48 protein-coding genes and 2 other annotated features (1 of these 50 running past the window's edge) are annotated in these 57,671 nt (G+C 58.2%); of the genes, 34 read left to right on the plus strand and 14 right to left on the minus strand.

Features of this window, described 5'->3' with window-relative positions; genetic code table 11:
- Positions 1–834: DUF1287 domain-containing protein (locus DWV57_RS12475; RefSeq protein WP_347562397.1), on the plus strand; the 834-nt coding region annotated here is incomplete at its 5' end.
- Between the two features lie 93 nt (positions 835–927).
- On the opposite strand, the gene fba is transcribed toward DWV57_RS12475, so the two are convergent.
- Entirely contained in the window at positions 928–1,791 is an 864-nt protein-coding gene (gene fba / locus DWV57_RS12480) for a class II fructose-1,6-bisphosphate aldolase (RefSeq protein WP_005941384.1), read from the minus strand.
- 723 nt (positions 1,792–2,514) lie between these two features.
- On the opposite strand from fba, the gene rlmB reads away from it, so the two are divergent.
- The 4 genes from rlmB to DWV57_RS12500 all read left to right on the plus strand — a co-directional run bounded on the left by rlmB (position 2,515) and on the right by DWV57_RS12500 (position 8,084).
- Positions 2,515–3,447, plus strand: coding sequence for a 23S rRNA (guanosine(2251)-2'-O)-methyltransferase RlmB (rlmB, locus tag DWV57_RS12485; protein ID WP_118529082.1), 933 nt, complete (start codon positions 2,515–2,517; stop codon positions 3,445–3,447).
- Positions 3,448–3,495: 48 nt separating this feature from the next.
- On the plus strand, positions 3,496–6,210 hold the full coding sequence (locus DWV57_RS12490) for a cell envelope biogenesis protein OmpA (RefSeq protein ID WP_120020954.1): 2,715 nt from the start codon (positions 3,496–3,498) through the stop codon (positions 6,208–6,210).
- A gap of 165 nt (positions 6,211–6,375) precedes the next feature.
- Entirely contained in the window at positions 6,376–6,915 is a 540-nt protein-coding gene (gene rbr / locus DWV57_RS12495; RefSeq protein ID WP_005941401.1) for a rubrerythrin, read from the plus strand.
- A gap of 227 nt (positions 6,916–7,142) precedes the next feature.
- Positions 7,143–8,084 (plus strand): Ig-like domain-containing protein, encoded by a 942-nt coding sequence (locus tag DWV57_RS12500; RefSeq protein ID WP_118529086.1) that lies wholly within the window; start codon positions 7,143–7,145, stop codon positions 8,082–8,084.
- A gap of 45 nt (positions 8,085–8,129) precedes the next feature.
- Here the strand turns inward: DWV57_RS12500 and DWV57_RS12505 are convergent, their stop codons facing one another.
- Entirely contained in the window at positions 8,130–8,309 is a 180-nt protein-coding gene (locus DWV57_RS12505) for a hypothetical protein (RefSeq protein WP_097776726.1), read from the minus strand.
- Positions 8,310–8,431: 122 nt separating this feature from the next.
- On the opposite strand from DWV57_RS12505, the gene DWV57_RS12510 reads away from it, so the two are divergent.
- The 13 genes from DWV57_RS12510 to DWV57_RS12570 all read left to right on the plus strand — a co-directional run bounded on the left by DWV57_RS12510 (position 8,432) and on the right by DWV57_RS12570 (position 21,186).
- The gene (locus tag DWV57_RS12510) at positions 8,432–9,370 is read left to right on the plus strand and encodes a ribonuclease Z (RefSeq protein WP_118529088.1); all 939 of its coding nucleotides are present in this window, start codon (positions 8,432–8,434) and stop codon (positions 9,368–9,370) included.
- Entirely contained in the window at positions 9,367–10,686 is a 1,320-nt protein-coding gene (locus DWV57_RS12515) for a tRNA nucleotidyltransferase (RefSeq protein WP_120020955.1), read from the plus strand. Before DWV57_RS12510 ends, DWV57_RS12515 begins: the two co-directional genes overlap by 4 nt.
- A 68-nt stretch (positions 10,687–10,754) precedes the next feature.
- Complete coding sequence (gene mnmA / locus DWV57_RS12520) at positions 10,755–11,858, plus strand: tRNA 2-thiouridine(34) synthase MnmA (protein ID WP_097774043.1); 1,104 nt, start codon at positions 10,755–10,757, stop codon at positions 11,856–11,858.
- Between the two features lie 13 nt (positions 11,859–11,871).
- Positions 11,872–12,642 carry a tRNA threonylcarbamoyladenosine dehydratase gene (locus DWV57_RS12525; protein ID WP_120020956.1) on the plus strand — a complete coding sequence of 257 codons (771 nt, stop codon included), beginning with the start codon at positions 11,872–11,874 and terminating at the stop codon, positions 12,640–12,642.
- A 585-nt stretch (positions 12,643–13,227) separates the two neighbouring features.
- Positions 13,228–14,115: a putative manganese transporter gene (locus DWV57_RS12530; protein WP_120020957.1), complete on the plus strand. Its 888-nt coding sequence runs from the start codon at positions 13,228–13,230 to the stop codon at positions 14,113–14,115.
- Positions 14,116–14,273: 158 nt separating this feature from the next.
- Positions 14,274–15,164 (plus strand): HAD family hydrolase, encoded by an 891-nt coding sequence (locus DWV57_RS12535; RefSeq protein ID WP_165853705.1) that lies wholly within the window; start codon positions 14,274–14,276, stop codon positions 15,162–15,164.
- Positions 15,161–15,649, plus strand: coding sequence for a DNA-deoxyinosine glycosylase (locus tag DWV57_RS12540; protein ID WP_120020958.1), 489 nt, complete (start codon positions 15,161–15,163; stop codon positions 15,647–15,649). Before DWV57_RS12535 ends, DWV57_RS12540 begins: the two co-directional genes overlap by 4 nt.
- 99 nt (positions 15,650–15,748) lie before the next feature.
- Positions 15,749–16,375: a 5-bromo-4-chloroindolyl phosphate hydrolysis family protein gene (locus DWV57_RS12545; RefSeq protein WP_005941432.1), complete on the plus strand. Its 627-nt coding sequence runs from the start codon at positions 15,749–15,751 to the stop codon at positions 16,373–16,375.
- A 40-nt stretch (positions 16,376–16,415) separates the two neighbouring features.
- Complete coding sequence (locus DWV57_RS12550; protein WP_120020959.1) at positions 16,416–17,573, plus strand: toxic anion resistance protein; 1,158 nt, start codon at positions 16,416–16,418, stop codon at positions 17,571–17,573.
- Position 17,574: 1 nt separating this feature from the next.
- Entirely contained in the window at positions 17,575–18,333 is a 759-nt protein-coding gene (locus tag DWV57_RS12555) for a LemA (RefSeq protein ID WP_120020960.1), read from the plus strand.
- A complete protein-coding gene (locus DWV57_RS14685; protein WP_120020961.1) occupies positions 18,330–19,376 on the plus strand; it encodes a TPM domain-containing protein in 1,047 nt (348 codons plus the stop codon). Before DWV57_RS12555 ends, DWV57_RS14685 begins: the two co-directional genes overlap by 4 nt.
- Positions 19,377–19,576: 200 nt before the next feature.
- Complete coding sequence (ilvA, locus tag DWV57_RS12565) at positions 19,577–20,782, plus strand: threonine ammonia-lyase (protein WP_005942203.1); 1,206 nt, start codon at positions 19,577–19,579, stop codon at positions 20,780–20,782.
- Positions 20,783–20,811: 29 nt separating this feature from the next.
- On the plus strand, positions 20,812–21,186 hold the full coding sequence (locus DWV57_RS12570) for a RidA family protein (RefSeq protein ID WP_118529102.1): 375 nt from the start codon (positions 20,812–20,814) through the stop codon (positions 21,184–21,186).
- A gap of 76 nt (positions 21,187–21,262) precedes the next feature.
- On the opposite strand, the gene DWV57_RS12575 is transcribed toward DWV57_RS12570, so the two are convergent.
- Both DWV57_RS12575 and DWV57_RS12580 read right to left on the minus strand, forming a co-directional pair.
- Positions 21,263–22,063, minus strand: coding sequence for an SDR family oxidoreductase (locus DWV57_RS12575; RefSeq protein ID WP_118529104.1), 801 nt, complete (start codon positions 22,061–22,063; stop codon positions 21,263–21,265).
- Positions 22,064–22,267: 204 nt separating this feature from the next.
- Positions 22,268–23,485, minus strand: a complete 1,218-nt coding sequence (locus DWV57_RS12580; protein WP_120020962.1) for an ATP-binding protein — start codon at positions 23,483–23,485, stop codon at positions 22,268–22,270.
- Between the two features lie 169 nt (positions 23,486–23,654).
- Positions 23,655–23,913: a binding site (T-box leader), on the plus strand.
- A gap of 94 nt (positions 23,914–24,007) precedes the next feature.
- Between DWV57_RS12580 and ilvB the strand changes: the two genes are divergently transcribed.
- The 4 genes from ilvB (at position 24,008) to ilvD (ending at position 29,193) form a co-directional block, all read left to right on the plus strand.
- A complete protein-coding gene (gene ilvB, locus DWV57_RS12585; RefSeq protein WP_120020963.1) occupies positions 24,008–25,672 on the plus strand; it encodes a biosynthetic-type acetolactate synthase large subunit in 1,665 nt (554 codons plus the stop codon).
- A 15-nt stretch (positions 25,673–25,687) separates the two neighbouring features.
- Positions 25,688–26,260, plus strand: coding sequence for an acetolactate synthase small subunit (gene ilvN / locus DWV57_RS12590; RefSeq protein ID WP_118529110.1), 573 nt, complete (start codon positions 25,688–25,690; stop codon positions 26,258–26,260).
- An 86-nt stretch (positions 26,261–26,346) separates the two neighbouring features.
- Positions 26,347–27,366 carry a ketol-acid reductoisomerase gene (ilvC, locus tag DWV57_RS12595; RefSeq protein ID WP_005942218.1) on the plus strand — a complete coding sequence of 340 codons (1,020 nt, stop codon included), beginning with the start codon at positions 26,347–26,349 and terminating at the stop codon, positions 27,364–27,366.
- A gap of 168 nt (positions 27,367–27,534) precedes the next feature.
- Positions 27,535–29,193: a dihydroxy-acid dehydratase gene (gene ilvD / locus DWV57_RS12600; protein ID WP_120020964.1), complete on the plus strand. Its 1,659-nt coding sequence runs from the start codon at positions 27,535–27,537 to the stop codon at positions 29,191–29,193.
- Positions 29,194–29,348: 155 nt separating this feature from the next.
- Here the strand turns inward: ilvD and DWV57_RS12605 are convergent, their stop codons facing one another.
- Together DWV57_RS12605 and DWV57_RS12610 are read right to left on the minus strand one after the other, a co-directional pair.
- Complete coding sequence (locus DWV57_RS12605) at positions 29,349–30,029, minus strand: sugar transferase (RefSeq protein WP_120020965.1); 681 nt, start codon at positions 30,027–30,029, stop codon at positions 29,349–29,351.
- A 263-nt stretch (positions 30,030–30,292) separates the two neighbouring features.
- Positions 30,293–31,510 (minus strand): FtsW/RodA/SpoVE family cell cycle protein, encoded by a 1,218-nt coding sequence (locus tag DWV57_RS12610; RefSeq protein ID WP_243112359.1) that lies wholly within the window; start codon positions 31,508–31,510, stop codon positions 30,293–30,295.
- 296 nt (positions 31,511–31,806) lie between these two features.
- Between DWV57_RS12610 and DWV57_RS12615 the strand changes: the two genes are divergently transcribed.
- The 5 genes from DWV57_RS12615 (at position 31,807) to upp (ending at position 35,750) form a co-directional block, all read left to right on the plus strand.
- Positions 31,807–32,982 carry a hypothetical protein gene (locus DWV57_RS12615; protein WP_120020966.1) on the plus strand — a complete coding sequence of 392 codons (1,176 nt, stop codon included), beginning with the start codon at positions 31,807–31,809 and terminating at the stop codon, positions 32,980–32,982.
- A 98-nt stretch (positions 32,983–33,080) separates the two neighbouring features.
- Complete coding sequence (tsaE, locus tag DWV57_RS12620; protein WP_005942237.1) at positions 33,081–33,506, plus strand: tRNA (adenosine(37)-N6)-threonylcarbamoyltransferase complex ATPase subunit type 1 TsaE; 426 nt, start codon at positions 33,081–33,083, stop codon at positions 33,504–33,506.
- Positions 33,503–34,231, plus strand: a complete 729-nt coding sequence (gene tsaB / locus DWV57_RS12625) for a tRNA (adenosine(37)-N6)-threonylcarbamoyltransferase complex dimerization subunit type 1 TsaB (RefSeq protein WP_120020967.1) — start codon at positions 33,503–33,505, stop codon at positions 34,229–34,231. Before tsaE ends, tsaB begins: the two co-directional genes overlap by 4 nt.
- A 33-nt stretch (positions 34,232–34,264) precedes the next feature.
- Positions 34,265–34,711: a ribose 5-phosphate isomerase B gene (rpiB, locus tag DWV57_RS12630; protein ID WP_097776710.1), complete on the plus strand. Its 447-nt coding sequence runs from the start codon at positions 34,265–34,267 to the stop codon at positions 34,709–34,711.
- Between the two features lie 412 nt (positions 34,712–35,123).
- The gene (upp, locus tag DWV57_RS12640) at positions 35,124–35,750 is read left to right on the plus strand and encodes a uracil phosphoribosyltransferase (protein ID WP_097774028.1); all 627 of its coding nucleotides are present in this window, start codon (positions 35,124–35,126) and stop codon (positions 35,748–35,750) included.
- A gap of 102 nt (positions 35,751–35,852) precedes the next feature.
- Here upp and leuB read toward each other — a convergent pair whose 3' ends face one another.
- From leuB to DWV57_RS12660, 4 genes are all read right to left on the minus strand, one after another.
- Positions 35,853–36,926 (minus strand): 3-isopropylmalate dehydrogenase, encoded by a 1,074-nt coding sequence (leuB, locus tag DWV57_RS12645; protein WP_120020968.1) that lies wholly within the window; start codon positions 36,924–36,926, stop codon positions 35,853–35,855.
- A gap of 12 nt (positions 36,927–36,938) precedes the next feature.
- The gene (gene leuD / locus DWV57_RS12650; RefSeq protein WP_097776707.1) at positions 36,939–37,427 is read right to left on the minus strand and encodes a 3-isopropylmalate dehydratase small subunit; all 489 of its coding nucleotides are present in this window, start codon (positions 37,425–37,427) and stop codon (positions 36,939–36,941) included.
- Positions 37,428–37,445: 18 nt separating this feature from the next.
- On the minus strand, positions 37,446–38,705 hold the full coding sequence (gene leuC, locus DWV57_RS12655; RefSeq protein WP_118529126.1) for a 3-isopropylmalate dehydratase large subunit: 1,260 nt from the start codon (positions 38,703–38,705) through the stop codon (positions 37,446–37,448).
- 175 nt (positions 38,706–38,880) lie between these two features.
- On the minus strand, positions 38,881–40,533 hold the full coding sequence (locus DWV57_RS12660) for a 2-isopropylmalate synthase (protein WP_120020969.1): 1,653 nt from the start codon (positions 40,531–40,533) through the stop codon (positions 38,881–38,883).
- Between the two features lie 251 nt (positions 40,534–40,784).
- Positions 40,785–41,052: a binding site (T-box leader), on the minus strand.
- Between the two features lie 225 nt (positions 41,053–41,277).
- Between DWV57_RS12660 and DWV57_RS12665 the strand changes: the two genes are divergently transcribed.
- From DWV57_RS12665 to DWV57_RS12685, 5 genes are all read left to right on the plus strand, one after another.
- Positions 41,278–44,085: a hypothetical protein gene (locus DWV57_RS12665; protein WP_120020970.1), complete on the plus strand. Its 2,808-nt coding sequence runs from the start codon at positions 41,278–41,280 to the stop codon at positions 44,083–44,085.
- Between the two features lie 168 nt (positions 44,086–44,253).
- Complete coding sequence (gene ftsH / locus DWV57_RS12670) at positions 44,254–46,092, plus strand: ATP-dependent zinc metalloprotease FtsH (RefSeq protein WP_120020971.1); 1,839 nt, start codon at positions 44,254–44,256, stop codon at positions 46,090–46,092.
- Between the two features lie 172 nt (positions 46,093–46,264).
- Entirely contained in the window at positions 46,265–46,900 is a 636-nt protein-coding gene (locus tag DWV57_RS12675; RefSeq protein ID WP_044953740.1) for a hypothetical protein, read from the plus strand.
- 277 nt (positions 46,901–47,177) lie between these two features.
- Positions 47,178–47,882, plus strand: coding sequence for an ABC transporter ATP-binding protein (locus DWV57_RS12680; RefSeq protein ID WP_005942271.1), 705 nt, complete (start codon positions 47,178–47,180; stop codon positions 47,880–47,882).
- A complete protein-coding gene (locus tag DWV57_RS12685) occupies positions 47,879–51,151 on the plus strand; it encodes an ABC transporter permease (protein ID WP_243112360.1) in 3,273 nt (1,090 codons plus the stop codon). The genes DWV57_RS12680 and DWV57_RS12685 overlap by 4 nt, the downstream gene beginning before the upstream one ends.
- Before the next feature lie 364 nt (positions 51,152–51,515).
- On the opposite strand, the gene DWV57_RS12690 is transcribed toward DWV57_RS12685, so the two are convergent.
- Positions 51,516–52,247, minus strand: coding sequence for a biosynthetic peptidoglycan transglycosylase (locus DWV57_RS12690; protein ID WP_120020973.1), 732 nt, complete (start codon positions 52,245–52,247; stop codon positions 51,516–51,518).
- 391 nt (positions 52,248–52,638) lie between these two features.
- On the opposite strand from DWV57_RS12690, the gene DWV57_RS14970 reads away from it, so the two are divergent.
- The gene (locus tag DWV57_RS14970) at positions 52,639–52,770 is read left to right on the plus strand and encodes a hypothetical protein (protein WP_275542627.1); all 132 of its coding nucleotides are present in this window, start codon (positions 52,639–52,641) and stop codon (positions 52,768–52,770) included.
- Between the two features lie 112 nt (positions 52,771–52,882).
- Positions 52,883–54,172, plus strand: coding sequence for an O-acetylhomoserine aminocarboxypropyltransferase/cysteine synthase family protein (locus DWV57_RS12695; protein ID WP_120020974.1), 1,290 nt, complete (start codon positions 52,883–52,885; stop codon positions 54,170–54,172).
- A 145-nt stretch (positions 54,173–54,317) separates the two neighbouring features.
- Here DWV57_RS12695 and DWV57_RS12700 read toward each other — a convergent pair whose 3' ends face one another.
- The 3 genes from DWV57_RS12700 to DWV57_RS12710 all read right to left on the minus strand — a co-directional run.
- Positions 54,318–55,184, minus strand: coding sequence for a carbohydrate ABC transporter permease (locus tag DWV57_RS12700; RefSeq protein WP_120020975.1), 867 nt, complete (start codon positions 55,182–55,184; stop codon positions 54,318–54,320).
- Between the two features lie 2 nt (positions 55,185–55,186).
- On the minus strand, positions 55,187–56,158 hold the full coding sequence (locus DWV57_RS12705) for a sugar ABC transporter permease (RefSeq protein ID WP_120020976.1): 972 nt from the start codon (positions 56,156–56,158) through the stop codon (positions 55,187–55,189).
- Positions 56,159–56,261: 103 nt separating this feature from the next.
- Positions 56,262–57,671: the 3' portion of a twin-arginine translocation signal domain-containing protein gene (locus DWV57_RS12710; protein ID WP_120020977.1), read on the minus strand. 30 nt of this gene lie beyond the right edge of the window; the window shows 1,410 of its 1,440 coding nt (coding positions 31–1,440); its start codon lies beyond the right edge, outside the window; it ends in the stop codon at positions 56,262–56,264.

Genomic DNA, 57,671 nt, shown 5'->3' on the forward strand with positions numbered 1-57,671 from the left:
GTTCGCTGGAAACGGCGCGTGAAAATAGGTAGTCGCCGACTTGAACAGAAAGCTCTGAGAGAAATCTCGGGGCTTTTTTGTTGCGCTATATATGTCAAAGGGTTGCAGAATGGGGAAAAAGTTGGTATTCTCAGAACAGAAAGGGGTGAGAATATGCGTTCGGACGGAACTCGCAAAGATTCAGCAAGGCCTTATGCAATAATAATAGCACTTTTGATATTTTGCAGAATCGTATTTTATGTGCAGACACATTACCAGCACACCTCGGCAATCAGGCCGGAGGATGATTATAAGGGCAGGATACCGCAGTTTCATAGCTGCGTGGATCGGGATGATGACGGGGTAGATGACCAGTCGGATATTCTGAATGGTGCACTGGCCTATGTGAGTACACATCCAAAATATAAAAGCCGCTATTATAAGGCCGGTTATCCTGACGATGGTTATGGCGTTTGCACCGATGTAGTTGCTTACGCGTTGAAAAATGCCGGATATGATCTGCAGGTGCTTGTGAACGCAGATATCCGGGAGCAGCCACAGGATTATATGGTAGCAGAATCGGATGCAAACATTGATTTCCGACGGGTACGAAACCTGAAGGTGTTTTTTTCACACACGGCAGCTGCCCTGACAACAGATGTCTCGGAAATTGAAGAATGGCAGGGCGGCGATATTGTGATCTTTGAAAGACATATCGGCATCGTGTCCGACCGGCGAAATAAAAACGGAGTGCCCTATATCATTCACCACAATGACCCATGGCAGACTGCCTACGAGCAGGACATTCTGGAAAAACGAACAGACATCGTCGGACATTACCGCATATCTGAATAAAAGTAGAAAAAGCGGCCCCGCCGCGTTGAGCATTCAACGTGACGGGGCCGCATATTTATTGGGTGGAGTTCCCCTTACGATACGAGCTTCCGCTTAGCCCTTGCCTGCGCAGCCGAACAGCTCGATCTTCTCCTTGCACTTGGCCTCGATGGCCTTTGCGCCGGGAGCCAGCAGCTTGCGGGGGTCGAAGCCCTTGCCCTGCTGATCCTTGCCCTCTTCGATGTACTTGCGGGTGGCCTCAGCAAACACCAGCTGGCACTCGGTGTTGATGTTGATCTTGGAAACGCCCAGGCTGATTGCCTTTGCAATCATCTCGTCGGGGATGCCGGTGCCGCCGTGCAGAACCAGAGGAATGTTATTGGTGGCCTTGTGGATGCGATCCAGAGCCTCGAAGTCCAGACCCTTCCAGTTTGCCGGGTAGACACCATGGATGTTGCCGATGCCGGCAGCCAGGAAGTCAATGCCCAGAGCGGTGATCTTTGCGCACTCCTCGGGGTCTGCGATCTCGCCGGCACCCACAACGCCGTCCTCGACGCCGCCGATGGAACCGACCTCGGCCTCAATGCTCAGGCCCTTAGCGTGTGCCAGAGCCACCAGCTCCTTGGTCTTTTCCACATTCTCCTCGATGGAGTAGTGGCTGCCATCGAACATGATGGAAGAGAAGCCGGCTTCGATGCAGGCCTTGCAGCCCTCATAGGTGCCGTGATCCAGATGCAGGGCAACGGGAACGGTGATGCCCATGGAATCGACCATTGCGCTGACCATGGCAGCGACGGTCTTGAAACCGGTCATGTACTTGCCGGCACCCTCGGAAACACCCAGAATCACAGGGCTCTTCATTTCCTCGCAGGCGGTCAGAACGGACTTGGTCCACTCCAGATTGTTGATGTTGAACTGAGGCACACCGTAGTGGCCATCACGTGCTTTGATCAGCATTTCGGTTGCATTTACCAACATTATTCATTACCTCCACAAAATCATTGGGGTCTTGCTCGTTTCATATCCGCTTTGTGCACGGTTTAACGAACCTACAGAATTAGTATACCCCAAACAGCGGCCAAAATCAATCCAAACCGGTGTTTTTCCTGTAACAATGCGGGGATTCTGTTTCTGGCAGGGTGCAGGGGGTTACTGCCAGAAGCGCGTATATTCGATAGAATACAACAAATTTCCATATAATGTGCAACAAGCGGCCGAAAGACAGAAAGCTTGATGAAGGACGGATTTTCAACACAGATCCACATTCGTCAAAATGATATTGGGCAATTTGGCAAAAGCGGACAGGATGCAGTTCAAAAAATTGTCATATTTCCGACTTGTATTCTACAAATTGTACGCAGGAAATCAAAAAAGGTCGAACCAAAAAGTGGAAAACCTTGTGGAAAGTGTGGAATTCCACAGGCAAAACAGGCTTTAAAGCTGGACTTTTGAACTTTCTCCACAGGGTTTTCAACATGTGGAAAAATAATCGCTCTTCTACGGATTGTATACCGCGTTTTTGTGGAAAACTTTTTTCTCCGGCAAAACAGAGGGATATCTACTTAGCAGCCGGGTAAAGCTGATGCAGGGCGGCAGAACATTTCTGCAAAAAAGCGGAAACGGTCTCCGGCACCACGAACAGAAAAACTTTTGCAGGACGCGGATAAAAAACGGTAATTTGCTGGCAAACAAGGTCGGCTTATGCTATACTTCAAGATGAGTTATCATCTTCAGACCATACCGGTGCGCGGCCCAGAGTGCGGCGCGCCTTTTGGAGGGTGTGCACAGCACCTTCCGGTGATACAACGGAAGGAGAAAATCATCATGGAAGAAAAGAACCAGCCGCGCCGTCCGCGCCGCAGCCCGGAAGAGCCGCAGCAGAAGAACGAGAGCCTTGTTTACGGCAAAAATCCGGTGACCGAACTGCTGAAAAGCGGTTCCGGAGTGGACACCGTGCTCATTGCCGAGGGCATGGCTCCGGCCGTGGCGGCTTACTATACCGCATTGGCAAAGGAAGCGGGTGCCACGGTGAAGCGGGTGCACCCAAACAAGCTGCGCCTGATGACCGGCACCGAGAGCCATCAGGGCGTGGCGGCATTTGCCAGCGAGATCGAATACGTGACGGTAGACGACCTGATGGCAGCAGCCAAGGCCAAGGGCGAAGCACCTTTTCTGGTGCTGAGCGATGGCATTGAAGACCCGCACAATTTGGGTGCCGTGATGCGCAGTGCTCTGCTGTGCGGTGCGCATGGCATCGTGATCCCCAAGCGCGGCGGCGCATCAGTCACTCCTACCGTCATCAAGTCCAGCGCAGGTGCCGCAGAACGCCTGCCGGTGGCTCGTGTGGCCAATATCGGCGAGACCATCCGCCGCCTGAAGGAGCAGGGCGTGTTTGTCTACTGCGCCGATATGGACGGCGTGTCCCTGCGCAGGAACAACCTGACCGGCCCCATTGCACTGGTGCTGGGCAGCGAGGGCAGCGGTGTTTCCCAGCTGGTGAAAAAGCTGTGCGACGGCGTGGTGCGGCTGGATATGGCAGCACCGGGCACCGGTGTGGACAGCTACAACGTGTCGGTGGCTGCGGGCATTATTCTGTACGAGATCCAGTCCCAACGCGCAGCACAGCAGGCATGATCCGGCATTCGGGCCGGAACCTCAATTTGAATTACAGGAGGGACAAGAATGCCGAAAGATAAAAATAATGGCCGGGAAATGACCCCGGATGAAAAGTTCCGCTCCTTTTTCAGCACCACGGCGGTGGATATCCCGGAGGAGATGACCCGGAGGGACGAAGACCAGCCGGAGGAAAAGCCGGAGAAACGGTTTGGCCTGTTTGGCCGTGGTAAGGCAAAGCAGGAGGCAGACGAAGCTGCAGAAGAGCAGCTGCAGGAAATGCCCACCGGTGAGGTGCGGCTGGGTGAGGATGCGCAGCCGGAACCGGAAGCGGATCTGGAACTGATGCTGAAGCCGGAGGCAGACCCGGAACAGGAACTGGCCCCGTGGCCTTTTCTGGAGAAGGAAGCAGAGGATGCACAGCCGGAAGCACCCGCCAAAAAGCCGGAGAAAAAATCTGCACCGCAAACGGCGGAACCCCCGGCGGCAGTGAAGCCGGAAACACCCCGGCAGAGCGCTGTCCCGGCGGCAAGACCCGCAGAGCAGCACAGCACGGCAAAGCCTCCCCGGCACCCCAAGAATGCGCCGGAGGTGCTGCTGCCGCAGGAAGAGCAGGAGCAGCAGGAGATGGCACAGCTCAAGGCGATGATCAACGGCCTGAGCGACCAGAAGCCGGAAAAGCCTGCACCGAGAGCCGAAGCAGCCCCGGCAGCAGAAACTGAACCGGCTGAGAGCAAAAAGAAACCGTCCGGTGCACCGCTGCCCGCGGCTGTGTTTGCAGCGGTAAAGGAGACGGCACCGGAGCTGCAGCCGGAACCTGTGCCGCAGCCGGAAAAGCAGCCGGTGGTCGATTTCTTTGGCAAGGCGCAGAGCGAGGACGCACCGCAGGCACCTTTGGCCCCGGCAGAGGAGCCTGCCGCAAAAGAGGACACCATGAGCCTGCCGCTGCTGCTGCTGGACGGTGAAGGGCCGCAGCAGGCACCGGAGAAGGCACCCGCTGAGCCACAGCCGGAACTGAAAGCTGAGGCGGAGGACGCGGTGTCTCCGGAGGAACATGCCGAAACGGAGCTGACCGAGCCGGAGGCTACGGCGGATAAGCTGCACCGCATGAGTGCAGAGCTGACGCTGCGCTGCGTGCTGGGTGGCATTCTGGCTGTGGTGCTGCTGCATTTTTGTTTGGTGTCGGATGGGCTGCTGCCCGCCATGGCGGCGCTGGACCCGGATGCTGCCCCGGCGGCATTCTATGGTGCAAACCTGCTGTTGCTGGCAGCAAGCCTGTGCGTTGGCTTCCCGGTGCTGCGCGACGGCCTAAACGGCCTGCGCGGACGGCCTTCTTCCGAGACGATGCCGGCGCTGGCCGCAGTGGCAGCGCTGGTGCAGGCGGTCACAGCCATGCTGAACGCAAATGTTTACCGCGGCACCACCGGCATCTCGCTGCTCAGCGGCATGGCCGCGCTGGGGCTGTTCCTTGCGCTGCTGGGCAGCCGGGTGATGCTGGCTGCTGTCAAGGGCGGCTATGAGCTGGTGACCAATGGTGTGGAGTTCGAGGGCGCCTACCGCGCCAAGGATAAAGACCTGCTGCGCGCCCTTGCACGGGATCTGGAACAGAAGGACCCCTGGGTGCTGCTGAGCCGCCCGATGAAGGAAGCTGACGGCTTTGTGGAGCAGAGCTTGAGCGAGCGCGCAAGCGAGCGCCGTGCACGCAAAGTTTCGTACATCCTGCTGGGCGTTGCCCTGCTCAGCGGTGTGCTGTTCCTGCTGGCAGGTGCCGGCTGGAACAAAGCTGCGGCTGCCATGGCCGCTGTGCTGTGCATGGGCGCACCGCTTTCTTCTACCCTGATCGCGGGCGTTGCCTCGCTACGGCTGCAGCGTGCGGCTGCGGCTGTGGGCGCAGTCGTGCCCGGTTGGCAGGCCATTGAGCAGCTGGGCGGCATTGATACGCTGCAGATCGATGCAGACGACCTGTTCACCGCCGACAGCGCACAGCTGGAGGATATCCGCATCTTCAAGGGCGGCCGCATTGACCGCGCCATCCTGTACGCGGCCAGCGTGTTGAACGAGAGCCACGGCACCCTGAAGGGGCTGTTCCGCCAGATCGTTGAGGAACGCACAGACATCCTGTTCCCGGTCAAGGATCTGGAGCAGCACCATGGGCTGGGCTTTTCCGCCTGGTGCGATAACAACCGCATCCTCATGGGTACCCGCCGCTATCTGGAGCAGGAGGGCGTGCCGCTGCCGGACGAGGAATACGAGATGCAGCACTCGAAGAACGGCGAGCTGCAAATTTTGTATCTGGCTGTGTCCGGCAATCTGCACGCTATGTTCGTGCTGAAATATGTGGGCGGGCGCAATGTGGCCCGCAGCCTTGCCGTGCTGCAAAAGGAGAACATCCGCCTGCTGGTCACATGCCAGGACCCCAGTCTGACGGCACACCACATTACCGAAGCATACCGCCTGCCGGAAGGCATGATCACCGTGCTGGATCAGGAGCAGTGCAACGCCATCAAGGCTGCACCGGCAGACCCGGAGGACACCTGCTGCATGATCCATCTCAAGGCGTTTGCCAGCCTGACCGGCGGTCTGCAGGCTGCGGATCAGGCCCAGAACGCCGAGAGCAGTGCCACCACGGTACAGATGGTCTCGGTGCTGTTCTCCATTATCATTGCAGCGCTGCTCACCAGTGCAGGCAGCATCTGGGAGCTTTCGGTGGCAACGGTGCTGATGTATCAGGCAGCGTGGAGCGCCCTGAGCATTGCTGTGTGTGCACTGAAGCAGCATAACTGAGAAATATTCTCAGAATAAATAGGAATTATTCTTGATTTCCGTCAAAAAATATGGTATACTCTGTTCAGAACCTGAGCCGCAGGCGAAAAAATTACCGCCGGGCTGAATGATAGAGCCGGGATCGGTCGATCCTGACAGAAGATCCGTTTTTGAAAGGAGAGCATCATGGAACTGAAGGGTACCAAAACCGAGAAAAATCTGATGGAAGCGTTTGCAGGCGAGAGCCAGGCACGCAACAAGTACACCTTCTTTGCCAGCATGGCAAAAAAAGAAGGCTACGAGCAGCTGGCCGCGATCTTTGAGGAGACCGCCGGCAATGAGAAGGAGCACGCAAAGATCTGGTTCAAGCTGCTGTGCGGCGGCGCGATCCCCGATACCCTGACTTGTCTGGACATGGCAGCAGGCGGTGAGCACGACGAGTGGACCGAGATGTACCCCCGCATGGCCAAGGAGGCCAAAGAAGAGGGCTTCCCTCAGATCGCAGCACTGTTCACCATGGTGGCACAGATCGAGAAGGAGCACGAGGAGCGCTACCGTGCGCTGGCCGAAAACCTGAAAAACAACAAGGTCTTTGCCCGCGAGGAGCAGCAGGTATGGCAGTGCCGGAACTGCGGCTACACCTATATCGGCAAGTCCGCACCGCTCAAGTGCCCGGTGTGCGCACATCCGCAGAGCTACTTTGAGCTGAAAAAGATTAACTACTAAGCTGAAAATTCAAAAGCAGAACAGCGCCGCCGCATCCGGTTTGCCGGGTGCGGCGGCGTTTTGTACAAAATTGAAAAGCGGATTTTATTATTCTCCACAAAATAAGGCTCAGCTGCCCGGCAGAATGGGCAAAAAACTTGACCCGGTTTTGCACTGCGTGTAAAATAATACGGAGACAGGAATATTTAAAGGATCTTGCAGCAAAGCAGGCGGGGAGGGCAAAGCCCATGAAGCAGGGGTTCAAAGCGTGTGTTTGTGCAGTGGTGCTGTGCGCAGAACTGTTTGCAGCCGGGGCATTGTCGGCCTATGCTGCGCAGGAGCAGCCGCTGCCGGACAGCGGCATGACATTGGACACTGCCGAACTGACGCTGGATATCACCGAAGGAGACCCGGCCCCGGTGGCCTACCTGAATGTGCAGGCACCCAACGACTACTTCTTTCTGATCTGGACTTCCAGTGATCCGGCAGTGGCATCGGTGGACGGCACCGGCAAGGTGACCGGCCATGCCGAGGGCACTGCGGCCGTCACGGCTCGCAATGAGCGCGGAGAAAAGACCACCTGTACCATCACGGTGCGCAAAAGCACAGCCAGCCGCCTGCTGCTGAACACCAGCGAGCTGGCGCTTACCATTACAGAGCAGGAGCCTGCCCCGACGAAGCAGCTGAAGCTGGAACAGAACAAAGGCGGGTTCACCTATGTGCGGCAGTGGGTCAGCAGCAACCCGGCGGTGGCATCGGTAAGCACAAACGGCACCGTAAAGGCGCAGGGGTCCGGCAAGGCCGTCATCAGCGCACTGACCACAGCCGGGCAGGTGCTGCGCTGCACGGTAACGGTCACATCGGAGATCGGACGGGTGCAGATGAGCAAAAACGCCATGCTGCTGCAGGCAGTGGGAGCCAGTCAGAAGCTGACCGCGCAGGCTGCAGGCGCCAAAAACGGAACGATGACATGGCTCAGCAGCAATCCGGACGTGGCAACTGTGAGTGCGGATGGCATGGTAACGGCGGTGGGCGACGGTGAAACGATGATCCTTGCCGTTACACCGGAGGGTCGTGCCGATGCCTGCTATGTGGCCGTGGGAGCGGCGGCGTGGCGGTTCCGCTCGGAGGACGAACTTGCCGAAACGCTGACCCTGACCGGTCAGCTGCCCTATTCGGATGGAAAATAAAAAGAAAAATGGGAGCGTTCTGTGCAGCAGGATGCTCCCATTTTTTCAAAACCCGCTGGGCAGAAAGATCATGGTCCCGCGGGAAGAATACACCAGCTTCTGCACCGCACACCCGTAGCAGCACGCCAGCACAAGCAGGATCAACGCGGCAAGCACAAGCCAGCGCAAAAACCGACCGCTGCGGCGGTATCTGCCGGAAAACGAACTGCCCTTTTTGTGCCGCATCCTGCCACGCCCTCCTTTTTGCTGTGCTGGCCCATGCTATGCGCGGCCAGCAGTGATTGTGCAACGTGCTGGGCTGTGGTACAATAAAATATCGAAATCTACTGTGCAGGGAGAACGATTTTATGCTGACCATTACACTGCTGGGCACTGCGGCTACCATGCCGCTGCCGGATCGGGCACTCTCGGCGGCGTTTGCTGCCTGCGGTGGCCACGGCCTGCTATGGGACTGCGGCGAGGGCACGCAGGCAGCGGCACACCGGGCAGGCGTGAACCTGATGCGGGCAGATGCCATCTGCCTGACCCACTACCATGGCGACCACATCTTTGGTCTGCCGGGCCTTTTGCAGACTCTGGGGGCGCAGGGCCGCATAAGGCCGCTTGTGCTGCTGGGTCCGGAGGGCCTGCCGGATATCTGGGCGGCTGTGCGGGCACTGACCGGCCCGCTGCCCTATCCGGTGAAGCCGCAGGTGCTTATGCCGGGCCAGCCGCTGGCGCTGGATGCGCTGAGCGAGGGCTGGCCTGCCGGTGCGCGGCTGGTGCCGTTTGCCACAAAGCACCGGGTAAAAAGCCTTGGCTACCGGCTGGAGCTGCCCCGTGCAGGCAAATTTTCGCCGGAGCAGGCCCGGGCGCTGGGGGTGCCGGTGCAGCAATGGAAGCTGCTGCAGAAAGGGCAGAGCGTTGCCGTGGAGGGCAGAACGGTGCAGCCTGCGCAGGTGCTGGGCGCACCGCGCAAGGGGTTGAGCGTGGTATTTTCCGGCGATACGGCCTCCTGCCCGTATTATTTGCAGGCGGCGCATGACGCAGACCTGCTGATATGCGATGCCACCTATGCCCTTCCGGAGCAGGAAGACCAGGCCCGTCAGTGGGGGCACAGCACCTTTGGGCAGAGCGCGGCCCTTGCTGCGCAGGCGAGAGCAAAGCGGCTTTGGCTGACCCATTATTCCCCCATGATCACCGACCCGGAGGAATATGCCGCGCAGGCACAGAGCATCTTCCCGGCGGCGGAGTGCGGCTTTGACGGCAAAAGCATCACCCTGCAGTACGAGGAGGCACAGCCATGACCATCCGGATGGACGAGGGTGCGGCAGAGCTGCTGGACACCCTGCACAGGGCGGGCTATGCGGCCTACGTGGTGGGCGGCTGCGTGCGGGACAGTCTGCTGGGCCTTACACCGCACGACTGGGACCTGTGCACCAGTGCTCTGCCGCAGCAGGTGATGGAGCTGTTCGGCGCGCAGCGGTGCATCCCCACCGGCCTGCAGCACGGCACGGTAACGGTGAAGCAGAGCGGTGCCCTTTACGAGATCACCACCTTCCGTACAGAAGGCACCTACACGGATGGCCGCCACCCGGACGAGGTGCACTTTGTGCCGGATGTGCGGGAGGATCTGGCCCGGCGGGATCTTACCATCAACGCCATGGCCTACAATGAAAAGGAAGGCCTTGTGGACCCCTTTGGCGGGCAGGCCGACCTGCAAAGCGGCATCGTACGGGCGGTGGGTGTGCCCCGCCAGCGGTTCACCGAGGACGCGCTGCGCATCCTGCGGCTGTACCGGTTCGCAGCCCGGTTCGGCTTTGCCATCGACCCGCCCACGGCGCAGGCAGCACAGGAGCTGTGCGCCCATCTGGACTGTGTATCGGTGGAGCGTATCGAGGAAGAGCTTGCAAAACTGCTGAGCGCACCCGCCCCTGCGGCATATCTTAACGAAAAAATACTCAGTGTTGTTTTACCCGAGCTTTCACCGGAGGCACTGGCGGCGGCAAAGCCGGTGGTGGATGCCTGCCCGGCGGGTGCAGAAAACCTGCCCGTCCGTCTGGCGGCGCTGCTGCTGAGCCTTGGCGAGGACGGCATCCGCCGCACCCTCAAGCGCCTGCGCTGCTCCAACGCCTTGATGGAAGAGGCGGCGGTGCTGGTGCGGGAAGCCAGAGGGTGTGACGGTAGCTTTCTCTTCGGACACGATTCGGGCCATTCCATCGCCCGCCCTATTGCCTTCGGCAACAGGGTCCCACCCCAGCGGACGGTCCTCAGAGAAACTACCGTCACACCCGGCTTTACCATCTACGCCCGCCGACTACTGGGCAGATATAACTTGTGTACCGTGCAGCGCATTGCTGCACTGGGCACAGCCCTGCAGCCGGAACATGCGGCTGATTTTGCTGCACTTTCCGAATTGGCCGAACAATTGGACGCGGACGGCGTATGCTGCCGCGTCAGCCAGCTGGCTGTGAATGGCCGCGACCTGATGGCGGCAGGCGTTCCGGCGGGGCCGGGCATCCGCAAAGTGCTGGAAGCGCTGCTGGACGGTGTGATCCGGGAAGAATATCCCAACGAGCGGCAAGCCCTGCTGGCCGCAGTGCAGCAGCTCGCTGCGTCTTGACAAGCTCTTTTTTCAGAGTTACTATTATACTACTGTTTTAGTGTGTTGAATGCACCGAAGGAGAACTTATGACCACACAGACCCCTGATTCAAAGCCGCGTGCCCTCATTGCCATGAGCGGCGGCGTGGACAGCTCGGTGGCGGCATGGCTCATGCAGCAGGCAGGCTATGACTGCACCGGCATCACCATGCGGCTCACCCGCAACGAAACGCTGGGACAGTCCGGCTTTCACACCTGCTGCTCGGAAAAGGACATCGAGGACGCGGCAGAGGTGGCGTATGCCATGGATATCCCGTACGAGGTGCTGGATTTCACGGCCGACTTCCGGGAACAGATCATTGAAAAATTCGTCCGCGTGTATGAGGCGGGCGGCACGCCGAACCCCTGCATCGACTGCAATAAATATATGAAGTTCCGCCATCTGCTGGACTGGGCCCGGGCACACGGCATGGAGTATGTGGTCACGGGCCACTATGCCCGGGTGGAGCAGGACGAGGCCACCGGCCGTTTCCTGCTCAAAAAGGGGCTGGACGAGGGCAAAGACCAGAGCTACGTGCTCTACAACCTCACTCAGGAGCAGCTGGCGCATATCCGTCTGCCGCTGGGCGGCCTGCACAAGACTGAGGTGCGCGAGATCGCGGAGCAGCACAAATTTGTCAATGCCCGCAAGCACGACAGTCAGGACATCTGCTTCGTGCCGGATGGCGACTATGCCCGCTTTATGGAGGACTTCACCGGCAAACACTACCCGGCAGGTGATTTTCTGGATGAGAGCGGCAGGGTGGTGGGCACCCACAACGGCGCGGTGCGGTACACCATCGGCCAGCGCAAGGGGCTGGGCCTTGCCATGGGGGCACCTGTGTACGTCTGCGGCAAGGACATGCAGGCAAACACCGTCACGGTAGGGCCGGAGGAGATGCTGTTCGACCGCATCGTGTATGCGGACGAGGTGAACTGGATCGCCATTCCGGAGCTGACCGGGCCGCTGCGGGTCACAGCCCGCACCCGGTACCATCAGGTGGAGCAGGCCGCCACCGTCTACCCGGCGGAGTGCGGCTTCCGGCTGGAATTTGACCAGCCCCAGCGCGCCCCTACGCCCGGTCAGGCCGTGGTGCTGTATCAGGGCGACACCGTGCTGGGCGGCGGCACCATTACGAGAGTGGAAAAGTAACAAGGAGAACAAAATGCAAAATCAGTATTCCCGCACGCAGTTGCTGCTGGGCGCGGAAGCTATGGAAAAACTGCACAATTCCCGCGTGGCGGTGTTCGGCATCGGCGGCGTGGGCGGCTACACGGTGGAAGCGCTGGCGCGCAGCGGCGTGGGGGCACTGGATCTGATCGATGATGATAAGGTCTGCCTGACCAACCTCAACCGCCAGATCATCGCCACCCGCAGTACGGTAGGGCAATATAAAGTAGATGTGGCTGCACAGCGCATCCACGACATTGACCCGGACATCAGGGTGACCACCCACCGGTGCTTCTTTGGCCCGGAAACACAGGACCAGTTCGACTTTACCCAGTACGACTATGTGGTGGATGCCATTGACACCGTTACCGGCAAGCTGGCGCTGGTGATGAAGTGCAAGGAGGCAGGCACTCCCATTATCTGCTCCATGGGCGCAGGCAACAAGATGGACCCGACCCGCTTTGAAGTGACCGATATCTACAAGACCTCGGTCTGCCCGCTGGCCAAGGTGATGCGTACCGAGTGCCGCAAGCGCAGGATCAAGCACCTGAAGGTGGTCTACTCCAAGGAGCCTGCCATGACCCCCATCGAGGATGACGCCATCAGCTGCAAGTATCACTGCATCTGCCCTCCGGGCACCCAGCGCAAGTGCACCCAGCGCCGTTCGGTGCCGGGTTCCAATGCCTTTGTACCCTCGGTGGCTGGCCTGATCATCGGCGGCGAGGTGGTAAAAGACCTTGTGGGCTTTGTACCAATGAAGGGGTAAAACAAAAGGCAGACTCCTGCTGTGTGGGACGATTTTGAATGCGCTCCGCGTTGCTTTGCGCATAAGCTAAGGAAATTATATTTTTGATTTTGGGGTCCAGAAACGCCTGCGGGTGTTTCTGGACCCCATTTTCATGGGCGGGGGTCGTGGAGGAAAGGCTTGTGCTTGCGGGCAGAACCCTCTCGGTCACGCCTGCGGCGTGCCAGCTCCTGAGAGGGTTCAGCCCGCTGAAAACAAGCAGAACGTTAACTCCGCCGCGCGAATGTTTCCACAGGAAACCAGCGCGGCAGCTTCCGCTTTCGGTTATGACTCCTCCCGTGAAAAGGCAATTCTGGAAAATCCGCAGATTTTCCAGAATTGCGAAATAAAATAATAATTCCGCTGAAAATGGTCAGAGCATCAGCGGAGACCATTTAAGATCGCGCTTTTTACGCGCTGCAGCGCTCTATAATATAAATTTGCAATCAATTTGCAATTTGGTATTGCAATTGGAGAGAATATCGTGTATAATCATCCCTGTTCAAAATGCAACCAATTTGCAATTTACTAAAATGAAGCGACGAACGGTCGTTTTTAGGAGTGTATATGGAACTGTTTCTGGATGTTCTGGGCGAATCTCTGGTGGATACCGCCAAGATGCTGCCCTTCCTGTTTCTGGCTTATCTTCTGATCGAGTATATCGAGACCCGCCACGGTGAGCGCATTGAAGCACTGCTGGCAGGCGGCGGGCGCTGGGGCGCGATTCCGGGCGCGGTGCTGGGCTGTGTGCCGCAGTGTGGCTTTTCGGCCATTGCGTCCAACTTCTACTCCTCCCGCGTCATCACGCTGGGCACCCTGATGGCCGTCTACCTTGCCACCAGCGACGAAGCCATCCCGCTGCTGGTATCCATGCCGGCCTACTGGGATAAGCTGGCTGTGCTCATGGTCATCAAGGTGGTATACGCCATTGTGGTGGGCTTTGTGCTGGATTTTGTGCTGCGCGGCGTGCTGCCCAAATCGCTGCGCGGCGGCTACACCGGCCATGCCGACGAGGTGGACTGTCACGAGGAGCACAACGACGAAGAGGGCAAGCCCGCCCCCATCTGGAAAGCGGCCCTGCGCCACACGCTGGAGATTTTTGTGTTCATTTTGGCGTTCAGTCTGGTGTTCGGCCTGATCGTGGAAGGCGTGGGCGAAGATGTGTTTGCAGACCTTCTGGGCAGCATGGGCTTCTTCCAGCCGGTAGTGGCTGCGCTGGTGGGCCTGATCCCCAACTGCGCCGCCAGCGTGCTGCTGACCCAGCTGTATGTGGAAGGTGCTCTGCGCTTTTCCAGTCTGGTAGCGGGCCTTTGCACCGGTGCAGGCGTGGGCCTTGCGGTGCTGTGGCGCACCAATCCTTCGTGGAAGCAGAACCTGTTCATCACCGGCCTGACATGGGGTGCAGGCGCATTCCTCGGCGTGGCAATGCAGGTGGTCGTGGCCGTGTTTGCGTGATCCCGAGAAGAAGCTGCAAAGAAAACGGCATCGTGAAACAAAATAAGGCTATTGCATGGAATTCTGTGCAGTAGCCTTATTTTTATGCCCAAATGCACCCCAATTTTAAAAAAGTATGGTATACTGGTACAAAACTCAGTTCCATAGGGGAGAATAGAATGCAATATAAGATTCTGGCAAGCGATTACGACAACACACTGGTGCCCTTTGGCGAGGGCAAGCCGCGTCAGAAGGTGGTAAAAGCCATCAAAAAGCTGCAGGCCGCAGGCGGCAGATTTGTGCTCAGCACCGGACGTGCGTATCCGTGCGTCAACCTCAAAGGCCAGCTGGGCGGCATCCGGTTCGATTATGCCATCACCTGCAACGGTGCCTGTGTGGTGGACCGCGAGGGCCGCATCGTGGCCGAGCACCCGCTCACCGCTGAGGAAATGTACGCACTGGTGGATTTCTGCGAGGATTATAACTATCCGCTGCAGTTCAATTTCAGGGATGCCTGCTACGCCTACTGCGAGTATGAATATCTGCACAGGGGCTATCAGCAGATGAACAGCATCGGGCTGGACTGTGTGGACGGCGAAGATCAGGACCGCCACCTGATCGACATGCCCCACGCCGCTTTTGCGGCAGTGCCGCCGGAGCACGTGGCAGATTTTGCGGCAAAGTACGGCCATCTGGGCCTGCACTGGATGCAGGTAGGCGCGCAGAATGCCGACGGCCTGTGCTACTACGACATCGTGCGCGGTGGAATGGACAAAGGCGTTGGCCTTGCCGACCTGTGCGAAAAGATGGGCCTGACACTGGCCGATGCCGTGGCGGCAGGCGATTCTGCCAACGATGTGGCCATGCTGAAGGCAGCGGGCCTTGGCTGCTGCATGGCAAACGGCACGCCGGACGCAAAGGCTGCCGCCGACCGCATCATTGGCGATGTGCGGGAGGACGGCCTTGCCGACCTGATCGATGAGCTGTGGTTCGACGGCCCCAGAGCAGAGCCGTCCGGCCGCGACCTTGGCTCGCCTTGGGATAAAATTGAAAGTGCAGGCGGACAATGAGCTTTGAACCGGTGTATAACGAACACAGCCGGGCGCTGATCCTTGGCACATGGCCCAGCCCCAAAAGCCGGGAGATGGCCTTTTACTACGGCCACCCGCAGAACCGCTTCTGGCCCGTGCTGGCCGCGCTGACCGGTGAGCCGGTGCCTGCCCGTGAGGACATTGAAGCCAAAAAGCAGATCATCCTGCGCCATGGGCTGGCCCTCTGGGACACGCTGGAACGCTGCACCATCACCGGCGCAGCGGATGCTTCCATCAAGGATGCAGTGCCGAATGATATTGCCGCTCTGCTGGCAAAGGCACCCATCGAAGCAGTATTCTGCAACGGAGCCACCGCATACCGGATCTATACAAAGTATCTGCAGCCGGTGTCCGGCATTGCAGCGGTAAAGCTGCCCAGCACCAGCCCGGCAAACGCTGCCTGCCGCCCGGAAAAGCTGCGCGAAATCTGGGGCGCGGCTCTCTTGCCGTGGATCAACAAATGATGGCCAGGTTGTAAATTATCCGTGAAAGCCTTGCGTTTTTCGCGGGGTGCGGTATTATGGATGACATAAGGGGCAATGCCCCGGACAAGGAGAAGAAACATGAGCAAAATCATCCGCACCAGAAAGCCCAGCGTTCTGCCATTTTATGCAATGGCACTGGTCTTTTTGGTATTGTGCGCGGTACTGCCGGTGTATAAGCTGTGGGCGCTGCTGGCGGCGCTGGGCGGTGCATTTGTGGCCTTTGGTGCGGCACAGAAGGTCTGCCCGCCCCGGGTGGTGGAGCACGAAGTGCCTTTCCACACCGGTGTGGAGGATGTGGACGCGATGCTGACCGACATTCAGCAGAAACTGGATACCCTGCACACCCTCAACGAGCAGCTGCCGGACCCGCAGCTCTCTGCCGCCATGACCCGCATGGAAAAGGCGGGCCGCTCCATTGTGGAAGCGGTGGAAGCAAACCCGGAAAAGGCAAAGCAGGTGCGCAGGTTCGCAAACTATTACCTGCCGGATGCGGTGAACGTTCTGCAGCAGTATGCAAAGCTGGCAAAGCAGGGCGTGCGCGGCGAGAATGCCGCAGCCATCCGTACCGAGGTGGAGCACAATGCTGCTTCCATTGCCACGGCGTTTGAAAACCAGCTGGATGCCCTGTACGCCGCCGAGAGCATGGACCTTTCTGCAGATATCACGGTGCTGCAGAACATGCTCAAAGGGCAGGGCCTGAGCTAAGAAAAAAGGTAAACGGTATTTGGAAAGGAAGGAATCTCTTATGGCTGATAATACATTCAACTTTGACCTCGATGCACCCGCAGTACCCACCCTGACGCTGGACCCCACCCCGGCAGAAGAGGAAAAGGCAGCACCCGCCCAGCAGGAAGCTGCCGCACCGGAGCAGCCGCAGGTGAACCTGACCCCGGAAGAACAGGCCATGGTGGATCAGTTTGCTGAAAAGATCGATATTACCAACAGCCAGCAGGTGCTGCAGTACGGCTCCGCCTGTCAGAAGAAGATCGGCGATTTCTCCGAGGCTGCGCTCTCCAAGGTGTCCACCAAGGATCTGGGCGAAGTGGGCGATATGATCACCAGCCTGATCGGTGAGCTGAAGAGCTTTGATGCCGGTGAGGAGGAGAAAAAGGGCATTCTGGGCTTCTTCAAGAAGAAGGGCGACCAGCTGGATGCCATGAAGATGAAGTACAACAAGGCCGAGACCAACGTGGAAAAGATCCAGTCCATGCTGGAGGGCCATCAGGTGCAGCTGCTCAAGGACATCGCCATGCTGGATAAGATGTATGATCTGAACATGGCCTACTTCAAGGAGCTGAGCATGTATATCCTGGCCGGCAAAAAGAAGCTGGCCGATGTGCGCGCAAACGAGCTGCAGCAGGCCATGGACAAGGCCAAGGCTTCCGGCCTGCCGGAGGATGCACAGGCGGCTCGTGATCTGGCCGACCAGTGCGAACGCTTTGAAAAGAAGCTCTATGATCTGGAGCTCACCCGCAACATCAGCCTGCAGATGGGCCCCCAGATCCGCCTTTTGCAGAACAACAACACCATGATGGCAGAAAAGATCCAGTCCACCATCGTCAACACCATCCCGCTGTGGAAGAACCAGATGGTGCTGGCATTGGGTCTGGCCCACAGCCAGCAGGCCATGCAGGCCGAGCGTGCCGTGACCGACATGACCAACGACCTGCTCAAGAAGAACGCCGAGGCCCTGAAGATGGGTACCATCGAGACCGCAAAGGAGTCTCAGCGCGGTGTGGTGGACATCGAGACCCTGCAGCAGACCAACAAGAGCCTGATCGAGACGCTGGACGAGCTGAACAAGATCCAGAGCGAGGGCCGCGCAAAGCGCGCTGCCGCCGAGCAGGAGCTGAACCGCATCGAGGACGAACTGAAAGCAAAAATGATGGAGATCCGGAGCTGAGATGGCAAACGCAGATTTTTCGCAAAAACAGAACAGCACTTCCGGCGGTTTTGACGCGGGCAGCTACCGCGAACAAAAGCAGCCGGAGCAGGCTGTACCGCTGACACCTCTGCAGCAGAAGCTGGCAGGGCTGGAAGCAAAGCTGCCCGCAGCCCTTTCCACCCGCGCAGCTGCACTGGCGCTGAGCGTGGTGGTGATGCTGGCGGCCTTTTTGGGCTTTGGCAGCGCCAAGCTGCGCAGCCGGTACAACGAAGTCCGCAAATGGTACACGGTGGGTGTGGCGGCAGACAACGGCTATAACCTCAACGAAGAGCTGACCACCCGCATGAACACGGCGGCAAACATCATCACTACCGCCAGCAGCACGCTGGGAGCGGACAGTGCCGAGGTGCAGGCCGCACAGAGCGCGCTGAGCGATTTTACCGCCTGTCTGGAAGCCGTGCAGAACGGCGGCAAAAGTCAGGCACTCACCTCGCTGCCCTATTATCAGGGCAGCACGATGCATGCGCTGTATCAGGCCAACGAGGTGCTGGGGTCGCGGATCGACCAGCTCTACGCAAAGCTGCAGGAGCAGGCCGCAGACCCCATGAAGATGGGCGCGGTGCAGGGCCAGTACGGCCAGTTCAACAGTGCGGCTACCATCATCGGCACCCTGAAATACAACGATGCCGTTTACGACTACCAGAAAGAGACCGGCGGCTTCCCGGCCAGCGTGCTGGGAGCCATTGCCGGTGTAAAGGAGGTTGAACCCTTCGCATGAAAAATTTTGCAAAACGCGTAAGCGCTCTGGTGCTGGCCCTTGTGGTGGGCGCAGCGGCCCTGTGCCCGGCGGCCCTTGCCGCCGCCAGCCTGCCGGACCTGCCCAAAGACGAATGTGTGGTGGATGATGCCAACATCCTGAGCGACAGCACTACCCAGACCATCATCGACCTGAATGCCCAGCTGGAACAAAGCTGCAACGGGGCACAGATCGGTGTACTGACTGTAGATTATACGGGTAATTATTCCACTGAGGATTATGCAACACAGGCCTTCAACGCATGGGGCATCGGCTCGGCTTCCGAGAACAACGGTGTGCTGATCCTGCTGGTGATGGAATCGCCCATCTACGAGGACGGCGATTACTACGTGACCTACGGCGACGGCTTCCGCAACACCACGCTGGAAAGTCAGGCCAGTGCCCTCGCTCAGACCATGGAAGGTGATTTTGTTAACCGCGATTACAGCGATGCAGTAATCACCTGTGCCAACAATGTGGCCGACACCATTGCAAGTGTTTATGGGGTAAATCTGAACAATGGCAGCTACGACGATGGCAGCTATGCCCAGCCGGACGACGGCCCCACCACCTTTGGGGATATCGTTCTGGGTATCGTGATCCTGTTCATGTCCCTGATGGTGATGCTGATCATCGTACTGTTCGTGTTCCGGGTGTTCGTTGCACCCATCGGCCATGCAGTGGGCTGGAACTGGGGTCCCTTCGCATGGGGCTACATGGCAGGTTCGGCCCGCCGGCACCGTCCCGGCCCGCCGCCCCCTCCGGGCCCTGGTTTCGGTCCCGGATACGGCCCGGGCTATGGCCCCGGCCCCCGCAATGACCGGCCCCGCCCGCCCCGGAACAACAACCGGCGTCCGCCCCGTCCTCCCATGGGCGGCGGCTTTGGCGGCGGGTCCTTCGGTGGCTCCCGCGGCGGCGGCTCGTTCGGCGGCGGCAGCTTCGGCGGCGGCAGCTTCGGCGGCGGCTCCTTCGGTGGAATGGGCGGCGGCGGCAGCCACGGCGGCGGCGGTGGACGCGGCCGTTAAAAACACAAAAACACGGAGAACTGCTGTGGGCGGTATGCCTGCGGCAGTTCTCTTTTTAGGTTTCAGGCGTGAAGGAAATTCATTTGACAAATCAACTTTGTTAACCTATACTGAGAAACATGCATAATAAGCCAGAAATAAAGGCTCTGAGGGCGGAAAAGCCGCAGAGCAGGGAACGATAAAAATAGAGGGAGAAAACCATGCTGACTCTGGATAAGATCTACCATGCAGCCTTTGTGCTCAAGGATGTTGCCCGCAAGACCGACCTCATCGAGGCACCCAAGCTCTCCAAGGACTGCCAGCTGTACCTGAAAACCGAAAATCTGCAGGCCACCGGTAGCTTTAAGGTGCGCGGTGCTTACTATAAGATCAGCCAGCTTTCCGAGGAGGAGAGCGCCAAGGGCGTGATCGCCTGCTCTGCCGGCAACCACGCACAGGGCGTGGCGCTGGCTGCTACCCGCCGCGGCATCAAGAGCATCGTCTGTATGCCGGACGGTGCCCCCATCATGAAGGTGGAGAATACCAAGAATCTGGGCGCAGAGGTGTGTCTGGTGCCCGGCACCTACGATGATGCCCACGACAAGGCTGTGGAGCTGCAGGAAGAGACCGGCATGACCTTTATCCACCCCTATGACGATGAGCAGGTCATCGCGGGGCAGGGAACCATTGGTCTGGAAATTCTAGATCAGCTGCCGGATGTGGACGCGGTCGTTGTGCCGGTGGGCGGCGGCGGCCTGATCTCCGGCGTGGCCTTTGCCATCAAGAGTCTGCGCCCGGAGGTGAAGGTCTATGGCGTACAGGCCGAGGGTGCACCCAGCATGTACCGCAGCCTGCACGAGCATAAGTACCAGACCCTGAAAGCCGTTTCTACCTTTGCAGACGGCATTCAGGTCAAGACTCCCGGTGAGCTGACCTACCAGATCTGTGAGCAGTATGTGGACGACATCGTGACCGTGAGCGAGGATGAGACCGCTGCCGCCATCCTCTCGCTGATGGAGAACCAGAAGCTGGTTGCCGAGGGTGCCGGAGCCGTGCCGGTGGCTGCAGTGCTGTTCCACAAGCTGCCGGTCGAGGGCAAAAAGGTGGCCTGCGTCGTCTCCGGCGGAAACATCGATGTGAACATCCTCAACCGCGTGATCACCCGTGGTCTGGTCATGAGCGGCCGCAAGGCGAACATGACCATTGCGCTGGAGGACAAGCCCGGCCAGCTCAAGAAGGTGGCCGAGATCGTGTCCCGCTGCGGCAGCAATGTGGTGTCGGTGCAGCACGATGGCTCCGATCCCAATATGCCCATCTCCAGCTGCTTCCTCAAGCTCACCCTTGAGACCCGCGATGCCGAGCAGATCGAGCAGATTCGTGCAGAACTTGCAAAAGAGGGTTTCCAGCTTGTGAGCGAAAGAGTATAATAGAAGAAAAAAGAAAGGAACGTTTTATCATGAAAGTCGTTTCCACTTCCAACGCACCCGCAGCCATCGGCCCTTACAGCCAGGCGATCGATCTGGGCAATATGGTGTTTGTTTCCGGCCAGATCCCGGTAGACCCTGCTACCGGCAAGATGGCCGATACGGTTGAAGAGCAGGCTGCACAGAGCCTTGCAAACCTCAGGGCCATTCTGGCCGAGGCTGGCCTTTCCATGGCAAATGTGGTCAAGACTGTCATTTTTCTGGCCGATATCAACGATTTTGCCGCTGTGAATGCCGTGTATGCCAAGGCCTTTGCTGAGCCGTTCCCTGCCCGCAGCTGCGTGCAGGTGGCCGCCATCCCCAAGGGCGCAAAGCTGGAGATCGAGTGCATCGCCGTGCGCGAATAATCAGGCCTAAACACAAAAGGGGCTGCGCCAGCGGCACACCCCCTTTTGCATGTATGAGGAAGAATGAGAACAGCAATTACGGGCGCAGACCCATGCCGCCCTCCAGCGTGAGGGTCTCGCCGGACAGATACTTGAAGTCCGGCATGGCCAGCTGCACGCATACCCGGCCGATCTCGGTCTCGGGGTTGGCGTAGTGGCCCATGGGCGGCATCTTGACGTTGGCTTTGAACGCATCTGGGTATGCCTGCTGGAACTGCTCCAGCTTGGCGGTCCAGGCCAGCGGGCAGATCACGTTGACATTGATGCCATCCTTGCCCCACTCAGTAGCGGCCACGCGGGACAGGCCGCGGATGCCCTCCTTGGCGGCAGCGTAGGCGCACTGGCCAAAGTTGCCAAATAAGCCTGCACCGGATGCAAAGTTGATCACGCTGCCCTTGGACTTGGCCAGATAGGGATAGCAGGCCTTCATATAGTAAAATGCAGCGTACAGGCCGGAATAAAGGGCCAGATCAAACTGCTCGGTGGTGTGCTCTGCCAGCGGCACGCCGGAAGCGGATGCCTGTGCGTTGTTCACCAGCACTTGAATGCCACCAAAGGTATCCACAGCCTGATTGACGACATTTTGCACGGTGGCTTCGTTGTCGGTGCCTGCACACACATCTGCCTGCACCGGCAGAACGCGGATGCCATACTTGGCTTCCAGCTCGTTTTTTGCCTCTTCCAGTTTTTTTACATTACGGCCAGTGATGACCAGATTTGCGCCCTCTTTTGCAAAGGCGGTGGCAATGCCATAGCCGATGGAGCCGCAGCTGCCATCGGAAAGTACGGCGCGGCCTGCGCCGGTGATGATAGCGGTCTTACCCGTTAAAAAGCCCATAGTTGCCCTCCAGAAGTGCTCAATTGGTATATCAATTGGCTGATGTTGGCCATATTATAGCCTGTATTTCAATAGAATGCAAGGCTTTTTACCGATAAATAAAAAATAGACAAAGAATGCCGAGAAGGTGAAAAAATTCACGACTTCTCGGCATTTTGTGAAAGATTTATCAGAGACTTTGATGTTAAAATAAAGACAAACTAATTACTTCTGCACGCCCGCCTCGCACTGCTCAATAAACTGCTTTGCCACGCGGGGGCTGCGGCCGCCGGCGCGGATGGCAAAGGCTTCGGCTTTGACCAGCAGCTGATCCATCGGCATGTCGATGCCGTGCTGCTTTGCCAGTTCGGCCAGAATGGTCTCAAACCGGGCCTTCTCCGGCCGCTGGAAAGTGACCGTCAGGCCGAATCGGGCCGAAAGGCTCATCAGCTCCTGCCGGGTATCGGCTTCATGGATGTCGTCGCCGGTGCGGTCGGTCAGTGTTTCTTTAATAAGGTGGCGGCGGTTGGAGGTGGCATATACCGCAATGTTCTTGGCTCTGCCGCCCACGCTGCCCTCCAGAATGGCCTTGAGCGCGGCAAAGTTGTCGTCGTTGGCGGTAAAGCTCAGGTCGTCGATGAACAGGATGAATTTGAGCGGGTTCGCGGCCAGCTTGTCCATCAGATCCGGGATCTGGTAGAGCTGGTTCTTCTTCACTTCCACCAGCCGCAGGCCTTCAGGTGCAAACTCATTGGCAATGGCCTTCACCGCACTGGACTTGCCGGTGCCTGCATCGCCGTACAGCAGCACATTGTTGGCGGGCATCCCGGCCAGCAGGGCCTTTGTGTTGGCAATGACCTTTTCGCGCTCCTTCTCGTAGCCGGGCAGCTCGGAAAGGCGCTGAGGGTCCGGGTATTTCACCGGCACCAGCTGGCCGTTCTTCACCGTGAACACATGGTGCTTGGCAAACATGCCGTAGCCCTTTTTTCCCACCTCGCTCATGCGCTGGGCGTAGGCAGCAGGCAGGTCGATGCCGGAGGTCTCCCACCGGGGCAGGAAAGCCAGCTCCTGCGCCTGCCCTGCGGCAGAACCGGCAGCGGCCAGCAGTTCGTCCAGCGTCAGGCCACACAGAGCCTGGAGAAAAGCCAGTTCACTGTCCAGCGCAGTCTGCAGTGCAGGAGCAAGGGTGCCCGATGCAGCCTGACGCACGCAGACGGTCTCGGCTTCCAGCACAGCGGCGCTGAGGTAGCTGCCCCAGTTGGTGGTGTGCTCGAACAGTGCGGCTTCAAATTGGGCCACAGCGTCGCACACCGGGCCATAGCCGGGCGCACCGGCTTCCATGCGGTCGGTCAGGTCCACAAGCTTTGCCACAACGGGGTCGTCCAGCAGGCTGCGGAAAACAACAAGCCCGTGCAGCCGGGCATTCCATTCTCTCAATTTCATATTCCTGTCCTCTGGTTGGTCTTAAATTAAACGCGCGGGCGCGCATATCAGAAGTATACAGCGCATTCTGCCATGGCGCAAGAGGTGTTCAATTAACTTCATGTTTGGGGTGATTCAGGTTACAAATTGTCGATTGACAAAAGGCCGATTTATAGTATAATTTACATCAACAAATGCGCAGATGGGAAAAAGTACCACACGATCCCCACTGTTCAGAGAGCTGCCGTCTGGTGCAAGGCAGTCAGTGCTTCGTGCGGAAAATCATCCCGGAGCAGCCTGCCCAACGGGTGCAAAACCCTTGTAAGCAGCGCCGGTTGCAGCCGTTACCGTGCAGGGCTTTGTTGGAAGCCCGTGAGAGGGTGTGCACAGCACGCCAACGAGAGTGGTACCGCAGAGAGCTTGATGATCACAAGGTCTTTGTCTCTTGGTTTAACAGGGGACAAAGGCCTTTTCTTTTAAAAAGAAGCTCCCCGGGAACGTGTAAAAAGTGGAAAAAGGTTAGGAAAACAGGAGAAACTCACCATGCAGTTGAATGGTTCTCAGATTTTTGTGGAGGTCCTCTGCGAGCAGGGCGTGGACACCCTTTTTGGCTATCCCGGCGGCGCAGTGCTGAACCTTTACGATGAGCTGTACAAAAATTCGGACCGCATCACCCATGTGCTGACGGCACATGAACAGGGCGCGGCCCACGCGGCAGACGGTTATGCCCGTGCCACCGGCCGCACCGGTGTGGTGCTGGCCACCAGCGGCCCGGGTGCCACCAATCTGGTCACCGGCATTGCCACCGCTTACATGGACTCGGTGCCCATGGTGGCCTTCACCGGCAACGTAGCCACGGCGGGCCTTGGTAAGGACGGCTTTCAGGAAGCCTACATTGAGGGCATCACGATGCCCATTACCAAGCACAACTTCACGGTGCGCCGTGTGGAAGAGCTGGCCGATACCATGCGCTCTGCCTTCCGTATTGCACAGAGCGGCCGCAAGGGCCCGGTGCTGGTGGATATCCCCAAGGACGTGACGGCGGCGGTATGCGAGTTCACCCCCAAAAAGCCGGAGCCCATCCGCACCGTGACCACCTTCAACGCGGAGCAGGTCAAGTGGGCAGCGGATCTTATCAATGCGGCCCAGCGCCCGCTGGTCTACTTTGGCGGCGGCGTGCGCAGCGCAGCCTCCTGCCAGCCGCTGCGTGATCTGCTGCACAAGGCAGAGATCCCGGCCACCTACACCCTGATGGCCGCAGGCGTTGTGCCCTACGGCGACCCGATGAACATTGGGATGGTGGGTATGCACGGCTGTTACACCTCCAATCGTGCCGTGGCCGACTGCGACGTGCTGATTGCAGTGGGCACCCGCTTCTCGGACCGTGTGGCCCTGAACCCCAAGACCTTTGCAAAGAACGCCACCATCATCCAGATCGACATCGACCCCAGTGAGCTGGGCAAGAATGTGGAGGTCGATCTTTCCATCGTGGGCGATGCCGCTTACGTGCTGAACGCCATGCTGCCGCAGATCGAGGAAAAGAAGCATCCCGACTGGATGAAGATGATCCGTGAGTGGCAGGCACAGGATTACCACCCGGTGTCTGACCCCACCCGTTTGATGCCCCATCAGGTGATCGGCGAGGTGTGCAACCAGTGCGGCCCCGAAGCCGTGTATGTGACCGATGTGGGCCAGCACCAGATGTGGGCGGCACAATACCTGCGCCACGCCAAGAGCCGCGGCTTTATCACCAGCGGCGGTCTGGGCACCATGGGCTTTGGCTACGGTGCCGCCATTGGCGCACAGATGGCTCTGGGCCGCGACCAGCGGGTGGTCATGTTTACCGGCGACGGCTCCTTTCACATGAATCTGAACGAGGCCTGCACCGCCGTGAGCTATGAGCTGCCCATCATCACCGTGATCTTCAACAACTCGGTGCTGGGCATGGTGCGCCAGTGGCAGACCACCTTCTACGAAAAACGCTACAGCCAGACCGACCCCCACCGCAAGACGGACTTCGTCAAGCTGGCCGAGGGCTTTGGCCTGAAGGGCTACCGCTGCAGAAACCTGCCGGAGTTTCAGACTGCTTTTGCCGATGCAATGAAGCAGAAAGGCCCTACCTGGATCGAGTGCATCATCGATAAGGACGAAAAGGTGCTGCCCATGATCCCCGGCGGCGGCGACATCAACGATATCATCATGGAATAAGGAGGGCACAGCAATATGGAATCCAACAAGCGCAGGGTCATCAGCCTGCTGGTGGACAACCAGAGCGGTGTTCTGGCCCGTGTGTCCAACCTGTTCTGCCGCCGCGGCTTCAACATCGACAGCCTGACGGTCTCGGCCACCAACGACCCGGCAGTCAGCCGCATCACCGTGACCATTACCAGCGATGACAAGGCCCTCAAGCAGCTGATCCTGCAGACCGAACGGCTGGAAGTTACCCGTCAGGTGTTCGTGCTGGACGGCGAAAAATCTCTGGAACGGGAACTGCTGCTGCTGAAGGTAGCATCCGATGTGCACAACCGCAGCGAGCTGCGGGAGATCGCCAGCATCTACAAGGCCAAGATCATCGACCTTTCGCCGGACAGCATGGTGTTCGAGCTGATCGGCAAGCCGGATAAGATCGATGCCTTCCTGAAAATGTTTACAGATTACAAAATTTTGGAGCAGTGCCGCACCGGCGTTACCGCACTGGAGCGCGGCGGGATGCATCAGCATATGCAGAAGCCTCCGCAGGAGGTGCGCGAAGCACAGCTGCCTCTGCCGGGGACCCACTGCCCGGAACGGACCTGAGCTTTTCCGCTCCACAGTGAGCGAAAAAATAAAATGTTTACAATCAGCCACTGAATAAACACAAAACAAAAAGGAGAACAACTACCATGGCTATCAAGAAATACTACGATTCCGACTGCAACCTCGGCGTGCTGGACGGCAAGACCGTCGCTGTCATCGGCTTCGGCAGTCAGGGCCACGCACACTCTGAGAATCTTGCCGAGAGCGGTGTCAATGTCGTTGTCGGCCTGCGCAAGGGCTCTGCTCACTGGGAGAAGGCTTCTGAGTTCGCAGCAACTCACGAGAACTTCAAGGTCATGGAAGTGGAAGAAGCTGCCAAGGCCGGCGACGTTGTCATGATGCTGGTGCCCGACGAGCTGTGCGCTGATATCTATAACAAGCAGGTGGCTCCCTACATGACCGAGGGCAAGGCACTGGCCTTTGCACACGGTTTCAACATCCACTTCAAGACCATCACCGCTCCTAAGAACGTTGACGTTATCATGATCGCTCCCAAGGGCCCCGGCCACATCGTCCGCCGCCTGTACACCGAGGGTGAGGGCTGCCCCTCTCTGATCTGCGTGGAGCAGGACTACACCGGCAAGGCTAAGGATATTGCTCTGGCATACGCTTCCGGCATCGGCGCAGGCCGTGCAGGCATCCTGCAGACAACCTTCAAGGAGGAGACCGAGACCGACCTGTTCGGCGAGCAGGCAGTGCTGTGCGGCGGTGTTTCCGAGCTGATCCACGCCGGCTTCGACACGCTGGTGGAAGCTGGCTACGAGCCCGAGATGGCATACTTTGAGACCTGCCACGAGATGAAGCTGATCGTTGACCTGATCAACGAGGGCGGCTTCTCCAAGATGCGTTACTCCATCTCCAACACCGCTGAGTACGGCGACTACCGCACCGGAAAGCGCCTGATCACTGCCGAGACCCGCAAGGAGATGAAGAAGGTCCTGACCGAGATCCAGGACGGCACCTTCGCTTCCGAGTTCCTGACCGAGATGAGCCCCAATGGCGGCCGCAAGGTGCACTTCCTGGCAAAGCGCCGCATGGAAGCAGAGCTGCCCATCGAGAAGGTCGGCGCAGAGCTGCGCAGCATGATGAGCTGGCTGAAGAAGTAAGGGGAAAACCCTCTCAGGCCGCCTTTCGGCGGCCAGCTCCCCCGAAAGGGGGAGCTTTTGTTGAAAGTGGAAACCTTATAGATCCTCCGCAAAAACCTCTCCCCTTCGGGAGAGGTGGCACGGCGTAGCCGTGACGGAGAGGGTTTTTGTCAGAAAAGAGGATTTGAAATGAGAAGCGACAATGTGACCAAGGGCTCGGAGCGCGCCCCGAACCGAAGCCTGTTTTACGCACTGGGCTACACCAAGGAAGAACTGGAGCGCCCGCTGATCGGCGTGGTTTCCGCATACAGCGAGATCGTGCCTGGCCATATGAATCTGGACAAGATCGCCGATGCCGTCAAGGCCGGCGTTGAGATGGCAGGCGGCACCCCCATCCTGATCCCCGCCATTGGCGTGTGCGACGGCATCGCCATGGGCCATGTGGGCATGAAGTACAGCCTTGCATCCCGTGAGCTGATCTGCGACAGCGTGGAGACCATGCTCATGGCCCACCAGCTGGACGGTCTGGTGCTGGTGCCCAACTGCGATAAGATCGTGCCCGGCATGGTGATGGCAGCGGTGCGCATGGATGTGCCCGCTGTGGTCTGCTCCGGCGGCCCCATGCTGGCCGGTACCTACGGCGGCGAAGAGGTCAGCCTTTCCAAGATGTTCGAGGCTGTGGGTGCCTACAAGGCCGGTATGATCACCGAGGATCAGCTGGAAGACTGCACCTGCAACTGCTGCCCCAGCTGCGGCAGCTGCTCCGGCATGTACACCGCCAACAGCATGAACTGCCTGTGCGAGGCCATCGGCATCGCACTGCCCGGCAACGGCACCATTCCTGCCGTCTACTCCAAGCGTCTGCAGCTGGCAAAGCACGCCGGTATGGCCATCATGGATATGGTCAAGAAGGGCATCACCGCACGCCAGATCATCAACGAGCGTTCCATCCGCAACGCTCTGACCTGCGATATGGCGCTGGGCTGCTCCACCAACACCGTGCTGCACCTGCTGGCCATCGCTTATGAGGCTGGTGTGCCCATCGACCTGAAGCTGTTCAATGAGATCAGCGCCAAGACCCCGAACCTGTGCCATCTGGCACCGGCCGGCCCCACCCACATGCCGGATCTCTACGCCGCAGGCGGCATCCCCGCCGTGCAGGCAGAGCTGGCCAAGAAGGGCCTGCTGGATCTGGATGTGCCCACCGTTACCGGCAAGACGCTGGGCGAGAACATCAAGGGCGCACACATCCTGAACGACAAGGCCATCCGTCCCATCGACAACCCCTACTCCCAGACCGGCGGTCTGCAGATCCTGTGGGGCAACATTGCACCGGACGGCTGTGTGGTCAAGCGCAGCGCCGTGGCCCCCGAGATGCAGCAGCATTCCGGCCCGGCCCGCGTGTTCAACAGCGAGGACGAGGCCATTGCTTCCATCTACGCGGGTAAGATCGTCCCGGGCGATGTGGTGGTCATCCGCTACGAAGGCCCCAAGGGCGGCCCCGGTATGCGTGAGATGCTGAACCCCACCTCCGCTCTGGCCGGCATGAAGCTGGACAAGACCGTGGCCCTCATCACCGACGGCCGCTTCTCCGGCGCAAGCCGCGGTGCAGCCATCGGCCATGTGAGCCCGGAGGCTGCTTCCGGCGGCCCCATCGGCCTGATCGAGGAGGGAGATACCATCAACATTGATATCCCCAATGCCTCCATCACGCTGGAGGTCAGCGATGAAGTTCTGGCCCAGCGCAAGGCAAAGTATGTTGCTCCCGAACCCAACATTAAGACCGGCTGGCTGAGCCGCTACGCACGCATGGTCACCAGTGCAAATCTGGGCGCTGTGCTGAAGTAAAAACTCCCTCAGTCAAACCCTTGCGGGTTTGCCAGCTCCCCCGGAGGAGGAGCCTTTTCCGTCTTATTGCGATGACGGAAGGAGTTTATCGTCCCCCACAAACAACAAAATCCCCGCTGTGCAGCTGCACAGCGGGGATTTTTTGCGATACGATGTTATTCTCCGTGGCCGAACAGCACCGCACGGAAGGTGCGGAAGATGATACGCCAGTCCACCAGAAAGCTGCGCTCCTTGACGTACTTCACATCCAGTGCCATCCATTCGTCAAAGCTCAGCTGGTTGCGGTGCGGCGCGATCTGCCAGTAGCAGGAAAGGCCGGGTGTCACGTACAGCCGCTGCCATTCATAGGGCGTGTACTGGGCTACCTCGCGGGGCAGCGCCGGGCGCGGGCCTACAATGCTCATATCGCCCTTGAGGATGTTCACCAGCTGCGGCAGCTCGTCGATGCTGGTCTTGCGGATGAAATGGCCCACACGGGTGATGCGCGGGTCATCCTTCATCTTGAACACCGGGCCGTCCATCTCGTTGTCCTTCAGCAGATCGTTGAGCTTGCTCTCGGCGTTCGGGCACATGGAACGAAACTTGTACAGCCGGAACAGCTTGCCATTGCGGCCCACCCGCCACTGGCTGAAGATGGGGCTTGAACCCGGGCTGTCAAGCCAGATTGCAAGGCTGGTGATGAGCAGCAGCGGCGAAAGCACCACCAGCGCCAGCAGAGAAAAGAAGATATCCTGTGCGCGGCGCACACACCAGTAGGCACGGTGCTCGTACAGGTTTGTTTTGCGGTCGATGGTGACTGGTTTGCGGATGCCAAACTCCGCGCCAGGTTCCTCCATCCAACCGGTCTGCAGCCAGTATTCCGCCTCTGGCGCAGTTGTTGTGGATGTCATGATTCGTTTCACTCCATTTTCCGGTTGATACTATAAAATAGGGGAGAGTCCCCAATCTCTCTCCATGCAGCTTTTTGCACCATATTGAGCAGCAAAACTGCACATTTTTATTATAATATCATGCATCCCAGTGGATTGCAAGCAGGATGCGGAGATTTCAACTGATATAACGGCAAATGTGGAAAATACAGGGGGGGGTAAGCTGCACTTTACCCGAACAGGCTCTTTGTATTGTGCATATATACGGAAAGGACTAATCCAACACAGATATACAGCATCAGCACCGAGCTGCCGCCCGCAGAATAGAAGGGCAAGGTGACGCCGATGACCGGCAGCAGACGCAGATTCATGCCCACGTTCACGGCGATCTGCGCCATCAAAGCACCGCCGATGCCGGCGCAGATGTAGCTGCCCAGCAGGTCCTCGCTGCGCGCACCGGTGGCAAAGGTCTTGATCACCAGTGCCAGCAGTGCCCCCAGCACGATGCACAGGCCCACAAAGCCAATGGCATTGCCCATCCAGCTGAGAATAAAGTCGTTGTGGGCATTGGGCACGCTGTAGTACCGCCCGCTGAACAGGCCGTTGCCGAAGATGCCGCCGGAGCCGATGGCAATCTCGCCGCGCTGCTGCTGGTAGATGATGTTTTTCCAAGTGGCTTCGTTGGGTGCCCAGCCGGTGGAATTCTCCGGGTCGATAACGGCCAGAATGCGGTACCACTGGTAGCCCTTGCCGATCTTATCGCTGAAAAAGGCAAACGCCGCCGCCACGGCCACAGCTGCCGCCGAGATGGCACCGATGATATACTTCCAGCTCAGGCCCGCTGCAAACATCATGCAGCAGCCGATGATGGCGTAGATGATGGCGGTGCCGTCGTCGCCCTGAATGTGGATAATGAGGATGGGCGCGGCCAGATGCAGCAGAAGCTTTGCCAGCTCCTTTGGCTCGTTGATGCGGCTGCGCACATTGTTCAGGTGCATGGCAAAGGTAAGGATAAAGCTGATCTTTGCCAGCTCCGTGGGCTGGAAGGTAAAGCCGCCCAGCTTGTACCAGGAGTAGTTGTCGGTGTCACCGGCGTTGAAGCCGATGGTCAGCGGGCCGATGGCCACATTGCGGATGAACAGCGTGGGCAGCACCAGACCCCATGTCAGGGCTACATGCACCGGCCACACCTTGACAAGGCTGCGGTAGTCGATGCAGGAGAGCAGCAGTGCGATCACGATGCCAAGCCCGGCGGCTGCCGCCTGCACCAGCGCGCGGCGGTAATCGCCGATGCCGGTAATGGCACCAGTGATCTCGTCCGTGGCAAAGCCATTGCCCTGCTTTGCGGCCCAGGAGGCCAGAGCCACCACCGCCATGGTGCTGCTGAAGATGCACAGCAGAAGATAGATCTTATCGGTTCGTTTAAAATATTGTCGAATGCTTTCCAAGAAAGCACCACCTTTCGTTCCCGGATGCACACCGGGTTTTGCCGCTGCAGCGGGCAATACCAACCCAGTTTATCCTATTATACACAGCCTGCACACCGTTTGCAATCCACCGGGTGTGACAGCTTTGCAAAATCCACACGAATGCTTGACAAAGCAGACCGCACCATCTACAATGAAGGTGCAGCAGAAAGCTCCTTTGCAGAGCGCCTGCCGCGCAAAGAAAATGGCAGGAAGATGCCTGCTGGAAAAGGGCGGCGTGCCGCATTGGGCGGCAGATATGCCCGGAGGAAATGGGAATGGAACACGATATGCTCCGCCGTTTTGGGTGTGCACTGTGCGCTCTGGCTTTCGCGCTCACAGCGCTGCCCACAGCGGCTTTTGCACAGCAGCCGGAAGAACAGGCGGCTGTACAGCAGAGCCTTTCGGCCACAGATGTGCGCGAGATGCAGCAGGCAGATGCTGCTGTGACCGCACTGACCGGAGGCAGCGACTATGCACAGATGACCGAGGACGAGCGCACAGATGCTGCTTTGCAGCAGCTGGATGCGCTGACCGCACAGGGCCTTGTAAAGCAGGGGTCTGTCTACACCGATGCCGAAAACGGCATGATCAGCTTTACCTACAGCTGCGGCGCGCTGGGCGGCATCTTGCTTACCGACCCGGAGGAGGAGAACACCGCAGCCCTGCCGGAGCTGGACGAGAGCCAGCTGCAGGAGCTGGCAGAGAACAAGCGGGTGGGCACGGCGGCGATCTATTATGCGTTTGACAACACGATCAACAGCACCCGCTACCCGTATTATGCCTACATGCAGAGCTATTGGGATTCGGTGGGCCTGCAGACGGATCTGGATACCACCGTTACCGTATCCGACCTGCGCAGGATGGGCCGCTACGACCTGTGCATCCTGAGCACCCACGGCGCGTACTATACCTATGAATACGGCTGGCTGTTCAAAAAGACTGCCACGGAACCGCTGATCCTGCTGACCGAGAGATCGGATTTCTGGAGCGATCTGCGCTATGGCTTTGACCTGCTGGCCCACCGCGTGGTCAAGGTGAACGGCATGTACGCCGTCAACGGCGATTTCTTCCGCAGTGCCTACCGCGGCAACGGCATCGTGCTCAGCGAGACCTGCGAGTTCTACGGCAAGAACGGCCATGTGGATACCTCTATGGCAGACGGCCTGCTGGCAGGCGGTGCCAAGGCGGTGATGGGCTATGTGAACAATGTCTACTCGGTGTATTCCCGCAGTATGCTGTGGGCCGCTGTGAACCGGATGATCGAGGGCGAAACGCTGGAACAGGCCGTGGACTATGCCAAGAGCATCTACGGCACCGATGATATCATCTGGTACAACGAGCAGGGCGGCAGACGGCCCCATGCGGCAGCATCCTATGCGATGCTCAGCGGAGACCGAAGCGCTGCACTGCCCAACCCCTACACGGCAGCGGATGTGGATGCGGCGGCGTAAGCAACACACGGCATTGCACTTTTGCACAAAGTATATTATACTAAGGGACGGCAGAGCATTCTGCCGTCCCTTTTGCTTTATAAAATGAGGTAAGCTTCATGTCAGAATATATCACCCATTCCCGCGCCGAGACGGTGGCGCTGGGTGCCCGTATGGCCGCAGTGCTGGCACCGGGTTCGCTGGTTGCGTTCACCGGCGGGCTGGGCGCGGGCAAGACCGCCTTTACCGAGGGCCTTGCCGAGGGCCTTGGCTGCACCGACCCGGTGTCCAGCCCAACCTTTGCCATTGTGAACTACTACCGCGGCCCAAAGCCGCTGGCGCACTTTGACCTGTACCGTATTTCCACTGAGAACGACCTGTGTGCTGCAGGCTTTTACGATTATTTGGATCAGGGGGCCATTGTGGCAGCAGAGTGGAGCGAGAACTTTGCAGACCTGCTGGCACTGGAAAACCCCATCCGGGTGGATATCCAGCGCGTGGACGAAAATACCCGCAGGATCACCATTGAGGGGGTAACGCTATGAACATCTTAGCTGTGGATACAGCGGGCAAAACGGCTGGTGTGGCTCTTTTGCAGGATGACCGCCTGCTGTACGAGGTGTATCTGGACGCAGGCATGACCCACAGCGAAACGCTGATGCCCATGATCGACACCTGCCTGAAGATGTGCGGCATGACCTGTGCAGAGATTGACTTGTACGGTGTCAACGCAGGCCCCGGCAGTTTTACCGGGCTGCGCATCGGTCTGGCGGCGGTCAAGGGTCTGGCCTTCCCGCGGGAAACGCTGTGCGCACCGGTCTCCACGCTGGAAGCACTGGCCGCAGCCCACACGGGCGAGGGCACCGTGCTGTGCGCACTGGATGCCCGCCGTGCGCAGGTATACAGTGCCGCGTTCGACCTTGCCACCCACAGCCGCCTGCTGGAAGACGATGCCCGGGCGGTGGCAGATCTGGCCGATTTTGTAGAAAATTGCAAAAAGCCCCTGTTTTTTGTTGGTGATGGCGCATCTCTGTGCTATAATAAATACGGCAGTGTGCCGGGCGTGCTGCAGGCACCTGCGGCCCTGCGCGGCGGGCGTGCTGCTGCAGTGGCTCTTGTGGCAAAGCAGATGGCCGAAGCCGGAAAGGCTGTGCTGCCGGAGGCTGTGCTGCCGGACTACCACCGCCTGAGTCAGGCCGAGCGGGAGCGCGCAGAGCGCCTTGCAGCAGAAGCTGCAGCCAATGCCGCCCAAAACAAGGAGCAGGCATAAAACCCTGCGTGACTGAGAGAAAGGAACATTTCCATGGCAAAACCCATTGCACTGGCCGCTGACCACGGCGGATTTGAACTGAAAGAAGCTGTCAAGGCGCATCTGAAGGAGCTGGGGCTGGAATACATCGATTTTGGCACCCATAGCACCGACAGCGTGGATTACCCCGATATGGCCGTGCCCGCCTGCGATGCAGTTGTGAGCGGCGAGTGCAGCAAGGCACTGCTGTTCTGTGGCACCGGCGTGGGCATCAGCATGGCAGCAAACAAGATCAAGGGCATCCGTGCCTGCTGCTGCTCTGACAGCTTCAGCTGCGAGTATACCCGCCGCCACAACGATGCCAACGCCCTGTGCATGGGCGGCCGCGTCGTGGGTGCAGGCTTGGCCTGCCAGCTGGTGGATCTCTTCCTGAATACGGAGTTTGAGGGCGGCCGCCATCAGCGCCGCATCGACAAGCTGACCGCACTGGAGAACCGCTGATTCTTAGGTTTGACGATTGGAATGGCCGCCGTTTTACTCTGGCCATGAATCAAGGAAAAAATATTTTTTGATTTCGCGTTTGTCGCGGCCCCGACGCTTGTCAAGGCAAAGCCCTTCCATCTGCTATCGCAGATCGCTCGCCTGCTTGAAAGACCCACTGGGGCTTTCATTGCTGCGCAACCGCAGGGCCGCTCCAAACGCATTTTCACGAAAAAGGCCATAAGGGAAGATGAATCTTTTCGTTACGACCCTTCCTGTGAAAAAGAGCATTCAAAAAATCCGCAGATTTTTTGAATGCTCAAAATATAAAAATAAAATTTCCACTGACAATGGCGAAGCGTATGCGGAGCTGTTTTAAATCGTAATCTTGGACCCGATAGAGTTATCTATTTAAAATAAGGAGCGTGTTTTTATGACCCCGATGATCGTTGAGCATCCGCTGCTGCAGCACAAGCTGAGCATTCTGCGCAACAAGCAGACCGGCACCAAGGAGTTCCGTGACCTCGTTGGCGAGATCGCGACCCTGCTGTGCTACGAAGCGACCCGTGACCTGCCTCTGGAAGAGGTGGAGATTGAAACACCCATCACCATGGCAAAGACCAAGGTGCTGGCTGGCCGCAAGCTGGCTCTGGTGCCCATCCTGCGCGCAGGCATGGGTATGCTGGACGGTATGCTGACCCTGCTGCCCGCTGCAAAGGTGGGCTTCATCGGCCTGTACCGCGACGAGGAGACCCTGCAGCCTGTGGAGTACTTCTGCAAACTGCCGCAGGATATCGCAGAGCGCGATGTTCTGGTTCTGGACCCGATGCTGGCTACCGGCGGCAGCGCCATTGATGCCATCACCCAGATCAAGAAGCATGGCGCAAAGCGCATCAAGTTCATCGGCCTGATCGCCGCTCCGGAAGGCATCAAGGCCCTGCACGAGGCACACCCTGATGTGGACATCTACCTCGGCGCAGAGGACGACCACCTGAACGAGAACGGCTACATCGTTCCCGGTCTGGGCGACGCCGGCGACCGCATCTACGGCACCAAGTAAGAAACTGTATCACGGAAGGGCAGCTGGGAACAGCTGCTCTTTTTTGTGCAGACGAAAAGGGGAACGACGGCTGTCGTTCCCCTTTGTGCGTTATGGAAAAACTTAGATCTCGGCCAGAATGGCATCGCCCATGGCGGTGCAGCCAAGGCAGATGCAGCCCTCGCTCATGTTGTCGGCGGTGCGCAGGCCCTTGTCCAGCACCTTGTTCACGGCGGTCTCAATGGCATCGGCCTCCTCGGCCATGCCGAAGGAGTAGCGCAGCATCATGGCGGCAGACAGGATGCAGGCGGTGGGGTTCACGATGTCTTTGCCCGCAATATCGGGGGCCGAGCCGTGGATGGGCTCATACAGGCCGCGAGTGCCGTCGCCCAGAGAGGAGGACGGGATCATGCCGATGGAGCCGGTGATCATGGAAGCCTCGTCCGAGAGGATGTCGCCGAACATGTTCTCGGTAACGATCACGTCGAACTGGACGGGGTTCTTGACAATCTGCATGGCGCAGTTGTCCACGAACATCTCGCTGTATTCCACATCCGGGTATTCGGCCTGCAGACGGTGCATCACACTGCGCCACAGACGGCTGGTGTCCAAAACGTTTGCCTTGTCCACACAGCACAGTTTCTTGCGGCGCTTGCGTGCGGTCTCAAAGCCGATGCGGCCGATGCGCTCGATCTCGTGCTCCGCGTAGGGCATGGAGTCGATGGCCTGCTTCTCGCCGCTGGCGAGGGTGTGGGTCTCGTGATTGCCAAAGTATACGCCGCCGATCAGCTCACGCACGATGATGAAATCGATGCCCTGTGCCACGATCTCGGGCTTCAGGGGGCTGGCAGGAGCCAGCTGCGGCCAGATCTTGGCCGGGCGGTTGTTGGAATACAGGCCCATGCCTGCACGCAGGCGCAGCAGGCCCTTCTCCGGGCGCTGCTCACCGGGCAGACCCTCCCACTTGGGGCCGCCCACGGCACCCAGCAGGACGCTGTCCGCAGCAAGGCACTTGTCCAGCTCGTGCTGGGGCAGGGGGTCGCCGTATTTGTCAATGGCTTCGCCGCCCATGGCAGCGTCGGTATAGTGGAAGGTGTGACCGTACTTTTCGGCCACCTTGTCAAGCACGCGGATGGTCTGCTTGACGATCTCCGGGCTGGAGCAGTCGCCCCAGATGACAGCAATGTTTTTTTCCATTGGTTGTTCCTCTTACTTCTTATTCTTGATGGACTTCATCAGTCCACCGGCGGAGATGATCTCCTGAATGAACGGCGGGAAGGGCTCGGCATGGAACACCTTGCCGTTGGTCTCGTCGGTGATCACGCCGGTGTCAAAATCGACGCTGACGGTGTCGCCCGCATTGATGGCATCCACAGCCTCCGGGCACTCCATGATGGGCAGACCGATGTTGATGCTGTTGCGGTAGAAGATGCGGGCAAAGCTCTTGGCAATGACCACCGAGATACCGGCGGTTTTGATGCACAGCGGTGCGTGCTCACGGGAGGAGCCGCAGCCGAAGTTCCAGCCGCCCACCATGATGTCGCCGTCCTTCACCTTCTTGACGAAGTCCTTGTCAATGTCCTCCATGCAGTGGCTGGCCAGCTCTTTGGCATCCTGCGTGTTCAGGTGGCGGGCCGGGATGATGACATCGGTATCCACATTATCCGGGTATTTGAAAACAGAACCTTTTGCGTTCATTGTTGTGCTCCTTTCCGATCAGACCGTGCGGGGGTCGGTGATGCAGCCGGTCAGTGCGCTGGCAGCGGCGGTGGCGGGAGAAGCAAGGTAGACCTCGCTCTTTACATGGCCCATGCGGCCCACAAAGTTGCGGTTGGTGGTGGAAACGCAGCGCTCGCCCTCGGCCAGAATGCCCATGTAGCCGCCCAGACAGGGGCCGCAGGTGGGGGTGGACACGATGCAGCCTGCATCAATAAAGGCAGTGGTCCAGCCGCGCAGGATGCATTCCTTGTAAACGGCCATGGTGGCGGGGATGATGATGCCGCGCACGCCCTTGGCAATGTGCTTGCCCTTGAGCACGTTGTAGGCGGCTTCCATGTCCTCCAGACGGCCGTTGGTGCAGCTGCCGATCACAACCTGATCGATCTTGATGTCCTTGCCCTCGCTGGCAAGGTGGGTGTTCTCGGGCAGGTGGGGGTAGCTGACGGTGGGTTCCAGCTTGTCGAGGTCGATCTCAATGGTCTTTTCGTACTCGGCATCCGGGTCGGCCTCAAAGAACACCGGCTCACGCTGGCTGCGGCCCTTGAGGTAAGCCTTGGTCACATCGTCTACGGGGAAGATGCCGTTCTTGGCACCGGCTTCGATGGCCATGTTGCAGATGCACAGGCGGTCGTCCATCGTCAGGCTGGCAACGCCCGGGCCGGTGAACTCCATGGATTTGTACAGCGCACCGTCCACACCGATCATGCCGATGATGTGCAGGATCAGGTCTTTGCCGGAGACGCGGGGGCCGAACTTGCCCTTGAGCACGAACTTGATGGCAGAGGGCACCTTGAACCATGCCATGCCGGTGGCCATGCCTGCGGCCATATCGGTGGAGCCTACGCCGGTGGAGAAGGCACCCAGTGCACCATAGGTGCAGGTGTGGCTGTCCGCACCGATCACGCAGTCGCCTGCGGTCACGATGCCTTTTTCCGGCAGCAGGGCGTGCTCAATGCCCATCTGGCCCACATCATAGAAGTTGAGGATGTCGTATTTGTTGGCGAACTCGCGGCACTGCTTGGACTGGGTGGCGCTCTTGATGTCCTTGTTGGGCACAAAGTGGTCCAGCACGATGGCAATGTGCTCTTTGTCGAACACACCGTCAAAACCGGCCTTTTCAAACTCGTTGATGGCAACCGGGGTGGTGATGTCGTTGCCCAGCACGATGTCCAGCTTTGCATTGATGAGCTGGCCTGCCTTGACCTCGGCAAGACCGGCATGTGCGGCAAGAATTTTCTGCGTCAGGGTCATTCCCATGATGGTACTCTCCTTTTATACTTATAGGCGGCTCGCCCTCTCCGTCTGCTCCCGCTGGTCGCATCCACCTCCCCCAAAGTGGGAGGCCTTGGCAGTCCACGCAAAGTTACCGGTTTCGCCAGAGGCTCTCCCTTTGGGAGAGCTGTCACCGCAGGTGACTGAGAGGGCGAGGATGTTACTTATTATTGATCGCGCTCACCAGTGCCTTGATGCCAGCCACGATGATATCGGTGTCGGTGCCGGCACCCCAGGTGACGGTGTTATCGCCCCAGACAAGGCCGACGTAGGAGGCGGCGCGGGAGGTGGAGCCTTCGTCCAGACTGTGCTCGGAGTAGGTCTCGAGGTGGAACTCCATGCCGGTGGCGCTCTGGATGGCGTTTGCCACAGCGTCCAGACGGCCATTGCCCACCGAGGTGACCACCTTGCGCTGACCGTTCAGCTCCAGCGTGACGGTGGCGGTGATGCCGCTCACCTGTGCAAAGTGGGCTTCCAGAACGTTGAGCGGCTTGCAGCGGTTGAGGAAGGCATCCTCGAAGATGTGCAGCACCTCGTTTGCGCTCAGCTCCTTGTGGCTGTGGTCGGAAACGCTCTTGACCTTGTAGCCCAGAGCCTCGCGCATTTTGGGCGGCAGGTTGTAGCCGTAGTTCTGTTCCAGCACAAAGCCGATGCCGCCCTTGCCGCTCTGGCTGTTGATGCGGATAACATCGGCATCGTAGGTGCGTCCGATGTCGTGGGGGTCAACGGGGATGTAGGGGCAGGTCCAGCGGTGTTCGCCATGCTCCTTGCGGAAAGCCATGCCCTTTGCAATGGCATCCTGATGGCTGCCGGAGAAGGCGGCAAACACCAGCTGACCGGCGTAGGGGGTGCGCTCGTAAATGTGCATCCGGGTCACCCGCTCGTAGGTGGCGCAGATGTCCGGCATATCGGAGAAGTCCAGCTTGGGGTCCACGCCGTGGCTGTACATGTTCATTGCCAGCGTCACGGCATCCACGTTGCCGGTGCGCTCGCCGTTGCCGAACAGGCAGCACTCCACGCGCTGTGCACCCGCCAGCACGGCCAGCTCTGCGCAGGCCACGCCGGTGCCGCGGTCGTTGTGGGGATGGGTGGAGATGATCACGCTGTCGCGGTATTTCAGGTGCTTGTCGCAGTACTCGATCTGGTTTGCGTAGACGTGCGGCATGCTCATTTCCACGGTAACGGGCAGGTTGATGATCATGGGGCGGTCCGGGGTGGGCTGCATGATGTCCAGCACGGCGTTGCACACATCCACGGCATAGTCCACCTCGGTGCCGGTAAAGCTCTCGGGGCTGTACTCGAACAGGAAGTTGCCCTCATACTCCTCGCTCAGCTGCTTGACCAGCTTTGCGCCGTCGGTGGCGATCTGCTTGATCTCTTCCTTGCTCTTGTGGAACACCTGCTCGCGCTGGGCCACAGAGGTGGAATTGTAGAAGTGGATCACCGCGCGGGGTGCGCCCTTGACGGCCTCAAAGGTCTTGCGGATGATGTGGTCACGGCACTGGGTCAGCACCTGCACGGTGACATCCTCGGGGATCATGTTCTTTTCGATCAGGGTGCGCAGAAACTCATACTCGGTGTCGCTGGCGGCAGGAAAGCCCACCTCGATCTCCTTGAAGCCGATCTTTACCAGCATCTGGAAGAACTCCAGCTTTTCCTCAAGGCTCATGGGCACGATCAGGGCCTGATTGCCGTCGCGCAGGTCCACGCTGCACCATGCGGGGGCTTTTTCAATGTGATCCTTCTTTACCCAGCTGTCATAGCCTGCGGGTACCGGGTAGTAACCCGGAGCGTACTTGGTTGCGTCCATCATAATGTGCGGCCTCCTAAACGATTTACACTTCTTGCTCCATGCTCTTTGTGAGCGTCCTCGCCCTCTCAGTCTCACATTCGTTCGACAGCTCCCCCAAAGGGGGGAGCCCTTGGCAAAACCGGAAACTTTGCCGTACTGCCAAGGCCTCTCACTTTGGGAGAGGTGGCACGGCGTAAGCCGTAACGGAGAGGGCAAGCCTGCTTCCAAAAGGCAGATATACGAAAAGGCTCTCGTCTTTCAAGGCGAAAACCTTGAGAGACGAGAGCCTGTAAAGTTCAAACTACAGGGCACCCGTGGTACCACTCTCTTTGCTGCGCCTTTGGGCACAGCCGCTTTGCACGATCGGCTTTTTGCGGCGAATCGCTGTCCTTGTAACGGTGGACATCCGTCAGAGCCTACTTGTGTGTTCAGCCCTGCCGCTCAGGGGCCAGTAACCGAAGCCCTTTGCACCCGCCTTGCACCACCCGGCGGCTCTCTGTACGCAGAAGAAATTCGTTTTTTCCCCGTCAACGCATTTGTGCTTTTTTCAAAGTGGACTAAGTTTAGCATGATTCGCGGGCAGTGTCAAGCAATCTGACTCATTCTCAAAATGAAACAATTTCACAAAATATGGGGCAGAATTTCCCAAAATTGTGCACGGGTCGATTCGATGCATTTTTCGGTCGATTCGTGTCAAACGAATGCCCGGGGGGAGCTACGGGTGTATGATAGGATCAAAGATAGAACAGAGGAGGTACACCCTACATGAAACTACGTACCCGTAAATTCCTTGCCGGGCTGCTGAGCCTTGGCCTGCTGCTGCAGGCGGCAAGCCCCCTCAGCGCACTGGCGGCAGAGGATGCTCCCGTGGCGACGCATACTCTGACCGTTACGGTGGGCAATACTACTTACAACCTGACGGCGAATGGTGGAACTGTCAGCTCTGACGAGACATGGCCTTTAGGTTATCCCGCCGTGTCTTATGACGATGGCTTTGCGTTTGAAGGCGGCTTTAATGGCGATGTAACCCTTAACGGTGGAGAAAACGTCACCATCAAGGGTGAATCTTACGCCGTGAATGGTAGCCTGAATGCAACTGTCAATGATCTGACCGTCACAAAATCCGATTCCGGCACTGATGCTGCGATTCGCGGTGAGGCAACGATTACTAGCGCTGGTGATGTGAGAATCAGCGGCAACCTTGACTATAATAACATCAGCTTGGTAAATCAGGCTGTTGAAGGCAAGCTGACTGTGAACAGCGCACAGGATGTGAGCATTGACGGCATCCTCAACGGCGGTGCAGATATCAACTGTCAGACCCTTTCTCTGAATTGCGGAAACGGCTCGACCGTCAGCGGAACCCTGACCGTGCACAATGCGCAAAAAATTCAGGCTACCGCTTTTGCTATTTATGGCGTAATCGGCGACAGGGGTAAAGCAGGCAAGCTGGTACTTGATCACTGCACTGGTGCGGTCACGCTTTGCAATACCTACGGTAGTTATGAGGCCGTTCAAGCGGGCACGGTGGAGGTAAGGAATCTGCCGACTGGTTACGTTGCCCGCTATTATGCAGGCAGCTCCGAGGCCGAGAGCACTGAGACCCAGGACGCGAATGATTGTGCAAGATACTCTTATTTCAGAATCGAGTATGTGAATCCGAGCAACAAGACGCTCACGCTGACGAATGCCAAGGCTTACACGGATGCAGAGTACACCACGGAGCTGATCAATGCAACGAGCGCAAACGGCACTTCTACCTATCATGTGGACGAGGGCAAGACAGTCTACGTCAAGGCTGTTGCACCGGGCGAAGGCCAGTGGAAGTTTGGTGGCTGGATAGACCGTGAAGAAACCAGCGAAAAAATCACTGTTACCGTGACCGAAGATATGACCCTGACTGCTAAATGGGTAGAACGGACCACCCATACCCTTACCCTGAAGTATGCCGAAGCCTATGAGGGCGAAACCAAGTTGGTTGGCACTGCTGGTGAAAATGGCACCACTACCTATACGGTAGAAAACGGCAAAGAACTGACCATCAAGGCCGTTGCGCCGGACGAGACCCAACAGTGGATGTTTAAGGGCTGGACTGGCAGCAACAAGACCGACAAAGAAATCAACGTTACTGTGCACGAAAACATGGCCCTGACCGCTAAATGGGTCGTGGAAACCCCTGAACCTGATGAGGGTGAAGAAGTTCCATACGGCATCACGGTCACGATAGGCAATAATCCTCCCATTGAAGTGACCAGCGAAAACTGCGGGCACATTCTTGGAGTCGGAAACGACAAGCTCACCTATGACCCGGATACCCACACCCTGACCGGTACCGGCAGCTTTGGCAAGATGAAGGTCGAGATCACTGACGATCTCGAGGATAAGGTGGATGTGGTACTGAGCAATGCGAACGGTGCTGTGGTAAATGGCAGCCTGACCGTTACCGGCGCACAGGATGTGAAGGTAACGGGCGTATCCTCCACCGCCCTTATCACGGGGGACGCTACTATTACCTGCGCCGGTGACATCCTGATGGATAATACCGGTTCTGGCAATGTGCTGGGTTATGGTGACCACGGCAATCTCGATGTTCAGAGCGCACAGAATGTGACCATCCATGGTGAGGGCCGTACAGGCACCGATGAAGATGGAAACAACTATACCATCTATGGCAGAGCCGAGATTGAGTGCAGCGGTAATGTGGAGATCACCAGCCAGAATGGCGGTGCAGTTTGGGACCCGGTCGTGATCACCAAGGCGGCTAATGTGACGATCACTGCAAACCAGCGCGCTGTCTGGGATTCGCGCAGTTACCTCGATTCGTCCATCAATTGCAGTGGTAAAGTGAAAATCACAAGTAAGACTGCTGCGGCACTCCATGATGGCAAGCTGACGATCAATGGCGCAACAGACGTGACCATTTCTGGCAATCGCAACGATGGAGCAACCGTTGGCGGCAACGTTACCATTACCTGCTCCGGCCCTGTGGTGCTGGAAAACACGGGCGGCGGAAATGCTGTCAGCGGTGAGTTGAAATACACCCCGACTCATACACAGAAGTATGAGATCAAGACCGGCACGACTGCTGAAAGTGCAGAAGTTGTCTATCCGGGCGAAAGCGGCACAGGCTACACGGGTGCTTTTAATGATCCGTACATCAACATTGCCCCGGCAAGCAGCGGTGACACCACCCCCGATGATACCGGTACGGTGGACTCCGATTCCGGCGCAGGCGGCGCTGTTGCAGCCGTTCTGGTGGGCGGTGCAGCAGTCTGGGGCGGCTACGAGATCACTACCCGGGTGATCCTGCACAACATCCTGCCCGAGGGTGCAGAGATCCCCGCAAACCGCGGCCAGCTGGCACTGCTGGTGTGGAACACCGCAGGCAGACCTGAACCTGTGAACACCCCGGCCTTTGCGGATGTGGCAGATGCCGACACCGCCAAGGCAGCCCAGTGGTGTGTGGAACAGGGCATCATGGATGCCAAGAGCGAGAGCACCTTCAAGCCGGAAGGCTGGATGCCCAAGTTCAAGACCATTGAAGTGTGGGAAAGGGCTTTCCCCAAGCAGTAAACCCATGCTGAACCAAAGAGAGCAGCTTCGGCTGCTCTCTTTTTGTGTGCAAAGGGAACCTTTGTTAACAAACTGCTAAGTTTTTGGAAAGTTCTGCTCGAATTGCTGTTGCGCCCGGTTTTACTGTGCTATACTACTTGCATCAGGAACCAAAGGAGGAATTGCCCCATGAAAGAAGTCAAACCTTCCAAAAAGCCGCTGGCGATTTACTACGCCATCGTGCTGGCGGTCCTGCTGCTGCTCAACCTTGTGCTGCTGCCGTGGATGAGCGAGCGTCAGGTGGAGGAAGTGGACTACGGTACCTTTATGACCATGACCGAGGAAAAGAACATCGGCCGTGTGGATATCGAATCCAACCAGATCATTTTTACCGATAAAGAGGAAAAGCAGGTCTACAAGACCGGCCTGATGAACGACCCGGAGCTTACCCAGCGCCTGTATGATGCCGGAGCACAGTTTTCCAGCGAGATCGTGGAGCAGGGGTCGCCGATGCTCAATTTCCTGATCTGGTTTGTGCTGCCCATCCTGCTGTTCAGCTTCATCGGCAACCAGATGAACAAAAAGCTGATGGAAAAGGCCGGCGGCGGCCCGGGGTCCATGATGTTCGGCGGCGTGGGCAAGTCCAACGCCAAGGTCTATGTGCAGTCCACCCACGGCATCCGCTTTGCGGATGTGGCCGGTGAGGATGAAGCAAAGGAAAACCTGCAGGAGATCGTGGATTATCTGCACGACCCCGGCAAGTACGAGAGCATTGGCGCATCCATGCCAAAGGGCATCCTGCTGGTGGGCCCTCCGGGCACCGGCAAGACCATGCTGGCTAAGGCTGTGGCAGGCGAATCCAATGTGCCCTTCTTCTCCATTTCCGGCTCTGAATTCGTGGAGATGTTCGTGGGCATGGGCGCATCCAAGGTGCGCGACCTGTTCCGGCAGGCCAAGGAAAAGGCCCCCTGCATTGTGTTCATCGATGAGATCGATGCCATCGGTCAGAAGCGCAACAGCGGCAATCTCGGTGGCAACGACGAGCGTGAGCAGACTTTGAACCAGCTGCTCACCGAGATGGACGGCTTTGAGGGCAACACCGGCGTCATCATTCTGGCGGCCACCAACCGCCCGGATTCTCTGGACCCGGCCCTGACACGTCCCGGACGTTTTGACCGCCGTGTTCCGGTGGAGCTGCCCGACCTCAAGGGCCGCGAAGAGATTTTGAAAGTGCACGCCAAAAAGGTGGCACTGGCCCCGGGCATCGACTTCAACACCGTGGCCCGCATGGCTTCCGGTGCATCCGGTGCGGAACTTGCCAACATCGTCAACGAAGCAGCTCTGCGCGCTGTGCGTGCAGGCCGCAAGAGCGTGACGCAGGCCGATCTGGAGGAGAGCATCGAGGTGGTCATTGCAGGCTACCAGAAGAAGAATTCTATCCTCACCGACAAGGAAAAGTGCATCGTGGCCTACCACGAGATCGGCCATGCACTGGTGGCGGCCAAGCAATCCAACTCTGCCCCTGTGCAGAAGATCACCATTATCCCCCGCACCTCCGGCGCACTGGGCTACACCATGCAGGTGGACGAGGGCAACCACTACCTGATGAGCAAGGAAGAGCTGGAAAACAAGATCGCCACCCTTACCGGCGGACGCGCCGCCGAGGAAGTGGTGTTCCAATCCATCACCACCGGTGCCTCCAACGATATTGAGCAGGCCACCAAGCTTGCCCGCGCCATGCTCACCCGCTACGGCATGAGCAAGGACTTTGACATGGTGGCGTTGGAGACCGTGAACAACCAGTATCTGGGCGGCGACACCTCGCTGGCCTGCTCGGCCCAGACCCAGCGCGAGATCGACCAGAAGGTGGTGGGGCTGGTCAAGGCCCAGCACGAAAAGGCTGTCCAGATTTTGACCGACAACCGCGCCAAGCTGGACGAGCTGGCACGGTATCTGTACCAGAAGGAGACCATCACCGGCGAGGAGTTCATGGAGATCCTGAACCGGGAACCGGCACAGGCCCAGTGACCCCGGCGGCAGAGCTTCCAAAAAAATTTTTATAGCCTGCTGCAATAATCCCGCCGCCGCATCCGTTTATAAGACAGATGCGGCGGTTTTGTATTACACCGCATGGCAGACCATGGTTTTCCACAAAACAAAAATGTGCGGTGCAAAACCGCCGTCAACGGAGGTATTCCAAATGAAACTGAACCATAAATTTGTCCGTACCGTCACCACCACCGCAGCAGTGCTGGGTGCTGCCGCCATGCTGAGCGTGGGCGCATTTGCCGCAGAGGCAGACATCAACGACCCTGCTGCCGCAGGCTATCTGCCTCCGCAGGAGCAGATGGTGCAGGGGGATATCGCCCTGCACAGCGCCGATGTGGCGATCGGCGAAAAGGACCCCACCTACGGCGGCTACGGCGCACCGGAGGGAAACCCCATTCAGGGCAACATCATGCTGATCTCCGGCGATGAGCTGGCCGCCCCGTCCGCAGATGCAGCGGCGAAAAAGAGCGAGGCACGTTACACCGTCAAGGGCCTGTTCGGCAGAGAAGTGCTGTACACTGCCCGCCAGAAGGACAGTGTGCTGACGCTGGATGTGCCCGCCGGTTCTGCTACCTTCCGCACCACCGTGCAGGACATGCAGACCCTGCTGAACGAGGGCGTGAGCACGCTGGTGGTCCAGACCGAGAAGGGCTCCACCACCCTGAACCTGTCTCTGCTGGTGGAGGGCCAGAAGGGCACCGACCGCGTGGTGCTGCGCCGACTGGGCGAAAACACCTTCCTCACCGTGGGCCTGCGCTGCCGCCGCGATTTGATCGTGGGGCGCTGACCGCTTGACAGATGAACCCTCTCAGTCTCGCATACGCTCGACAGCTCCCCCGAAAGGGGGAGCTTTTTTGCGCCTTCCGTCAGATGCGAAAGCTCGCCCTTCGGGAGAGCTGGCATCGCACAGCGATGACTGAGAGGGTTTCTACGCCTGAGAGCGCAAGGCTGCATACGGTTGTTAAGTTTTTGAAAATTTGCGCAGATGTCTTTGCAAAGTCTGCCGGGAGATGTTATAGTTAAATTGAAACAGTATGTATTCCCGATAGAAAGGAAAAAACGCCATGGAGCATTTTGTGGAGTTTGAGGACGTTTGCAAATATTATCAGACCGGCAGTGTGAAGATCGCCGCCGCAGACCACCTGAATTTCTATGTGGATAAGGGCGAGTTCTGCATCATCGTGGGGCCTTCCGGCGCAGGCAAGACCACCCTGCTGAACATCCTCGGCGGCATGGACAGCTGCGACGAGGGCAACGTCTGGCTGGACGGCCAGAACGTGAGCCACTTTACCGCCAGAGAGCTGACCACCTACCGCCGGTACGATGTGGGCTTTGTGTTTCAGTTCTACAACCTTGTGCAGAACCTGACCGCACTGGAGAATGTGGAGCTGGCCAGCGAGATCTGCCGCGACCCGCTGGACCCCAAAGAGACCCTGCGCAGCGTGGGTCTGGGGGAGCGGCTGAACAACTTCCCGGCCCAGCTTTCCGGCGGCGAGCAGCAGCGGGTGTCCATTGCCCGCGCACTGGCCAAAAACCCCAAGCTGCTGCTCTGCGACGAGCCCACCGGTGCACTGGATTACAAGACCGGCAAGCAGGTGCTGGCCCTTTTGCAGGATACCTGCCGCCGCACCGGCCGCACGGTGATCGTTATTACCCACAACACCGCCCTGACGGCGATGGCAGACCGCATCATTCAGGTGCGCAGCGGTAAGATCGTCTCCAATCAGGTCAACGAGCACCCTGTGCCGGTGCAGGAGATTGAGTGGTGAGAGCTGTGCTGAAAAGTTATCGTAAAAACATCCTGCGGGAAATGAAGGACAACCTGAGCCGCATGGTCTCGCTGTTCGGTATCGTAGCGCTGGGCGTGATGATGCTGACCGGCCTGATGAGTTTTGCGCCCAGCATGCGCATCGCCGGGCAGAAATACTACGTGCAGCAGAACGTGTTCGACCTGCGGGTGCTGTCCACACTGGGCCTTTCAAAGGAGGACATTGCCGTCCTTGCCGCCGTGGACGGCGTGGAGGCTGTGCAGCCGGTAAAATATCAGGACGTGGAGGCCCAGTGGCAGGGCCAGAGCGAGACGGCGGTGGTGCGCCTGCAGCAGCTGCCCGCCGACCCCGGGGCCGACACGGCAGAAAATATGAACCGTCTGGTGCTGCTCTCGGGCCGGATGCCTGAGGCCCCGGACGAGTGCGTGGTGCATGTGATGGGCTACGGCGACCCGGTGGAGCCGGGCACGGTGCTCACCCTGCCGGAGGACACCGAACATGTGAGCCGGAAGCAGTTCACGGTAGTGGGCACCGTGCAGGACCCGCAGCATTTTTCCACGGACAAGGAGAGCAGCACCGCCGGTGACGGCCAGCTGGATGATATTGTGTTCCTGCCGGAGGGCAGCCTGACCACGGATTATTATACGGCGTGCTATCTCAAGGTAAAAAATGCCGGCCTGTATGATAATTACTCGGACGAGTATCAGGCAGCAGTGGATGACACAGCCGCAAGGGTAAAGGCCATCAGCGGGGCACAGTGCACAGCCCGGCGGGCGGAGCTGATCGAGGATGCCAGTGCAGAGCTGGCCGATGCCCGGGCCGAGTACAACGACAAAAAAGCCGAAGCAGACCGTCAGTTTGCGGAGGCAGAACAGCAGCTGGCCGATGCACAGGCACAGCTGGACAGCGCCAAAGCCCAGCTGGATGCGGGCGAAGCGGAGCTTGCCGCCAACAAAAAGGCTCTGCCGGATACCATGCAGGGCGGTGCGGACGAGCTGGTGAGCGGCGAGGAACAACTGCTGGAATTTGAGGATCAGCTGCAGCAGATCGAGATGCTGGTGAACCTGAAAAAGGTGGCCGACCCGCTGCTGGGCTATGCGGAAACGGCTCTGCACAACGCGCAGAAGGCGCTGGACGAGGCCGAGCCCGCCGATGAGGAATACACCGACCTGCGGGATGCCCTGCAGAAGGCGCAGGATGCTTACGACAACATCAGCGGCCAGCTGAACGGCTATCAGGCCCAGCTGGACGAGGGCAAGCGCCAGATGTATGCACAGGGGCTGATCTCTTCGCCCAGCCTTTCCAACGAGCAGCTGGTGACCGAAGCCAAAGCCGCATTGCGCCAGATGAAGGTAAAGCTTCTGCAGGGGCAGCTGCAGCTGACCACTGGCACGGCCACAGCCTACACCCAGTTCGATGCGGCTCGCACTCGGCTGGACGAGGGCTGGCAGGAATACAGGGACGGCGTGCAGCAGCTGGCCGATTCCCGCGCGGAGTACGAGAGCCGGAAGGCCGATGCCGAACAGCAGTTGGCCGATGGCCTTGCCCAGCTGAACGATGCCGAGGAACAGGTGAGCCAGATCAAGAGCGGTGAGTGGTATGTGCTGGACCGCGGCTCCACCATGAGCTGTGTCACCTTTGAGCAGTATGCCGATCGCATGGATGCCATTGCACGGGTGTTCCCGGTGTTCTTCTTCCTGGTGGCGGCGCTGGTGGCCACCACCACCATGACCCGCATGGTGGACGAGAACCGCCTGCAGCTGGGTACTCTGAAAGCTCTGGGCTACTCCAACGCAAAGATCGCAGGCAAGTATCTGTTCTATGCCCTCAGCGCCAGCGTGCTGGGCAGCATCGTGGGCATGGTCATCGGTTTTGTGGTGTTCCCGCTCATCATCTGGTATGCTTACCAGATGATCTTCAGCATGTCCACCTTTACGCTGCACTTTTACCCCGGCATGGCGGCAGCCAGCGTAGCCATCAGCGCGGCCGTCATCGGTTTTGCTACATGGAACGCCTGCCGTGCCAGCCTGAAGGAAAAGACTGCAGCTTTGCTGCTGCCCCGGGCCCCGGTGGCAGGCAAGCGCATCTTTTTGGAGTACATCACCCCGCTGTGGCAGCACATGAGCTTCTCCCAAAAGACCACAGCCCGCAACCTGTTCCGCTACAAAAAGCGCTTCTTCATGACAGTGCTGGGCGTGGCAGGCTGCACGGCGCTGCTGCTGATCGGTTTTGGCATTCAGGATTCCATCCTGCCCATCGTGGACAAGCAGTCCGGGCAGCTGACCCACAACGATCTCACCATCTCGCTCAGCGATGAAAAGGCGCTGACCATGGAGCAGGGCCTTGCCGACACGCTGGACAGCAGCAGTGCGGTCCACAGCTGGGGCGCGTTCTACACAAAGTCCACCACCCTTTATAATGAAGAGGGCGGGAGCGCCGATGTCAGCATCGTAGGCGCGGAGGACGATGCCCGGATGACCGAATACTTCACCTTCCGCACCCGGGTGGGCCACGACCCCATTCCCTTTGAAGAGGACAGCGTGATCCTGACCGAAAAAACGGCCCTGAATCTGGGGCTGAGCGTGGGCGATACGTTCTATGTGGAGGCAGCAGACGGGAGCCGCGTGCCGCTGGTGCTGACCGGCATTACTGAGAACTACATGTTCACCCGGCTGTATCTCTCCAATGCGCAGCTGCAGGCCCTGCTGGGCAGCACGCCGGAGTGGAACACCGTCTACGGCCTGACCGGCTGTACCACCGAGGCGGAGTACAACACCCTGCGCACAAAGCTGCTGGGCTGCAACTATGTGAGCAGCGTCAGCTTCACCGAGGACACCACCTCCATGTTCGGCAGCCTGATCGGCAGCCTGAACTACGTGGTGGTGCTGATCATCGTGTGCGCGGCGGCGCTGGCGGCGGTGGTGCTGTACAACCTGATCAGCGTCAACCTTGCCGAGCGAAAAAAGGAGCTTGCCACTATCAAGGTGCTGGGCTTCTATGACAAAGAAGTGTACCGCTACATCTTCCGCGAGATCGAGCTTTTGTCCCTCATCGGCTCCGGCGTGGGCCTGTTGCTGGGCGTGCCGCTGCACCGGTTCATTATCCTGACCGTGGAAATGGATCAGCTCATGTTCATCCGCACCATTGCACCCCGCAGCTATCTGCTGGCAGTGGCATTGACGATGCTGTTCACCTTTGTGGTGTGCTTTGCCATGCGGCGGCATGTGCGGCATATCAGCATGGTGGAAAGCATGAAAGCCCCGGAGTGACAGCATGACAGCGGCACCGGGTGCTCCGTCCCGCCTGCGCTCGCCAGACCACCAGCGAGAGAAAGCCCTCGCACTTCCCGCAGCGGCGCATCGTCGATTCTAATTGCAGCCTGCACGTTAGACATGGCTTCGCGCATCTTGCCGGAGCACCCGGTGCCGCTGCCGGCAAAGAACCGGTAAATTCATAAAAGCTTCATATAAATAACATGCTTTCGCAGAAATTCTCTGGTATGATAAGGCTACCGACAGGCGGGGCCGCAACCGCCTGAACGGGTAACATGATTCCTCCTTTACCAAACCAAATACCGCAAAACAAAACACCGCGCCTTGTCTGACCCGCAGCAGACAGGGCGCGGTGTCTTGTTTAAACCGTTAAGTTTTCAGCATCTGCGGCAATGGCATCGGCCTGCTGCTGGGTGAGCACGCGGCACTTGACCATCCGCTTGAGCACCACCTGCATCCGCTTGAAGGCAAGCTCCGGGCTGCTGGCGTAGACCGAGGGCGCGTTGGGCATACCCGCCAGATAGATCGCTTCGACATCGGTCAGCTGGGCCGGTTCCTTGCCAAAGTAGCCCTCGGCAGCTTCTGCAATGCCATAATACCCGCTGCCAAAATAGATGGTGTTGGCGTACATCTCAAAGATCTGCTGCTTGGAGTAGGTCTTTTCAATATCAAAAGCAGCAAGCATCTCGGCAGCCTTGCGGGCCAGATGCTTGTCCTGCGTGAACAGCTCGTTCTTGGCAAGCTGCTGGGTCAGGGTGCTGCCACCCTCGGCCAGCGAGTGGGTGCGCAGGTCGGCCAGCAGGGCGCGGGCGATGGCCCCCGGGTCGATACCCTTGTGGGTCATAAAATGCTCGTCCTCGGTGCAGATGACTGCGTTAATATAGATCTGCGGCAGCGCATCGTAGGAAGTATAGCTCCCGCGGGCACGGATGGTGTCGTACATGGAAGCCACTGGGTAACTGCTGGCGGCACTGCGGTACAGCTGTCTGCCCTGATAAAAGAACCAGCCGCCTGCCAGCAGCCCGCCAAGCAGCAGGATGCAAAGAACAACGAGCAGGCTCTGCTTTAAAAAATGAAAGAAACGATGCAGCATCGAAAAACTCCTTTGATGATAAAAAAGAACGCTACCATAATAAACGATTTGCAGGGCGTTTGCAAGGAACAGCTTTAGTATAACAATAAAATTTTAAGGTTTTATCAATGGAAAAATAAAAATTTCCGAAGAAGCAGAAGTATTACTCCTGTTGGAACTGCACAACGGGATGCTGCAAATGCGGGCTGCGCATCGTGCAGAAAACTCAATTTGAAAAAAACTGGAATTAACCCATTGACAAACTGGGTAAGAGGGGATATAATGCAAACAATAAATCCACAAACCTAGTGGGAAAAAGAAAACGACGGTTTTGCTTCCCGGCACAGAGCAGATAGAGGCTCCGGTTTGTAGATGAGTGGGAAAGAATTATTTCGGAAAGGAGGGCACGGATATGAAGCTGATTTGGAACGACCTGCTGCACGCAAACTTCCGCTATGGGCGAATGTACGGTGACCGGGCAGAACATCTGGCTGTGAACTGTACGATGCCCTCTTGCTGTGCACGAATGTGTACCCGAATGTGACGTTGACAGAATCGCTTTGAATTGTGTTTGCCCGGTGCGCTTTTGTATCACGCATCGGGATTTTTTGTATCAGAAAATTATACTAAAAGTACAAATAGAGAGGTAAAATACTATGTCTAACTATAAATTTGAGACCCTGCAGCTTCACGTTGGCCAGGAGCAGGCCGATCCCGCAACCGATTCCCGTGCAGTGCCTATCTACCAGACCACTTCCTATGTGTTCCGCAACAGCCAGCACGCAGCAGACCGCTTCGGCCTGGCAGACGCAGGCAACATCTACGGCCGTCTGACCAACTCTACGCAGGATGTGTTCGAGAAGCGCATCGCTGCTCTGGAAGGCGGCGTGGCTGCTCTGGCTACCGCTTCCGGTGCTGCTGCCATCACCTACACCATCGAAGCACTGGCACAGGCCGGTGATCACATCGTGGCTCAGAAGACCATCTACGGCGGCAGCTACAACCTGCTGGAGCACACCCTGACCCAGTTCGGTGTCACCACTACCTTTGTCAATGCACACGATCTGGCTGAGGTGGAGAATGCCATCCAGCCCAACACCAAGGCCGTCTATCTGGAAACTCTGGGCAACCCCAACAGCGATATCCCCGATATCGATGCCATTGCAGCCATCGCGCACAAGCACGGCCTGCCACTGGTCATCGATAACACCTTCGGCACCCCGTACCTGATCCGTCCCATTGAGCACGGCGCAGATATCGTCGTCCATTCCGCCACCAAGTTCATCGGCGGCCACGGCACCACGCTGGGCGGCATCATCGTGGACAGCGGCAAGTTTGACTGGAAGGCAAGCGGCAAGTTCGGCAATATTGCTGACCCCAACCCTAGCTACCACGGCGTTTCCTTTGCCGATGCAGCAGGCCCCGCAGCTTTTGTCACCTACATCCGTGCGATCCTGCTGCGTGATACCGGTGCCACCATTTCGCCGTTCAACGCCTTCCTGCTGCTGCAGGGCACCGAGACCCTGAGCCTGCGCATCGAGCGCCATGTGGAGAACACCAAGAAGGTAGTCGAGTTTCTGGCAAACCACCCGCAGGTGGAGAAGGTCAACCACCCCTCCCTGCCGGATCACCCGGATCACGCCCTGTACGAGAAGTACTTCCCCAATGGCGGTGCATCCATCTTCACCTTCAACATCAAAGGCGGCCGCAAGGAAGCATTCAAGTTTATCGATAACCTGAAGATCTTCTCTCTGCTGGCAAACGTTGCGGATGTGAAGAGTCTGGTCATCCACCCGGCTTCCACCACCCACAGCCAGCTGAACGACGAAGAGCTGGCCGAGCAGCAGATCTATCAGAACACCATCCGCCTGTCCATCGGCACTGAGCACATCGACGATATCATTGCTGATCTGGAAGCAGGTTTCGCAGCCGTCCGCGGCGAGTAAATCTTATCCCCTTAGAACCTCCGACAGAATGTGTATGCCTTGTTTTTTCTCCTGATCTCTTCCAAAAATTCCTTATATCCTAAACACAGCAAAAGGGCCCCGGAATTTTCTCCGGGACCCTTTTGTTGTGTGCGGCAAAATGCCGTCAGCCTTTCACGCCGCCCAAAGCAACACCGCGGACGATGAACTTGGAAAGCAGCAGGTACACGATGATGACGGGCAGAATGGCGATAGCCACCATCATGTAAACCTTGCCCATATCAAACTTGAGGAAGTCTGCACTGCGCAGCTGTGCGATCAGGATGGGCAGGGTCTTTTTGTCGGCGCTGTCCAGCACCAGAGCGGGAATGAAGTAGTTGTTCCAGCTGGCCACGAAGGAGAAAATGGCCTGCACTGCCAGAGCGGGCTTCATAATGGGCAGCACGATCTTGTTGAAGGTGTAGAACTCGCCTGCACCGTCGATGCGGGCAGCCTCTACGATCTCCATGGGAAGGGAAGCGTCCAGATACTGCTTCATGAAGAAGAACACGGTGGGCGCTGCAATGCTGGGCAGGATCAGCGGGATAAAGCTGTTCTTCAGGCCCATCTTGGTGATGAGCTGCAAAAAGCCCAGAGCGGACACCTGTGTGGGCATGGTCATGATCAGCAGGATAATGGCGAACGCGGCCTTTTTAAACCGGAAGTTATAGGCGTAGATGCCGTAGGCCGTCAGGGCCGAGAAGTACACGCTGAACGCCGCCGAGCAGGCGGAGACGATCAGGCTGTTGCGGATGCCGGAGACGACAGGGATGTTGGCATCGGCCAGCACGTTCTGGAAGTTGGTGATGAGCGATTTGCCCGGCAGCAGCGAGAAGCCTTTCTGGATCTCGAAGTGGGTGCGGGTGGAGTTGATCACCAGCACATAGAAGAAGAACAGGCACAAAAAGCTGATGAGCACCAGCACCAGATAACACCATGCGCGGCGTGCAGCCAGTGTTGCTTTTTCCGATTGATTTCTAGGAGTGTGTGCCATAATCATTTCCCTCCTTTTGCTGCCTTTTTGGCGGCGTTCAGTTCTTTGCGCTGGGCGCGGGTCAGGCCGTCATCCTCCTTGGTAAGGGAGAAGTAGACCACAACGCACAGCACTGCGCACACGAGGAACAGCACCACGGATACAGCACCGGCCATGCCGTAGTTCTTGCTGAACAGGTGGTTGTTCAGGTACATGATCATGGTGGTGGAGGTGCGGTCCGGGCCGCCCTTGCCGTTGGTCAAAATCTGCGGCACATCGAACATCTGCAGGCCGCCGATCATGGAGGTGATCATGACGTAAACAAGGATGGGACGGATCAGCGGAATGGTGATCTTCCAGAACATCTGGTTCGGGGTGCAGCCGTCCAGCTCTGCCGCCTCGTACAGGGTGGGGTCTACACCCATGATCGCAGCCATCAGCATGATGGTGGTGTTGCCGAACCACATCAGGAAGTTCATCAGGCCGATCAGCCCGCGGTTGCCCCACACGGTGTTCAAAAAGCTGATGGGTGCATTGATCCAGCCCATGCTCTGCAGCACGGCGTTCACCGGGCCGTTGTCCGAGAACAGCGCGAAGAACAGCATTGCAAAGGCGGAGGCCATGATCAGGTTGGGCATGTAGATGACCGTCTTGAAGAAGGTCTGGCCCTTCAACTTCAGGCGCAGATCGGTGAACCATGCTGCCAGCAACAGGGAAATGGCGATCTGCGGGATAAAGCCGATGATCCACAGGATCAGCGTGTTGCCAAAGTACTTGGGCAGATCGGTTGCGAACAGGGTAATGTAGTTTTTCAGGCCTACAAAGTTCGGGCCAATGATCTTCAGGCCGCTGCGGTAATATTCAAAAAAGCTGTAGTAAATGGTGGATGCCAGAGGGATCAGCTGGAATACCGCGAAGATGATGAAGAACGGCGCAATGAAGATGTAGCCCCATTTCGCGTAGCTGATCGACCCTTTCTTTTTCTTTTCTCCCATAAGGATCGCCTCCTGATAAATTTGCGGAAAGAACAGGGGCGGGCGGGAACAGCGTCCGGCCCGCCCCTGCGTATTCACTTTTCCGTTTTAGGGTCGGCTGCTATTATGCGGGCCACACCACGTCGGTCAGCTCAGGATACTTCTCCTTGATAGAGGTCTCGAAGTTTGCCTTTGCGGTATCTTCGTCCACGTTGCCGGTAAAGTAATCCTTGAACGCATTCTGGAAGCTCTCATTCAGGCCCTGATCGTACGGACCGGCGTTGGACATATCGATCTTGGTTGCAGCCTCTGCAAACAGAGCGATGTGGTTCTGGCCGCCCAGGAAAGCGGAGCTGTAATCGCTGTTTGCGATCTCGTTCATAGCCTTCTCGTTGTTGGTGTAGTCCTGCGTATCCATGGTGATCTGCTTCATGATGGCTTCATCGCAGGTCAGCTTCTGCATAACGTCCTTAATGGTCTCGATGTTGTCGCTGCCGGCTGCGCCGCAAATCCAGGTGCCGCCCCAGTAGTAGGGCTGAGGGCCTTCGCACACAGCGTAATCGCCGTAGATACCGTTGCCAACTTCTTCCTTGCCGCCCTCAGCGACAGGAGTCTCCAGCGAGTTGCCCAGCAGGGTGAAGTTGATGCCCCAAGTGGAGTAGAAGAAGCCGAACACCTTACCGGTGGGACCCTGATCGGCTGCCCACTGGCTGTCCCACAGGCTGGACTTGTTGTTATAGCCCTTATCGGTGTACTCCTTGGTCTGATCGACCCACTTCATAATGTTCTCATCAACGGTAACGGTAGTGCCGGTGACCCACGGAGCTGCCACGTTGTTGGAGAAGGTGCGGTATGCATCATCAAAGCCGGACAGCATCTTGTAGCCCTTGGCGGCTGCCTGTGTAGCTACATCATTGAACTTATCCCAGTCGGACAGGTAGGTCTGCACTTCGGCGGGATCATCGGTGCCAAGAACATCCTTGGCAATGCTGCGGCGGTATGCAAACAGACCGGGAGTTGCCTGCCAGGTGGTGCCGCGCTGGCTGCCGTCCACAGTAACGATGTCCTTGGTGTACTGGTACTGACCAGCCAGATCGTCGTCGGTCAGGCCGATGTCTGCCTTGACATCCAGAACATAATCGGAATCTACATACTTCAGAGCATAGTCAGCCTCGATCAGGAAGATGTCGATCTTGTCGTCATCAGCAGCGCTGTCCTGACTCAGCAGGGCTTCGTCCAGCTTGTTCTGATAGTTGTTGTTCTCGTTGGCATTGATGGTCCACTTCACAACGGTGCCATCCTTCAGGGTGGTGGTGGACTTGTCGGCTGCGATCTCGGAAACTTCCGGATAGTAGTCGTTGAAGCGGCTCTGGAACTCATCGTTCCAGCACCAGATGTTCAGCACCTTGCCGCCTGCTGCGGGAGCAGCGGAAGCAGCAGAGGAAGCCGGAGCAGAAGAAGCGGTGCTGGTGGAAGCGGAAGAACCGCCGCAGGCAGCCAGAGCTGCACCAATGGTCACGGCACCGGAAGCGAG

The sequence above is a fragment of the Faecalibacterium sp. AF10-46 genome, from assembly GCF_003604105.1.
Classification (GTDB): Bacteria; Bacillota; Clostridia; order Oscillospirales; family Ruminococcaceae; genus Faecalibacterium; species Faecalibacterium taiwanense.

Bases quoted from the DNA above. Each gene is read 5' to 3' on its own strand.
- tsaB (WP_120020967.1), top strand. From the start codon at position 33,503: ATGAACATCTTAGCTGTGGATACAGCGGGCAAAACGGCTGGTGTGGCT.
- DWV57_RS12530 (WP_120020957.1), top strand. From the start codon at position 13,228: ATGGAACTGTTTCTGGATGTTCTGGGCGAATCTCTGGTGGATACCGCC.
- DWV57_RS12660 (WP_120020969.1), bottom strand. From the start codon at position 40,533: ATGATGGACGCAACCAAGTACGCTCCGGGTTACTACCCGGTACCCGCA.
- leuC (WP_118529126.1), bottom strand. From the start codon at position 38,705: ATGGGAATGACCCTGACGCAGAAAATTCTTGCCGCACATGCCGGTCTT.
- mnmA (WP_097774043.1), top strand. From the start codon at position 10,755: ATGACCACACAGACCCCTGATTCAAAGCCGCGTGCCCTCATTGCCATG.
- DWV57_RS12680 (WP_005942271.1), top strand. From the start codon at position 47,178: ATGGAGCATTTTGTGGAGTTTGAGGACGTTTGCAAATATTATCAGACC.
- DWV57_RS12515 (WP_120020955.1), top strand. From the start codon at position 9,367: ATGACCATCCGGATGGACGAGGGTGCGGCAGAGCTGCTGGACACCCTG.
- DWV57_RS14685 (WP_120020961.1), top strand. From the start codon at position 18,330: ATGAAAAATTTTGCAAAACGCGTAAGCGCTCTGGTGCTGGCCCTTGTG.
- ilvB (WP_120020963.1), top strand. From the start codon at position 24,008: ATGCAGTTGAATGGTTCTCAGATTTTTGTGGAGGTCCTCTGCGAGCAG.
- upp (WP_097774028.1), top strand. From the start codon at position 35,124: ATGACCCCGATGATCGTTGAGCATCCGCTGCTGCAGCACAAGCTGAGC.
- ilvN (WP_118529110.1), top strand. From the start codon at position 25,688: ATGGAATCCAACAAGCGCAGGGTCATCAGCCTGCTGGTGGACAACCAG.
- ftsH (WP_120020971.1), top strand. From the start codon at position 44,254: ATGAAAGAAGTCAAACCTTCCAAAAAGCCGCTGGCGATTTACTACGCC.
- DWV57_RS12580 (WP_120020962.1), bottom strand. From the start codon at position 23,485: ATGAAATTGAGAGAATGGAATGCCCGGCTGCACGGGCTTGTTGTTTTC.
- DWV57_RS12700 (WP_120020975.1), bottom strand. From the start codon at position 55,184: ATGGCACACACTCCTAGAAATCAATCGGAAAAAGCAACACTGGCTGCA.
- leuD (WP_097776707.1), bottom strand. From the start codon at position 37,427: ATGAACGCAAAAGGTTCTGTTTTCAAATACCCGGATAATGTGGATACC.
- DWV57_RS12505 (WP_097776726.1), bottom strand. From the start codon at position 8,309: ATGCGGCACAAAAAGGGCAGTTCGTTTTCCGGCAGATACCGCCGCAGC.
- DWV57_RS12510 (WP_118529088.1), top strand. From the start codon at position 8,432: ATGCTGACCATTACACTGCTGGGCACTGCGGCTACCATGCCGCTGCCG.
- DWV57_RS12535 (WP_165853705.1), top strand. From the start codon at position 14,274: ATGCAATATAAGATTCTGGCAAGCGATTACGACAACACACTGGTGCCC.
- rpiB (WP_097776710.1), top strand. From the start codon at position 34,265: ATGGCAAAACCCATTGCACTGGCCGCTGACCACGGCGGATTTGAACTG.
- DWV57_RS12675 (WP_044953740.1), top strand. From the start codon at position 46,265: ATGAAACTGAACCATAAATTTGTCCGTACCGTCACCACCACCGCAGCA.
- DWV57_RS12570 (WP_118529102.1), top strand. From the start codon at position 20,812: ATGAAAGTCGTTTCCACTTCCAACGCACCCGCAGCCATCGGCCCTTAC.
- DWV57_RS12705 (WP_120020976.1), bottom strand. From the start codon at position 56,158: ATGGGAGAAAAGAAAAAGAAAGGGTCGATCAGCTACGCGAAATGGGGC.
- rlmB (WP_118529082.1), top strand. From the start codon at position 2,515: ATGCTATACTTCAAGATGAGTTATCATCTTCAGACCATACCGGTGCGC.
- fba (WP_005941384.1), bottom strand. From the start codon at position 1,791: ATGTTGGTAAATGCAACCGAAATGCTGATCAAAGCACGTGATGGCCAC.
- DWV57_RS12500 (WP_118529086.1), top strand. From the start codon at position 7,143: ATGAAGCAGGGGTTCAAAGCGTGTGTTTGTGCAGTGGTGCTGTGCGCA.
- rbr (WP_005941401.1), top strand. From the start codon at position 6,376: ATGGAACTGAAGGGTACCAAAACCGAGAAAAATCTGATGGAAGCGTTT.
- tsaE (WP_005942237.1), top strand. From the start codon at position 33,081: ATGTCAGAATATATCACCCATTCCCGCGCCGAGACGGTGGCGCTGGGT.
- DWV57_RS12555 (WP_120020960.1), top strand. From the start codon at position 17,575: ATGGCAAACGCAGATTTTTCGCAAAAACAGAACAGCACTTCCGGCGGT.
- DWV57_RS12695 (WP_120020974.1), top strand. From the start codon at position 52,883: ATGTCTAACTATAAATTTGAGACCCTGCAGCTTCACGTTGGCCAGGAG.
- DWV57_RS12525 (WP_120020956.1), top strand. From the start codon at position 11,872: ATGCAAAATCAGTATTCCCGCACGCAGTTGCTGCTGGGCGCGGAAGCT.
- DWV57_RS12615 (WP_120020966.1), top strand. From the start codon at position 31,807: ATGGAACACGATATGCTCCGCCGTTTTGGGTGTGCACTGTGCGCTCTG.
- DWV57_RS12545 (WP_005941432.1), top strand. From the start codon at position 15,749: ATGAGCAAAATCATCCGCACCAGAAAGCCCAGCGTTCTGCCATTTTAT.
- DWV57_RS12490 (WP_120020954.1), top strand. From the start codon at position 3,496: ATGCCGAAAGATAAAAATAATGGCCGGGAAATGACCCCGGATGAAAAG.
- leuB (WP_120020968.1), bottom strand. From the start codon at position 36,926: ATGGAAAAAAACATTGCTGTCATCTGGGGCGACTGCTCCAGCCCGGAG.
- ilvA (WP_005942203.1), top strand. From the start codon at position 19,577: ATGCTGACTCTGGATAAGATCTACCATGCAGCCTTTGTGCTCAAGGAT.
- DWV57_RS12550 (WP_120020959.1), top strand. From the start codon at position 16,416: ATGGCTGATAATACATTCAACTTTGACCTCGATGCACCCGCAGTACCC.
- DWV57_RS12605 (WP_120020965.1), bottom strand. From the start codon at position 30,029: ATGGAGGAACCTGGCGCGGAGTTTGGCATCCGCAAACCAGTCACCATC.
- DWV57_RS12690 (WP_120020973.1), bottom strand. From the start codon at position 52,247: ATGCTGCATCGTTTCTTTCATTTTTTAAAGCAGAGCCTGCTCGTTGTT.
- DWV57_RS12665 (WP_120020970.1), top strand. From the start codon at position 41,278: ATGAAACTACGTACCCGTAAATTCCTTGCCGGGCTGCTGAGCCTTGGC.
- ilvD (WP_120020964.1), top strand. From the start codon at position 27,535: ATGAGAAGCGACAATGTGACCAAGGGCTCGGAGCGCGCCCCGAACCGA.
- DWV57_RS12540 (WP_120020958.1), top strand. From the start codon at position 15,161: ATGAGCTTTGAACCGGTGTATAACGAACACAGCCGGGCGCTGATCCTT.
- ilvC (WP_005942218.1), top strand. From the start codon at position 26,347: ATGGCTATCAAGAAATACTACGATTCCGACTGCAACCTCGGCGTGCTG.
- DWV57_RS14970 (WP_275542627.1), top strand. From the start codon at position 52,639: ATGAAGCTGATTTGGAACGACCTGCTGCACGCAAACTTCCGCTATGGG.
- DWV57_RS12575 (WP_118529104.1), bottom strand. From the start codon at position 22,063: ATGGGCTTTTTAACGGGTAAGACCGCTATCATCACCGGCGCAGGCCGC.